The organism is Marinovum sedimenti (assembly GCF_054052205.1).
On the sequence record NZ_CM133223.1, the window covers coordinates 1,590,471 to 1,646,274 of the forward strand.

General features: G+C 62.4%; 56 protein-coding genes (2 of these 56 only partly in view). 29 read left to right on the top strand and 27 right to left on the bottom strand.

The features are described from left to right. On the bottom strand, positions 1–1,101 hold the start of the coding sequence (locus ACW9UO_RS07645) for a GcvT family protein (RefSeq protein WP_457088368.1). Its footprint begins 1,401 nt before the window's first position; only the first 1,101 of its 2,502 coding nucleotides appear in the window; the start codon lies at positions 1,099–1,101; the stop codon falls past the left edge of the window. Positions 1,102–1,551: 450 nt separating this feature from the next. Between ACW9UO_RS07645 and ACW9UO_RS07650 the strand changes: the two genes are divergently transcribed. The 6 genes from ACW9UO_RS07650 to ACW9UO_RS07675 all read left to right on the top strand — a co-directional run bounded on the left by ACW9UO_RS07650 (position 1,552) and on the right by ACW9UO_RS07675 (position 8,205). Further along, positions 1,552–2,598: a rod shape-determining protein gene (locus tag ACW9UO_RS07650; protein ID WP_457088369.1), complete on the top strand. Its 1,047-nt coding sequence runs from the start codon at positions 1,552–1,554 to the stop codon at positions 2,596–2,598. 137 nt (positions 2,599–2,735) lie between these two features. Further along, positions 2,736–3,662, top strand: coding sequence for a rod shape-determining protein MreC (gene mreC, locus ACW9UO_RS07655; protein ID WP_457088370.1), 927 nt, complete (start codon positions 2,736–2,738; stop codon positions 3,660–3,662). Continuing rightward, entirely contained in the window at positions 3,655–4,191 is a 537-nt protein-coding gene (locus ACW9UO_RS07660; RefSeq protein WP_457088371.1) for a rod shape-determining protein MreD, read from the top strand. Before mreC ends, ACW9UO_RS07660 begins: the two co-directional genes overlap by 8 nt. Then, complete coding sequence (gene mrdA / locus ACW9UO_RS07665) at positions 4,188–6,131, top strand: penicillin-binding protein 2 (protein WP_457088372.1); 1,944 nt, start codon at positions 4,188–4,190, stop codon at positions 6,129–6,131. Before ACW9UO_RS07660 ends, mrdA begins: the two co-directional genes overlap by 4 nt. Further along, complete coding sequence (rodA, locus tag ACW9UO_RS07670; protein WP_457088373.1) at positions 6,131–7,279, top strand: rod shape-determining protein RodA; 1,149 nt, start codon at positions 6,131–6,133, stop codon at positions 7,277–7,279. The genes mrdA and rodA overlap by 1 nt, the downstream gene beginning before the upstream one ends. After that, entirely contained in the window at positions 7,276–8,205 is a 930-nt protein-coding gene (locus ACW9UO_RS07675) for a 2-hydroxyacid dehydrogenase (protein WP_457088374.1), read from the top strand. The genes rodA and ACW9UO_RS07675 overlap by 4 nt, the downstream gene beginning before the upstream one ends. 52 nt (positions 8,206–8,257) lie before the next feature. Here ACW9UO_RS07675 and ACW9UO_RS07680 read toward each other — a convergent pair whose 3' ends face one another. The 3 genes from ACW9UO_RS07680 to ACW9UO_RS07690 form a co-directional block, all read right to left on the bottom strand. Further along, entirely contained in the window at positions 8,258–10,045 is a 1,788-nt protein-coding gene (locus ACW9UO_RS07680; RefSeq protein ID WP_457088375.1) for a capsule biosynthesis protein, read from the bottom strand. After that, positions 10,023–10,682 carry an ABC transporter ATP-binding protein gene (locus tag ACW9UO_RS07685; protein WP_457088376.1) on the bottom strand — a complete coding sequence of 220 codons (660 nt, stop codon included), beginning with the start codon at positions 10,680–10,682 and terminating at the stop codon, positions 10,023–10,025. Before ACW9UO_RS07685 ends, ACW9UO_RS07680 begins: the two co-directional genes overlap by 23 nt. A gap of 248 nt (positions 10,683–10,930) precedes the next feature. Next, positions 10,931–12,214: a Na+/H+ antiporter NhaA gene (locus tag ACW9UO_RS07690; RefSeq protein ID WP_457088623.1), complete on the bottom strand. Its 1,284-nt coding sequence runs from the start codon at positions 12,212–12,214 to the stop codon at positions 10,931–10,933. Between the two features lie 303 nt (positions 12,215–12,517). On the opposite strand from ACW9UO_RS07690, the gene ACW9UO_RS07695 reads away from it, so the two are divergent. The 4 genes from ACW9UO_RS07695 to ACW9UO_RS07710 all read left to right on the top strand — a co-directional run bounded on the left by ACW9UO_RS07695 (position 12,518) and on the right by ACW9UO_RS07710 (position 15,939). Next, positions 12,518–13,099 (top strand): uracil-DNA glycosylase family protein, encoded by a 582-nt coding sequence (locus tag ACW9UO_RS07695; protein ID WP_457088377.1) that lies wholly within the window; start codon positions 12,518–12,520, stop codon positions 13,097–13,099. Next, on the top strand, positions 13,096–13,881 hold the full coding sequence (locus ACW9UO_RS07700; protein ID WP_457088378.1) for an SseB family protein: 786 nt from the start codon (positions 13,096–13,098) through the stop codon (positions 13,879–13,881). Before ACW9UO_RS07695 ends, ACW9UO_RS07700 begins: the two co-directional genes overlap by 4 nt. 245 nt (positions 13,882–14,126) lie before the next feature. Then, on the top strand, positions 14,127–15,047 hold the full coding sequence (locus ACW9UO_RS07705) for a manganese-dependent inorganic pyrophosphatase (protein WP_457088379.1): 921 nt from the start codon (positions 14,127–14,129) through the stop codon (positions 15,045–15,047). A gap of 31 nt (positions 15,048–15,078) precedes the next feature. Further along, positions 15,079–15,939, top strand: coding sequence for a hypothetical protein (locus ACW9UO_RS07710; protein WP_457088380.1), 861 nt, complete (start codon positions 15,079–15,081; stop codon positions 15,937–15,939). On the opposite strand, the gene ACW9UO_RS07715 is transcribed toward ACW9UO_RS07710, so the two are convergent. Genes ACW9UO_RS07715 through hisC form a run of 3 tightly spaced genes read right to left on the bottom strand, consistent with a single transcriptional unit; the run spans position 15,936 to position 18,639 of the window. Next, entirely contained in the window at positions 15,936–16,637 is a 702-nt protein-coding gene (locus ACW9UO_RS07715) for an extensin-like domain-containing protein (protein WP_457088381.1), read from the bottom strand. The genes ACW9UO_RS07710 and ACW9UO_RS07715 overlap by 4 nt on opposite strands. After that, positions 16,637–17,557 (bottom strand): prephenate/arogenate dehydrogenase family protein, encoded by a 921-nt coding sequence (locus ACW9UO_RS07720; RefSeq protein WP_457088382.1) that lies wholly within the window; start codon positions 17,555–17,557, stop codon positions 16,637–16,639. The genes ACW9UO_RS07715 and ACW9UO_RS07720 overlap by 1 nt, the downstream gene beginning before the upstream one ends. Continuing rightward, positions 17,554–18,639, bottom strand: coding sequence for a histidinol-phosphate transaminase (hisC, locus tag ACW9UO_RS07725; protein WP_457088383.1), 1,086 nt, complete (start codon positions 18,637–18,639; stop codon positions 17,554–17,556). The genes ACW9UO_RS07720 and hisC overlap by 4 nt, the downstream gene beginning before the upstream one ends. A 181-nt stretch (positions 18,640–18,820) precedes the next feature. On the opposite strand from hisC, the gene ACW9UO_RS07730 reads away from it, so the two are divergent. Then, positions 18,821–19,288, top strand: coding sequence for a hypothetical protein (locus ACW9UO_RS07730; RefSeq protein WP_457088384.1), 468 nt, complete (start codon positions 18,821–18,823; stop codon positions 19,286–19,288). 139 nt (positions 19,289–19,427) lie between these two features. Here ACW9UO_RS07730 and ACW9UO_RS07735 read toward each other — a convergent pair whose 3' ends face one another. From ACW9UO_RS07735 to ACW9UO_RS07745, 3 genes are all read right to left on the bottom strand, one after another. After that, complete coding sequence (locus ACW9UO_RS07735; RefSeq protein WP_457088385.1) at positions 19,428–20,849, bottom strand: homospermidine synthase; 1,422 nt, start codon at positions 20,847–20,849, stop codon at positions 19,428–19,430. Between the two features lie 93 nt (positions 20,850–20,942). Further along, positions 20,943–21,563, bottom strand: coding sequence for a 30S ribosomal protein S4 (gene rpsD, locus ACW9UO_RS07740; RefSeq protein WP_457088386.1), 621 nt, complete (start codon positions 21,561–21,563; stop codon positions 20,943–20,945). A 341-nt stretch (positions 21,564–21,904) separates the two neighbouring features. Next, the gene (locus tag ACW9UO_RS07745) at positions 21,905–22,516 is read right to left on the bottom strand and encodes a DNA-3-methyladenine glycosylase I (RefSeq protein WP_457088387.1); all 612 of its coding nucleotides are present in this window, start codon (positions 22,514–22,516) and stop codon (positions 21,905–21,907) included. Positions 22,517–22,606: 90 nt separating this feature from the next. On the opposite strand from ACW9UO_RS07745, the gene ACW9UO_RS07750 reads away from it, so the two are divergent. The 3 genes from ACW9UO_RS07750 to phbB all read left to right on the top strand — a co-directional run bounded on the left by ACW9UO_RS07750 (position 22,607) and on the right by phbB (position 25,654). After that, on the top strand, positions 22,607–23,443 hold the full coding sequence (locus ACW9UO_RS07750) for an EAL domain-containing protein (RefSeq protein WP_457088388.1): 837 nt from the start codon (positions 22,607–22,609) through the stop codon (positions 23,441–23,443). 170 nt (positions 23,444–23,613) lie between these two features. Further along, the gene (locus ACW9UO_RS07755) at positions 23,614–24,789 is read left to right on the top strand and encodes an acetyl-CoA C-acetyltransferase (protein ID WP_457088389.1); all 1,176 of its coding nucleotides are present in this window, start codon (positions 23,614–23,616) and stop codon (positions 24,787–24,789) included. A 142-nt stretch (positions 24,790–24,931) separates the two neighbouring features. Further along, positions 24,932–25,654, top strand: a complete 723-nt coding sequence (gene phbB / locus ACW9UO_RS07760) for an acetoacetyl-CoA reductase (RefSeq protein ID WP_457088390.1) — start codon at positions 24,932–24,934, stop codon at positions 25,652–25,654. Between the two features lie 223 nt (positions 25,655–25,877). Here the strand turns inward: phbB and ACW9UO_RS07765 are convergent, their stop codons facing one another. The 3 genes from ACW9UO_RS07765 to ACW9UO_RS07775 all read right to left on the bottom strand — a co-directional run bounded on the left by ACW9UO_RS07765 (position 25,878) and on the right by ACW9UO_RS07775 (position 27,106). After that, positions 25,878–26,051: a YdcH family protein gene (locus ACW9UO_RS07765; protein WP_457088391.1), complete on the bottom strand. Its 174-nt coding sequence runs from the start codon at positions 26,049–26,051 to the stop codon at positions 25,878–25,880. Between the two features lie 91 nt (positions 26,052–26,142). Next, positions 26,143–26,913: a tRNA1(Val) (adenine(37)-N6)-methyltransferase gene (locus ACW9UO_RS07770; RefSeq protein ID WP_457088392.1), complete on the bottom strand. Its 771-nt coding sequence runs from the start codon at positions 26,911–26,913 to the stop codon at positions 26,143–26,145. Beyond that, positions 26,894–27,106 carry a putative signal transducing protein gene (locus tag ACW9UO_RS07775; protein WP_457088393.1) on the bottom strand — a complete coding sequence of 71 codons (213 nt, stop codon included), beginning with the start codon at positions 27,104–27,106 and terminating at the stop codon, positions 26,894–26,896. Before ACW9UO_RS07775 ends, ACW9UO_RS07770 begins: the two co-directional genes overlap by 20 nt. A gap of 55 nt (positions 27,107–27,161) precedes the next feature. Between ACW9UO_RS07775 and ACW9UO_RS07780 the strand changes: the two genes are divergently transcribed. Continuing rightward, positions 27,162–28,160, top strand: coding sequence for a polyprenyl synthetase family protein (locus ACW9UO_RS07780; RefSeq protein WP_457088394.1), 999 nt, complete (start codon positions 27,162–27,164; stop codon positions 28,158–28,160). Positions 28,161–28,216: 56 nt separating this feature from the next. Here the strand turns inward: ACW9UO_RS07780 and ACW9UO_RS07785 are convergent, their stop codons facing one another. The 3 genes from ACW9UO_RS07785 to ACW9UO_RS07795 all read right to left on the bottom strand — a co-directional run bounded on the left by ACW9UO_RS07785 (position 28,217) and on the right by ACW9UO_RS07795 (position 31,079). Beyond that, on the bottom strand, positions 28,217–29,026 hold the full coding sequence (locus ACW9UO_RS07785; RefSeq protein ID WP_457088395.1) for a 4-(cytidine 5'-diphospho)-2-C-methyl-D-erythritol kinase: 810 nt from the start codon (positions 29,024–29,026) through the stop codon (positions 28,217–28,219). Beyond that, entirely contained in the window at positions 29,013–30,731 is a 1,719-nt protein-coding gene (locus tag ACW9UO_RS07790) for a tetratricopeptide repeat protein (RefSeq protein ID WP_457088396.1), read from the bottom strand. The genes ACW9UO_RS07785 and ACW9UO_RS07790 overlap by 14 nt, the downstream gene beginning before the upstream one ends. A 129-nt stretch (positions 30,732–30,860) precedes the next feature. Beyond that, positions 30,861–31,079, bottom strand: a complete 219-nt coding sequence (locus ACW9UO_RS07795; protein ID WP_457088397.1) for a DUF6356 family protein — start codon at positions 31,077–31,079, stop codon at positions 30,861–30,863. A 102-nt stretch (positions 31,080–31,181) separates the two neighbouring features. On the opposite strand from ACW9UO_RS07795, the gene ACW9UO_RS07800 reads away from it, so the two are divergent. The 4 genes from ACW9UO_RS07800 (at position 31,182) to ACW9UO_RS07815 (ending at position 33,040) form a co-directional block, all read left to right on the top strand. Next, a complete protein-coding gene (locus ACW9UO_RS07800) occupies positions 31,182–31,640 on the top strand; it encodes an Lrp/AsnC family transcriptional regulator (protein WP_457088398.1) in 459 nt (152 codons plus the stop codon). Positions 31,641–31,652: 12 nt separating this feature from the next. Then, complete coding sequence (locus tag ACW9UO_RS07805) at positions 31,653–32,174, top strand: DUF6173 family protein (protein ID WP_457088399.1); 522 nt, start codon at positions 31,653–31,655, stop codon at positions 32,172–32,174. A gap of 79 nt (positions 32,175–32,253) precedes the next feature. Further along, positions 32,254–32,388 (top strand): aa3-type cytochrome c oxidase subunit IV, encoded by a 135-nt coding sequence (locus ACW9UO_RS07810; RefSeq protein WP_457088400.1) that lies wholly within the window; start codon positions 32,254–32,256, stop codon positions 32,386–32,388. Positions 32,389–32,410: 22 nt separating this feature from the next. After that, entirely contained in the window at positions 32,411–33,040 is a 630-nt protein-coding gene (locus ACW9UO_RS07815; RefSeq protein ID WP_457088401.1) for a hypothetical protein, read from the top strand. An 18-nt stretch (positions 33,041–33,058) separates the two neighbouring features. On the opposite strand, the gene ACW9UO_RS07820 is transcribed toward ACW9UO_RS07815, so the two are convergent. Together ACW9UO_RS07820 and ACW9UO_RS07825 are read right to left on the bottom strand one after the other, a co-directional pair. Further along, positions 33,059–33,385 carry an AzlD domain-containing protein gene (locus ACW9UO_RS07820; RefSeq protein WP_457088402.1) on the bottom strand — a complete coding sequence of 109 codons (327 nt, stop codon included), beginning with the start codon at positions 33,383–33,385 and terminating at the stop codon, positions 33,059–33,061. Next, positions 33,382–34,095 (bottom strand): AzlC family ABC transporter permease, encoded by a 714-nt coding sequence (locus ACW9UO_RS07825; protein ID WP_457088403.1) that lies wholly within the window; start codon positions 34,093–34,095, stop codon positions 33,382–33,384. Before ACW9UO_RS07825 ends, ACW9UO_RS07820 begins: the two co-directional genes overlap by 4 nt. A 53-nt stretch (positions 34,096–34,148) precedes the next feature. Between ACW9UO_RS07825 and fdhD the strand changes: the two genes are divergently transcribed. From fdhD to ACW9UO_RS07845, 4 genes are all read left to right on the top strand, one after another. Continuing rightward, positions 34,149–35,033, top strand: coding sequence for a formate dehydrogenase accessory sulfurtransferase FdhD (gene fdhD / locus ACW9UO_RS07830; protein ID WP_457088404.1), 885 nt, complete (start codon positions 34,149–34,151; stop codon positions 35,031–35,033). Positions 35,034–35,115: 82 nt separating this feature from the next. Then, positions 35,116–35,745, top strand: coding sequence for a molybdenum cofactor guanylyltransferase MobA (gene mobA / locus ACW9UO_RS07835; RefSeq protein WP_457088405.1), 630 nt, complete (start codon positions 35,116–35,118; stop codon positions 35,743–35,745). Next, positions 35,742–36,233, top strand: a complete 492-nt coding sequence (gene mobB, locus ACW9UO_RS07840; protein WP_457088406.1) for a molybdopterin-guanine dinucleotide biosynthesis protein B — start codon at positions 35,742–35,744, stop codon at positions 36,231–36,233. The genes mobA and mobB overlap by 4 nt, the downstream gene beginning before the upstream one ends. Continuing rightward, on the top strand, positions 36,230–38,320 hold the full coding sequence (locus ACW9UO_RS07845; protein ID WP_457088407.1) for a molybdopterin-binding protein: 2,091 nt from the start codon (positions 36,230–36,232) through the stop codon (positions 38,318–38,320). Before mobB ends, ACW9UO_RS07845 begins: the two co-directional genes overlap by 4 nt. Before the next feature lie 392 nt (positions 38,321–38,712). On the opposite strand, the gene ACW9UO_RS07850 is transcribed toward ACW9UO_RS07845, so the two are convergent. Both ACW9UO_RS07850 and greA read right to left on the bottom strand, forming a co-directional pair. After that, positions 38,713–39,774, bottom strand: a complete 1,062-nt coding sequence (locus ACW9UO_RS07850; protein WP_457088408.1) for a hypothetical protein — start codon at positions 39,772–39,774, stop codon at positions 38,713–38,715. 40 nt (positions 39,775–39,814) lie between these two features. Then, a complete protein-coding gene (gene greA / locus ACW9UO_RS07855) occupies positions 39,815–40,285 on the bottom strand; it encodes a transcription elongation factor GreA (protein WP_457088409.1) in 471 nt (156 codons plus the stop codon). Between the two features lie 295 nt (positions 40,286–40,580). Here greA and ACW9UO_RS07860 point away from each other — a divergent pair, with 295 nt between their 5' ends. Next, on the top strand, positions 40,581–42,227 hold the full coding sequence (locus tag ACW9UO_RS07860) for an electron transfer flavoprotein-ubiquinone oxidoreductase (protein WP_457088410.1): 1,647 nt from the start codon (positions 40,581–40,583) through the stop codon (positions 42,225–42,227). An 82-nt stretch (positions 42,228–42,309) separates the two neighbouring features. Here ACW9UO_RS07860 and ACW9UO_RS07865 read toward each other — a convergent pair whose 3' ends face one another. Then, complete coding sequence (locus ACW9UO_RS07865; RefSeq protein ID WP_457088411.1) at positions 42,310–43,260, bottom strand: L-threonylcarbamoyladenylate synthase; 951 nt, start codon at positions 43,258–43,260, stop codon at positions 42,310–42,312. 93 nt (positions 43,261–43,353) lie between these two features. On the opposite strand from ACW9UO_RS07865, the gene ACW9UO_RS07870 reads away from it, so the two are divergent. Together ACW9UO_RS07870 and ACW9UO_RS07875 are read left to right on the top strand one after the other, a co-directional pair. Then, positions 43,354–45,075 carry an acyl-CoA dehydrogenase gene (locus ACW9UO_RS07870; protein WP_457088412.1) on the top strand — a complete coding sequence of 574 codons (1,722 nt, stop codon included), beginning with the start codon at positions 43,354–43,356 and terminating at the stop codon, positions 45,073–45,075. Then, positions 45,075–46,115, top strand: a complete 1,041-nt coding sequence (locus ACW9UO_RS07875) for an MBL fold metallo-hydrolase (RefSeq protein WP_457088413.1) — start codon at positions 45,075–45,077, stop codon at positions 46,113–46,115. Before ACW9UO_RS07870 ends, ACW9UO_RS07875 begins: the two co-directional genes overlap by 1 nt. Positions 46,116–46,254: 139 nt before the next feature. On the opposite strand, the gene ACW9UO_RS07880 is transcribed toward ACW9UO_RS07875, so the two are convergent. Next, positions 46,255–46,839 carry a YqgE/AlgH family protein gene (locus ACW9UO_RS07880; RefSeq protein WP_457088414.1) on the bottom strand — a complete coding sequence of 195 codons (585 nt, stop codon included), beginning with the start codon at positions 46,837–46,839 and terminating at the stop codon, positions 46,255–46,257. A gap of 116 nt (positions 46,840–46,955) precedes the next feature. Here ACW9UO_RS07880 and ACW9UO_RS07885 point away from each other — a divergent pair, with 116 nt between their 5' ends. After that, positions 46,956–47,753, top strand: a complete 798-nt coding sequence (locus ACW9UO_RS07885) for a protein-disulfide reductase DsbD domain-containing protein (RefSeq protein WP_457088415.1) — start codon at positions 46,956–46,958, stop codon at positions 47,751–47,753. Positions 47,754–47,982: 229 nt separating this feature from the next. Here ACW9UO_RS07885 and ACW9UO_RS07890 read toward each other — a convergent pair whose 3' ends face one another. The 5 genes from ACW9UO_RS07890 to ACW9UO_RS07910 all read right to left on the bottom strand — a co-directional run bounded on the left by ACW9UO_RS07890 (position 47,983) and on the right by ACW9UO_RS07910 (position 54,595). Next, on the bottom strand, positions 47,983–51,399 hold the full coding sequence (locus tag ACW9UO_RS07890; protein WP_457088416.1) for an efflux RND transporter permease subunit: 3,417 nt from the start codon (positions 51,397–51,399) through the stop codon (positions 47,983–47,985). A 64-nt stretch (positions 51,400–51,463) separates the two neighbouring features. Continuing rightward, entirely contained in the window at positions 51,464–52,924 is a 1,461-nt protein-coding gene (locus tag ACW9UO_RS07895; RefSeq protein WP_457088417.1) for an efflux RND transporter periplasmic adaptor subunit, read from the bottom strand. A gap of 92 nt (positions 52,925–53,016) precedes the next feature. Then, positions 53,017–53,559: a molybdenum cofactor biosynthesis protein B gene (gene moaB, locus ACW9UO_RS07900; RefSeq protein ID WP_457088418.1), complete on the bottom strand. Its 543-nt coding sequence runs from the start codon at positions 53,557–53,559 to the stop codon at positions 53,017–53,019. Next, positions 53,556–53,849 carry a hypothetical protein gene (locus tag ACW9UO_RS07905; protein ID WP_457088419.1) on the bottom strand — a complete coding sequence of 98 codons (294 nt, stop codon included), beginning with the start codon at positions 53,847–53,849 and terminating at the stop codon, positions 53,556–53,558. Before ACW9UO_RS07905 ends, moaB begins: the two co-directional genes overlap by 4 nt. Beyond that, positions 53,846–54,595, bottom strand: coding sequence for a uracil-DNA glycosylase (locus ACW9UO_RS07910; protein WP_457088420.1), 750 nt, complete (start codon positions 54,593–54,595; stop codon positions 53,846–53,848). The genes ACW9UO_RS07905 and ACW9UO_RS07910 overlap by 4 nt, the downstream gene beginning before the upstream one ends. Positions 54,596–54,769: 174 nt before the next feature. Here ACW9UO_RS07910 and ACW9UO_RS07915 point away from each other — a divergent pair, with 174 nt between their 5' ends. Further along, positions 54,770–55,720, top strand: a complete 951-nt coding sequence (locus ACW9UO_RS07915) for an aspartate carbamoyltransferase catalytic subunit (protein ID WP_457088421.1) — start codon at positions 54,770–54,772, stop codon at positions 55,718–55,720. Then, on the top strand, positions 55,717–55,804 hold the 5' portion of the coding sequence (locus ACW9UO_RS07920) for a hypothetical protein (RefSeq protein WP_457088422.1). 452 nt of this gene lie beyond the right edge of the window; 88 of the gene's 540 nt are visible here — the first part of the coding sequence; the start codon lies at positions 55,717–55,719; its stop codon lies beyond the right edge, outside the window. The genes ACW9UO_RS07915 and ACW9UO_RS07920 overlap by 4 nt, the downstream gene beginning before the upstream one ends.

The window sequence follows — 55,804 nt, forward strand, 5'->3', positions numbered from 1 at the left end:
GATCCCGAACGAGAACCCCTCAGCCAGCCACATATTGCGCAGCCCCGGCGCAGGCCCGACCAGCGGGTTGCCATCCGGGGTGTAACAGATCGGCCCGTTGAAATCGTCCTTAAGGCCCACGGTCTCCGACGACGGAATCCGGTGGATCATGCTCATGTATTCCTCTTCGATCCGGTCCAGATCGAGCGGGAACAGGTCGGCGCGGAAACTGTCGGGCACCCCGTATTCAAACCGCGCCGGCGCACCGCGCTCATAGGGGCCCAGGATCCAGCCGCCGCGCTCCTCGCGCACATACCACTTGGCATCAGCATCGCGCAGCACCGGGTGCTCGCCTTGGGTCTTGCGATATTCAACCAAAGCCGGGTCAGGCTCGGTCACGATGAACTGATGCTCGACCGGGATGGCGGGGATCTTGATCCCCAACAGCCGCGCGGTGCGCTGCGCATGGTTGCCGGTCGCCGTCACCACATGTTCCGCCGTAATCACAGTGGACTCCTCAGAGGCCACCAGATTGCCGCCCTTCTCCACCATCTTGGTCAGGCTGACTCGCCACTCCGACCCGGTCCACTCATAGCCATCCACCTGCCACTTGCGCTCGATCACCACGCCGCGCTGCCGCGCGCCCTTGGCCATCGCCATCGTCACATCGGCCGGATTGATATAGCCATCGGTGGGGTGGTAAATCGCTCCCTCCAAATCCTCGGTCCGCACCAAAGGCCAGCGCTGCTTGATCTGATCGGGTGTCATCAACTCATAGGGCACGCCCACCGTCTCGGCAGTCGAGGCGTAGAGCATATACTCATCCATCCGCGCCCGGCTTTGCGCCATCCGCAGGTTGCCCACCACCGAGAACCCGGCGTTCAGCCCGGTCTCTGCCTCAAGCGACTTATAGAACTTCACCGAGTAGTCGTGAATGTGGCTGGTGGCATAAGACATGTTGAATAATGGCAAGAGCCCCGCCGCATGCCAGGTCGACCCGGAGGTCAGTTCATCCCGCTCCAACAGCATCACATCCTGCCACCCGGCACGCGCCAGATGATAGGCAATCGATGTACCAACGGCACCGCCGCCAACGACAAGCGCTTTGACATGGGTCTTCATCACGAGGCTCACTCCAATCCGATGTTGCCCTGTAAATACAACGCCGCACCTGATCGCGCAAAACCAGCCCGACCAGTGAAGGCGGGAAAGCGACATTCCCACCCCGCGGGGCCAAAAAGCCTTCTTCTGTTCAAAAATACCGCGGGGGAGGCCCGCAGGGGCGGGGGCAGAGCCCCTTTTGCGCGACCCGCAATCACACTATCTCCATCAAAGCCTTGTAAAAACGTCGCACCAAACCGCCAAATATTGCACAATCTCAACATTATCACGCCCCGCCATGATGCCCGCCAATGCCCCAAAATCCCTCCTCTGGGCAGATTAGCGCCGACACCTCTTGCAACGGCCCTTTCACATATTCGCCCACCTCCGTATAAGTGCGCTTGGTCGGACTTCGGTGCAGAGTCGCGGCCCGATGATCAATGGCACCGAAAAGGCAAGGTAACCTCCAAAATGTTTTCATTGTCAGATTTGACCGGCATGTTCTCGGCCGACATGGCCATCGACCTCGGCACAGCCAACACGTTGGTTTATGTCAAGGGCAAGGGCATCGTGTTGGCGGAACCTTCTGTTGTGGCCTATCACGTCAAGGACGGTGTCAAAAAGGTGCTGGCCGTGGGCGAGGATGCAAAGCTTATGCTGGGCCGTACACCCGGTAGCATCGAGGCGATCCGCCCGATGCGCGAAGGTGTGATTGCCGATTTCGATACCGCCGAAGAGATGATCAAGCATTTCATCCGCAAGGTGCACAAACGTTCGACCTTTTCCAAGCCCAAGATCATCGTCTGCGTGCCCCACGGCGCAACACCGGTCGAAAAACGCGCCATTCGCCAGTCGGTTCTTTCCGCTGGCGCGCGCAAGGCCGGGCTGATTGCCGAACCCATCGCGGCAGCGATTGGCGCAGGCATGCCGATCACCGATCCCACCGGCAACATGGTGGTTGATATCGGCGGCGGCACAACCGAGGTTGCGGTGCTCTCGCTGGGCGACATCGTTTATGCGCGTTCGGTGCGTGTGGGGGGCGACCGGATGGACGAAGCCATCGTCAACTATCTGCGCCGTCAACAAAATATCCTCGTCGGTGAATCCACCGCCGAGCGCATCAAAACCTCCATCGGCACCGCGCGGATGCCCGACGATGGCCGTGGCGCGACGATGGTGATCCGCGGTCGCGACCTTTTGAACGGCGTGCCGAAAGAAACCGAAGTGACCCAAGCCCAGATTGCCGAAGCACTGGCCGAGCCGGTGCAGGCGATCTGCGAAGCGGTGATGACCGCGCTGGAAACCACCCCGCCCGATCTGGCCGCCGATATTGTCGACCGCGGCGTGATGCTGACTGGCGGCGGCGCGCTTCTGGGCGATCTTGATCTGGCTTTGCGCGAACAGACCGGGCTGGCGGTATCGATTGCCGACGAAAGCCTGAACTGTGTGGCGCTGGGCACCGGCAAGGCGCTGGAATACGAGAAACAGCTGCGCCACGCGATCGATTACGACAGCTGAAACCTGGCGAAGGGGGAGCCGATTTATCAATGGATCAGGCTCCCGCGCAATGTTGAACGCCTGCCGCTGGATTGCGCCCGCCCGACCGTGGTATGACGGGGGCATGACGGGTCAACACCACGACCGGAGACGCGAAGTTGGCACGAGACCGCGCGCATCAGGAAGACTACGCAGGCCCGCTTCGGCGGCTGATGACCTTTGTCGTACTGCTCTGTCTGATCGCTCTTTTCATCCTTTGGCGCATCGACAGCCCGCGGGTTGAGCGGTTTCGCGCGCAGGTGATTGATCAGGTGATGCCCGGCTTTTCCTGGGCGATGGCCCCGGTCACGGCGACGGTCAATCTGTTCCGCGACTTCCGGTCGTACCAATCGCTGTACGCACAAAACCAAGAACTGCGCCGCGAATTGCAGCAAATGAAAAGCTGGAAAGAAGCCGCCCTGCAACTCGAACAGGAAAACGCCCGCCTGCTCGATCTCAACAACGTCCGCCTCGACCCACAGCTGACCTATGTCACCGGCGTTGTGCTCGCCGACAGCGGGTCGCCATTTCGCCAGTCCTTGTTGCTGAACGTCGGCCTGCGGGATGGCATTCAGGATGGCTGGGCCGCGATGGACGGGCTCGGCCTAGTCGGCCGCATTTCGGGCGTGGGCGAACGCACCGCTCGGGTGATCATGCTCACCGACACCTCGTCGAAGGTGCCGGTGCTGATCCAGCCCTCGGGCCAAAAGGCGCTGGTGGTCGGCGACAATTCAATGGTGCCGCCGATCGACTTTCTCGAAGACTCAGATCAGGTGCGGCCCGGCGACCGGGTGATCACCTCGGGCGACGCCGGGGTGCTGCCGCCGGGGCTGGTGATCGGCCAGGTGGCCAAAGATCCGGGCGGACGGCTGCGCGTACGGCTCTCGGCTGACATCGAGCGGCTCGAATTCCTCCGGGTTCTGCGCGACCACGGCACACCCGCCGTCAACACCGCCGGCGAGCTTGTGGTTCCGGCCCCCGGCGCTGATCCCGATACGGATCCCGACGCCGATGCGCCCGAGGCTGAGGAGGCCGCCGATGGCTGACGCCCCCGCCTCACGCGTCTGGATCATGCGCCTGACCTTTATCGGCCTCGCGCTGATCACCATGTTCTTTCACCTGTTGCCTCTGCAAACCGGACCGGGCCGCTGGCCGGCCCCTGACCTGCTATTGGCGCTTTGCCTCGCATGGGCCTTGCGCCGGCCCGACTATGTGCCCGCCCTCTTGGTTGCGACCGCCATTCTGCTGACCGATCTGTTCTATCAACGCCCCCCCGGGTTGATGGCGGCGCTGGTCGTCATGGCCTGCGAAGCGATGCGCCGGCGCGGCCCCGGATTGCGCGACGCGGGCTTTGCCACCGAGCTGATCCTGATCGCCCTCACCGTCTTGGCCGTGGCGCTGGCCTACCGCGTGACGCTTACGGTTTTCCTGCTGCCGCGCCCGCCGCTCGGGATGTCACTCTTGCAGGCGCTGTTCACCGTGGCCATCTATCCTATTGTGGCGCAGGCCTCAGAGTTGCTTCTGGGGGTGCGCGCCCGCACCAATGCTGAACTTGCCGCCGGAAGACTGACATGAGACGCCCGCCCAAAGACACGATTGAAAGCTATCGCAAGATTGGCCGTCGCGGGCTGATTGTCGCCGGGCTTCAGGCCGGTTTCGCCGGTCTTTTGGGCTGGCGTATGCGCGATATGCAGGTGGAGCAGGCCGACCAGTTCCGCTTTCTGGCCGAGGAAAACCGGATCAACATCCGGCTGATCCCGCCCGCGCGTGGCGAAATCTTTGACCGCAAAGGCGTGGCTGTGGCCGCCAACGAACCCGCCTATCGCATCACCATCGTGCGCGAGGATGCGGGCGATGTGGATGCTGTGCTCGACATGCTCGGCAAACTTGTCACCCTCGACCCCGAAGAGGTCGAGCGCGCCCGGCTTGAGATGAAACGCTCGGCCCCGTTTCTGCCTGTCACCGTGGCGGACCGGGTGAGCTGGGAAGACATCAGCCGTGTCGCCGTCAACGCCCCCACCCTGCCCGGTGTCACCCCCGAGGTTGGCCTGTCGCGGTCTTATCCTTTGGGCCACGATCTGGCGCATGTGGTCGGCTATGTCGGCCCGGTGAGCGAACGCGACCTGAAAGCCTATGAAGACCCGCCGCCGCTGCTGCGCATCCCGCGGTTTCAGATCGGCAAAGTCGGGGTCGAAACCAAGCTCGAAGAGGTGCTGCGCGGCAATGCCGGGGCCAAACGGGTCGAGGTCAACGCCGTCGGCCGCGTCATGCGCGAACTTGACCGCCGCGAAGGCACCAGCGGCGCGACCGTGCAACTGACCGTCGACAGCGCGTTGCAGAACTATACCCAAGCCCGCCTTGGCAAAGAAAGCGCCAGCGTCGTTGTGCTGGATCTTGAACATGGCGATGTGCTGGCGGCGGTGTCCTCGCCCGCGTATGACCCCAATAAATTCGTGCGCGGCATCTCGGTCTCGGATTACGGCGTGCTGCGCGACAATGATCGCCGTCCGCTGGCGTCGAAAACGGTGCAGGATGCCTATCCGCCCGGCTCGACCTTCAAGATGGTGACGGCGCTGGCCGCGATGAACGCGGGTATCATTTCGCCCGACGATACGGTGTGGTGCCCCGGCCATCTTGAGGTGTCGGGGCGGCGGTTTCACTGCTGGAAGCGCGCCGGCCACGGCCACATGAACCTTGAGCAATCGCTGCGCGAAAGCTGTGACGTCTATTACTACGATCTCGCCGTGAAGGTGGGCATCGAACGCATCGCGGAAATGGCCCGCCGGCTTGGCATGGGCGAGGCACATGATGTGCCGATGTCCGCCGTGACCAGCGGGTTGGTGCCCGACAAGGCGTGGAAACGCGCCAATCGCGGGGCCGAATGGCTGATCGGGGACAGTGTGAACTCCTCAATCGGTCAGGGCTTTGTGCTGTCTTCGCCGCTGCAACTCGCGGTGATGACGGCGCGGCTGGCCACCGGGCGGGCGCTGTCGCCCCGGATGATCAAGACCATTGATGGCATCGAACAGCCCTCGCGCGGCGGCGAGAGCCTTGGGCTGAATGAAAACCACCTGCGCCAGATCCGCAAAGCGATGTTTGAAGTGTCTAACAACCGGCGCGGCACCGCCTATCGCAGCCGGATCATCGCGGATGAGATGCGCATGGCGGGCAAAACCGGCACGTCGCAGGTGCGTAACATCACCGCCGCCGAACGTGCGCGCGGCGTGGTCAACAACCGCGATCTGCCGTGGAACCGGCGCGACCATGCGCTGTTTGTCAACTTTGCGCCGTATGACAACCCGCGCATTGCCGTGGCCACTGTGGTGGAGCATGGCGGCGGCGGCTCGACTGCGGCGGCCCCGATTGCGCGCGATGTGACGCTACAGGCGCTTTATGGCAACGACCCGCCGCTCGACGCTTATCCCTCCAGTGACAGGAGCACGATTCAAGCGCTGCAGGAGCGTCTGACGCGCGAACGTCCGCTGCATGGCGCACCGGGCCGGGAAGAGGCCTGATGTCCTATCTTGAGTACAACGTCAAACATGTGCCGGTTGGCCCGCAAAAGATCCTCTATCTCAATTGGCCCCTGGCGCTGCTGCTGATCTCGGTCGCATCGATCGGATTCCTGATGCTGTATTCGGTGGCGGGCGGCTCGTTCACGCCTTGGGCCGAACCACAGATGAAACGCTTTGCGCTGGGCTTTGTGCTGATGCTGATCGTGGCGGTGGTGCCGATCTGGTTTTGGCGCAACATGGCGGTGGTGGCCTATATGACCTCGGTGGCGCTGCTGATCGCGGTCGAATTGTTCGGCGCGGTGGGTATGGGGGCGCAGCGCTGGATTGATCTGGGGTTCATGCGGCTGCAACCCTCCGAGCTGATGAAGATCACGCTGGTAATGCTGCTGGCCGCTTATTACGACTGGCTGCCGATCAAGAAGACCTCGCGCCCGTTCTGGGTGATTGTGCCGGTGCTTCTGGTGCTGTTTCCCACCTTTCTGGTGTTGCGCCAGCCGGACCTTGGGACGGCGATCCTGTTGATGACCGGTGGCGGGCTGGTGATGTTTATGGCCGGGGTGCATTGGGCCTATTTCACCGCCGTCATTGCCGGTGCGGGCGGACTGGTGACGGCGGTGTTCAAAAGCCGGGGCACCGATTGGCAATTGCTCAAGAACTACCAGTTTCGCCGGATCGATACCTTTCTTGACCCCTCGTCTGACCCGCTCGGGGCGGGCTATCACATCACCCAGTCCAAGATTGCGCTGGGGTCTGGCGGCTGGACCGGGCGCGGCTTTATGCAAGGCACGCAGTCGCGGCTGAACTTTCTGCCGGAAAAGCACACCGATTTCATCTTTACCACGCTGGCCGAAGAGTTCGGCTTCATTGGGGCCTTCTCCCTGCTCGGGCTTTACGCGCTGATCATCGCCTTCTGCGTCGCCTCGGCACTGCAAAACCGCGACCGGTTCGCCGCGCTTCTGACGCTTGGCATCGCCACGACGTTCTTTCTGTTCTTCGCGGTCAATATGTCGATGGTGATGGGGCTGGCGCCGGTGGTGGGCGTGCCCTTGCCGCTGGTCAGCTATGGTGGATCGGCAATGCTGATCTTGATGATCGGCTTTGGCCTTGTACAATCGGCCCATGTCCACAGACCGCGCGGAGCGATATGACCAACATCCTTTTTGCCGCCCGTCCCGCCCTATGGGACAGTTGGACCCCGCCCCTGCGCGCCGCGCTTGACCGGGCTGGTTTAACCTATGAACTGTCGATGGAGATGGCCCCGGACGCGGTGGATTACATCGTCTATGCGCCGGATTCCGCGCTGCGCGATTTCACGCCCTTCACCCGTTGCAAGGCTGTGCTCAACATCTGGGCGGGCGTCGAGGCCATCGTGGACAATGAGACCCTGACACAGCCGCTGACGCGTATGGTCGGCGGCGGGCTGACCGAGGGGATGGTGGAATGGGTGTGCGGCCATGCGCTGCGCCATCACCTTGGGATGGACAGCCATATCGTCAATCCGGGTCGTGAGTGGCATTGGGACCCTGCCCCGCTGGCCGCTGACCGTCCGGTGACGGTTTTAGGCCTTGGAGCTTTGGGCAGTGCGGTGGCGCAGGCGCTGGCGGGCCTTGGCTTTCCGGTCACCGGCTGGAGCCGACGCCCCAAAGAGATCGACGGGATTCGGTGTCTGCACGGCGAGGCTGGCCTGCAGGCGGCTCTGTCGGGGGCGCAGATCGTTGTGTTGCTGTTGCCGGACACGCCCGCCACAGAGAACCTGCTGGATGCTGCGGCACTGTCGCTGCTCGCCCCCGGAGCCTTTGTGATCAATCCCGGCCGAGGGCCATTGATCGAGGACGCGGCGTTGATCGCGGCGCTCGACAGTGGTCAGCTTGCGCACGCCACGCTGGATGTGTTCCGGCAGGAGCCTCTGCCGCAGGAGCACCCGTTTTGGGCGCATCCAAAGGTGACAGTCACCCCGCACGTCGCCTCGGAAACGCGCCCCGGGCCGGGGGCCGAGGTGGTCGCCGAAAACATCCTGCGCGGTGAGGCGGGCCAGCCGTTTCTGCACCTCGTCGACCGCAGCGCCGGGTATTGAGGGGGCACCCGATCCATTGATGGATCGGTTCGCCCCGTGGCCAACGCAGCCGTCAGTTCGACACTTGCTCGCGCAGGATCGAGGCTGTCAGCGAAATCAGCAGATAGATGCCGCCGAAAATCAGGAACGCCAGAATCGTGTTCTCGAATTTGCGCGGATAGCTGGCGTCCTGTGAGGGCACCGGTTCCACCGCGGTTTGCAGATAGCGCACCTGCGAATTCGCCTCGCGCCGGGTCTGGCTCAGCGAGGTCAGCAATTCCTGCAGCATCAGATCCCGCGTCGCCAGATCGGCCTGCGCCATCTGGATTTCCGAGGTCAGTTGCGCCAGCGAATTCTCGCCCTCCGAGGCTTGCGTCATGTCGGCCTGCAACCGTTCGAGCAAGGCATTCATCCGCCGCACATCACCGCGCGCGCCGTCGACCTTGGCCTGGTTGGGCCGCGGGTTGTCCAGCAGCGCCTGCAACTCGAGCTCGCGCTCTTGCACCTGCACCTCCATATTGCCGATCTGTTGCCGCAACGAAGCGATCCGCCCTTCGGGATCGAGCACCTTGGAGACCTGTTGCAGCTCGACCAGCCGCAATTGCGCGTCACGACGCGCGGCTTCGGCCTCTTCCAAAGCGACTTCCGCCCCGGTCAGCTGATCTTCGCGTTTGCGCTGCGACAGGCTGTCCACGCGGTCCTCGGCGTAGGTGATCAACGCCTTGGAATATTGCGCGCTGACCTCGGGATTGGCCGCGACAATCTCCATACGGATCACGCCTTCGGTCGGGTCATAGCCGATCTCGATGTTCTTTTTATAAAGCTTGTACGCCTCTTCGTTCGAAGGATCATCGCTCAGCCGTTGAATCGGGTCGATCCAGTCTTGAGTGAAGTGGCTGCGAAAGCCGACGTCTTGATCGAGCCGCAGCATCGCGTCCTTGGATTGCAGGTAGGATTGTACCGCGATGGCATCTTGATTGGTGGCAAACTGGGTGCCGGACAACAGCCCGCCCATGCCACCGCCGCCGCCGTCATTGGCGATGATCAGAAACTCGGATTTGGTGGCGTACATTGGCGTCGCGACCATGTAGAAATACCAGCCACAGACCAGCGTGGGCAGGCCGACAAAGAACAACAACCGGGTCAGCAGCAGAAAGGATTTGCGCCGCCGACGCTTGGCAATGTCCCGCTGAATCTCACCGATTTCGCGCATCCGGCGCTCCATCGGGTTGGCCTGTTCGGTCGCGGGCAGGCTTTTGTCCTGCGACGGCACCGTTTGCGGCAGTTGGACCTGTTTGGCTTTCTCGACATCCGACTGATCCGGCACCACAAGTTCAAGCATGTTGGAGCGCTGAAACGGATCAATGCCGCGCTGGCGCAACTGGCGCACCGCGTCAAAATCCGACGTCACCGCCAGTCCGTGTTTCTGCGACATGCGCCGCGCCATACGCAGCTGGCGCCCGGTCAGACCTTCCTGACGGATCGCCTCCATATCGGTTTCCCCGGCCACCTCGGCGGCAGAAGCCACCGCGCCGTCACGTGCAGGTTCCGGTGTTTTGGACGGGGCACTTTTGGCAGCATCCTTGGCGCTTGGCGCTTGCTTGGCGCTGTCGCTTGGCTTTGGCGCGCGCTGTGCGCCGGTGATCCGGGCGATGGTGGCGCCAGTTTGCTGTTTGCGTTCGACACGCGGATCGGCAGTAGCCGCCGGCGCAGCCACAGGGCGCTCTGGCGGAGCCGCAGACGGCGTCTCTGCAGGGGCGGCCGGGTCGTACCCCGTGCCTCCTGGGCCAACGACATTGCGCAGGCTGCTCGGGCCTTCGCGGCCCACTCGAAATTTCTTAGCCTTGGGTTTGGTAGTCATAAAGCTGTTTCGCCTCTTCCAAGGTTTCAAACATAATCAACTGGCCGTTCAGAAGAACTCCGGCCTTACGGGCAAATTTCTCAAGCACGCTGGCCTGATGGGACACGATGATAATCGTGGTGGTCCGAAGCCGCTCGGCCAGAATGGCCGCCGCCTTCTTGTTGAATTCCACGTCGGTCGAATTTGGCATGCCTTCATCGATCAGATACATATCAAAATCCAGCGCCAACATCAGCGAAAAGGTAAACCGCGCCCTCATCCCCGAGGAATAGGTGCCGAGGGGCTGATCGAAATATTCGCCCAAACCGCAGAGCCAGCGACAATAGGCTTCCACATAGTCAGGGTCGAGCCCATAGAGCCGCGCGATGTAACGGGCATTTTCATGCGCCGAATGCTTGCTGACCACCCCGCCCATGAAGCCAAGCGGAAAGGAAATGCGGCAACCGCGCCTGATTTCGCCCTCATCGGGCTTTTCCAGCCCCGCCATCATCTTGATCAGCGTCGTCTTCCCGGTGCCATTCGGGGCCAGAATGCCAAGCGATTCGCCCAGCTCAACGCGAAACGACGCTCGATCAAGGATCACCTTGCGCTGCGTTCCAGTCCAGAAGGACTTGCTCACGTTATCAAATTCCAGCATTTTGTCTGGCCTCGGGTTCTGCTCACCTCTTTTTAGCAGAGGTTGGTTAACCCAGTCTTAGAGGGCAAATTTGGTTAGATTATGACTCAAATGCGCGCCCGACTTCAACGAAGCTTATAGGTGCCCTAACCCGGTGAGGCCGGTGTGGCGTATGCGCTGCGGGCCCCCAGACCCCGCTTTGCACAGGCCATGAAAAAACCGGCGCGGATCGCTCCACGCCGGTTCTTGTTTCAAACGGTGTACGCCGGTCAGAGGTTCTGTTTCTCAACCCGCAAGAGTTTGCCCGCAACGATAGACACGATGGCGGCGGCAAAGCTGAACAGCGCGCCCATCTTGGCCGCGTCCTGCACCGGACCGGCATCAAAGGCGACCGAGGCCACGAACAGCGACACGGTAAAGCCGATGGCCGCGACAAAGCCGATCACGATCAAATCGATCAATCGCATCCCCTCTGGCAGGCCAAGTTTCAGCGGCTTTGCCGCGATCCAGCCGAAGAGGAAAATCCCAATCGGTTTGCCGATTAACAGCCCCGCAAGCACCAGCCAGGTGGCAGGCCCCATCGACGAAAACTCGACCCCGGCGTTGAGCAGGCCAAAGAAGAACAGCACGATCTCGACCGGGTGCTTCAGCGCATGTTCGATCATGTTCAGAAGGTCGGTCAGATATTGCTCGGCCTCGCTAAAGATACCAAAGGCGCGGTCGGCGTGGGGAATGGTTGGCACGATGGGCAACAGGCCCAGTGCGGGGTGCAGACCCGACATCATAAAGCCGTACCAGCTAAAGCAACCTGCCAAGAGGTAGGGCCAGAACGACAGGGTTTTGCGCACCCAGGACGAGGTTGGACGGTCTTGATTGCCACGGTCCAGCTTGCGCGGAAGCCAGTTGGCCAACACATAGACGCCGACAGCAGCCACAAGCGACAAAAGCAGCCATTCCGGGGCCAATTCGCCCGAGGGGTAGAAGATCGCCAGAATGATAAGCCCGGCCGCATCATCGGCAATCGCCAGCAAAAGCAGGAACCGCACCGCCGGGTGCCCCGCGCCGAACACAAGGCGCCCGACAAGATAGGAGAACGCGATGTCAGTGGCAGTGGGAATCGCCCAGCCATTGGCCACGGCGCTATAGGTTTCCGATCCCAGAACAGCCGCCAGCCCGAGGTAAACTGCGATCGGCCCGAACATGCCGCCCGCGGTGGCAAACAGCGGTGTCGCTGCCTTTTTGCCGCGCAGAGAGCCGTTTTCGAGGATCACCGCTTCCCAGACTTCCTTGGCCGCGATGGCAAAGAAGAAGGCCATCAGCAGATCGTTGACAAGGTAGTGCAGGGTCAGGGTGCGATGCCCGTCATGCAAATGCCCGATGGGGGCGTGATCCCAAATCACGAACTCGACAAAGTTGTGGTAGGTGTCCGCCCAATAATGCGCATTCCCCGCCACCGGCGCGATCGTGTCCAGATTGGCCCAGACCAGCGCGATCAACGCGCCAAAGATCAAAAGCAGTGAATAGTTGGTCAGAAAATTCCAGACGCGATACATATTTTTCCCGGCCCTCATCCCTATTATTTGAGCGTTGGGTTAGCGCAAATTCCGCGTGCCCGCAACGTAAGGTGGACCAAAAGCGGTGCAATTTGCGAGGGGAAACGGCTTCAAAGCGTATTTGATAATCAGGCCGCGCTCGCCTGTGCCGTGCGGCGCGCGCCTGCGCAGAGGTTTGGCAGGGGTGCGGGCGGCAGGCCAGAGTGCATCAGGCCAGAGCGCATCAGACCGGAGCACATCAGGCCAGAGCACATCAGGCCGGGGGACTTGCACAGACCGCCCCCCCGCCCCCACATTGCCCGGATGACACTTCTTGCCGAGATTTCCGCCTGCACCCTCTGCACCGACCGCTTTGCGGCGACGGCCACGCGCCATGCACCGCGCCCGGTGATTCAATATGCGCCGGGGGCGCGCATCCTTATTGCCGGTCAGGCCCCCGGTGCGCGGGTACACAAAAGCGGCAAGCCTTTCACCGACCCCTCCGGCGACCGGTTGCGCGATTGGATGGGGATCGGCAATGGCGCGTTTTATGACCCGTCACAGGTGGCGATCTTTCCGATGGCGTTCTGCTTTCCCGGCTACACCGCCAAAGGTGCGGATCTGCCGCCACCGCCAATTTGTGCCCGGACCTGGCGCACGGCGCTGATGGAGAGCCTGCCGCCGTTTGACCTGACGCTGCTGGTGGGGGGTTATGCGCAGAAATGGCATCTTAAGACCCGCGCGACGGTGACGGACACGGTGGCGGCATGGCGCGACACGGCCCCGCAAGTCTTTCCCTTGCCTCATCCGTCGTGGCGCAATACCGGGTGGTTGAAGAAAAACCCGTGGTTCGAAACGGACCTGTTGCCGGTGTTGCGCGACAGGGTTCAGGAGGTGCTGAAATGACCGAGATCACCGTGCTTGACAGTGCACATGCCGCGATGGAGGCCGAGGCCGCCGATGACACCGCCCGCCTGCGGTTCTACGAACGGCTGGCCGACAGCGAGATGTTCCTGCTGCTGACCCGCGAACCCGAGGGCGACAGCATCGAACCCGAACTGTTCGAGGTAGCGGACGCGCGGTTTGTGCTGGTGTTTGACCGCGAAGAGCGGCTGGCACAGTTCACCGGCAAGATCTCGCCTTATGCCGCGCTGTCGGGGCGGGCGATTGCCGCGATGCTGACCGGTCAGGGCATTGGGTTGGCGGTCAATCCCGAGGTGGCTCCATCGTCGATCCTGATCCCGCCCGAAGCGGTTGACTGGCTGGCCACCACGCTGGCGCACGGCCCGACCGAAGCCGAAGCGCGTCTGGAAGAGGTCACGCCGCCTGCCGGTCTGCCGGACGCCTTGCTGCAGGCGCTCGATGCCAAACTCGCCAGTGCGACGGGATTGGCGCGCTTCGCCTATCTGGCGGGGGTGACCTATGACAGCGGGGCCAAGGGGCACATTCTGGGCTTTGTCGGCACCGCACCGGGGGCCGAGCCGGCGCTGGCCGGCGCGGTGAACGAAGCGCTGACCTTCTCGGGCATCGAAGCGGGCGCGCTCGACGTGGCGTTCTTTGCCGCGAGCGATCCGACGGCGGCGGCCTTGGCCCGACATGGGTTGCGCTTTGACTTGCCACAACCCGCGCAACCTTTGGCCCGCCCTGCGCCCGGCAGCGATCCGGACAAGCCGCCCATGCTGCGCTAAGAGAACAGCGTGCCCGCAACCAGGTTGCGAAGAAAAATCCATTGATGGATTTTCACCGATCCATCAATGGATCGGGCCCACCGCGCAATCCAACGCGACGCAAAATCCATCAATGGATTTTTACCGATCCATCAATGGATCGGGCCCCTCCGGCCCCATCGTCGCACCCGGTCCGAACAGGGTGACATCCTCTCAACCCGGCCTTATAACGCGCGAGAAATTCATTAGTCCCGAGGACGACGCACATGACCATTCAGGTTTTCGGCCACAAATCCCCCGACACCGATTCCACCGGCTCCCCCCTTGCCTGGGCCTGGTATCTTTCCGAAGTGAAAGGCACCCCCGCCGAAGCCAAGCTGCTCGGCGAACCCAACACCGAAGCCGCCTTCGTGCTCGACCATTGGAACCTCGCCAAACCCGAGATCATCTCGACCGTGGACGCCGGTGCGCCTGTCGTGATCGTCGACACCAATAACCCAGCCGAGCTCCCCGACGCGATCAACAGCGCTGACATCCTGGCCATCATTGACCACCACAAACTGGTCGGCGGCCTCGAAACCAAAGGCCCGATCGACATCCGCATCGAGCCGCTCGCCTGCACAGCCACTCTGATGTACAAAATGATGGGCGATGACATCGCGCGCGCCCCCAAAGGCATCAAAGGGGCGATGCTGTCGTGCATCATCTCCGACACGCTGGAATTCCGCTCGCCGACCACCACTGACGAAGACAAGACCGTCGCCCATGCGCTGGCCGATGATCTGGGTGTCGACATTGCCGATCTGGCCGATAAGATGTTTGCCGCAAAATCCGACGTCTCGGCCTTTTCCGATGCCGAGCTGCTCCGCATGGACAGCAAGGAATTCGCCATCGACGGCACCAAATTTCGCGTCTCCGTGCTGGAAACCACCTCGCCCAAGACCGTGCTCGACCGCAAAGACAGCCTGATGGCGTCCATGGTCGATGTCGCCAAGGAAGACGGCGTTGATCAGGTGCTGCTCTTCGTCGTCGACATCCTGCAAGAGCAATCGACACTGCTGGTGCCCAACGATCTGGTGAAAACCGTGGCTGCCAAAAGCTTTGACGTCGAAGCCAAGGGTGACACCGTTGTTCTGCCCGGCGTTGTCAGCCGCAAGAAACAGATCATCCCGAATCTCAAGGTCTGAGACCGGCGGAATGTAACAAAGAGGGCGGCAGATGGGTTTTTTGACCTCCAAGGATGCGCCACGCTGGTTGCCAGAGTTCAGCAACCAGAGCGCCGAAACATCCGCCGCCCAACTGTCGCAACTGCCCGAGCGTCGCCGCAACAAGGCGGCGGCCACGGTGCTTTACACCACCAAGGCCCGCCCCGCCGAATTGACGGAGCAAGTGAAGCTCTTTGATATAATCGCAGCGATGCCCGGCGTCGCTGCGCACCACCGCGCCAATGCGCTGATCGCCCGCACCCACAAGGCCTCGGAACTCACCGACGTCGCTCTGCTCAAGGATGGCATGGATCGTTTGCGCGATCTGAAACCTGTGATCGACGATCTGCCCTACTCCGATGACATCCGGCAAGACCGCTGTCACGTCGGCTTTTCCCGGCTCTATGTCGGCCTCAACGCCGCGCTGATGCTGCAAGACAAAGCGCTGCTGGCGCAGTTGTCCGAGGAGACCGCCGCGTTTTGCGAGGTGCAACTGCAGCGCAGCCTGCGCCCCGCCTTTTACCGCACCTCCGCCAATGCGATGCGCTGCCTTGCCTTTTGCGTGATCGCGCCGCGTGGCACTGCGCGCGCCAACTTGGTGCCCCTCGCGCAAAACGTCTTCTCGCGCGCGCTGAACGTCCGGCAGCAGACCACCGCCAAAGCCCGCACCGTCAGCACCGGCATTCCCATGGCCGACTCCGAATTCATGCGCACAGCGACACTTTCGCAGCTTTTGACCGATTTCGACGCTGGAAGTGGTGCCGACGCGCACGCGCTATCGCAGCAGATCGGCCGATTGGCCGTGGCGCAGCGCACCCCCGCGCAGTTTCAGGCGCTTCTGTCAGCTTGGGAAACTCTGTCCCAGCAGCCTTAGCGACAGATCGGCCCAGTGCCCCAACGGGCGCTGTCAAAATGGAAATGGTCGCGGTGAAACCCGTCCGATCCGGGGCCAAGCACCGTGCCAAACGGCCCACAGGCCGAATCGCGCGTCATGCGCAGGATGCGCCCCTTCTTGCCCCGCCCCCAATCGTTGAGCACGTTCAGCGTGTCGCCGTTTTGCAGCCGGATCTCGGAGATGTCGATCGCGTTGCCCTTGCCATGCTCGCTCACTGGCGCGCCGGGTTGGTGATTGCGCGTGCGACAGGAATAATGCGCCGCAACCTTAAGCCCGGCCACACCGCCCCCTGTCCGCCCCACCGATTTGCGCAGCCCGCCCCGGACCCAGCCGCTGACCACGCGCGCTGTGGAACAATTCATCAGCGCCTCTTGGCTCAGCACAACGCCGCCAAAAGCGCGCACCCGCACCGCATCGGTGATGCCGCAGCCGGCAATCCGGCCCGGCACATCGGCAACCGCTTCGCCCTCGATATCCGGATCGCCACACACACCGCCGCCCCGACGATCACGCTGCGCCATGATGTTCTGAAGCAGCCCCGCCGGGCGTGCGATTGGTCGGGTGGTGCGATGTGGCGACATGGTCGAGAGCGACAGCACCTCGGCCTGCTCCGTCGGCACGACGTCCGCCAAAACCGGACGCGCCAACATCACCAGAAAACTCACCACCAACCGCATCAGCTGTGCCCTTTGTCCCGTCCGAAATCAGGCGCATCCGTGTCCTGCCCGGCCTGAATGATACTGCGCCGGATCGCCCGTGTCCGGGTGAAATAATCAAACAATTCCTCACCATCGCCGGTGCGAATGGCCCGTTGCAGCGCAAACAGCTCTTCGGTGAAGCGGCCCAGCATTTCCAGCGTTGCGGTCTTGTTGGTCAGGAACACGTCGCGCCACATCGTCGGGTCCGAGGCGGCAATCCGGGTGAAATCACGGAAACCGGCGGCGGAAAACTTGATGACTTCCTGATCCGAAACCCGGCTTAAATCATCGGCCACACCCACCATCGTATAGGCAATCAGGTGCGGAATATGGCTGACCACGGCGCAGACAAGATCGTGGTGCTCGACCTCCATCCGTTCGCAATTTGCTCCCAGCGCCTGCCAGTAGTGCTCAACGCGCGCCACCGCCGCCTCGTCCGCGCCCTCGGGCGGCACGATCAAAACCCAGCGGTTGTCGTAGAGCGAAGCAAAGCCCGATTCCGGCCCGGAATGCTCGGTCCCGGCCATCGGGTGGCTGGGCACGAAATGCACGCCTTCGGGGATATGCGGGCCAACCGCCTCGATCACCGCGCCCTTGACCGAGCCCACGTCAATCACCGTCGCGCCGGGCTTGAGATGCGGCGCAATCGCCTCGATCACCGTGGCCATCGCGCCCACCGGCACCGCCAAAACGATAAGATCGGCATCCTCGACAGCCGCCTCGGCGCTGTCACAGACCTCGTCGCACAGCCCAATCCGCCGCGCCGTTTCGCGCGTGGCATCCGAGCGCGCATAGCCCGACACCCGGCCCGCCACATCGCCGCGCTTCATCGCGTGAAACATTGACGAGGCAATCAGGCCCAGCCCGATCAGCGCGACCTTGTCGTAAATCCGGCTCATGTCTGGGCCTCATGCCATTCAGTCAGCGCGGCAATTACCCGACCGGTCTGATCGGCGTCGCCCACGGTGATCCGCAAGCCTTCGGCAAAACCATAGCCGGTGGCGCGCCGCACAAGGATACCCGCGTTTTGCAACGCCAAATCCGCCGCCGCTGCCGCATCGCCATCGGCAAAGCGCGCCAGCAGGAAATTGGTCTGGCTGTCATCACAGGCCAGCCCAAGCTGGCGCAAAGCGCCCAGCAGCCGCGCGCGCTGATCCCGGTTAAGCGCCGCACAATCGCGCACCCAATCCTGATCGCGCACCGCCGCCTCTGCCGCCGCCATCTGCAGATCCGAAAGGTTGAACGGCTGGCGCAACCGGCGCAGCACATCGATGATCTCAGGCGCGCCATAGCCCCAGCCAATGCGCAAACCGCCCAGCCCATAAATCTTGGAAAACGTCCGTGTCATCAACACGTTGGGCCGTTCCGTCGCCAGCGCGGCCCCGCCATCATACCCTTCGGCATATTCCGCATAGGCCGCATCAATCACCAGAATGATCCGCTCGGGCAGCCCATCGGCCAGCCGCAACAGCTCGGCATCGGAAATCATCGTTCCGGTCGGATTGCCCGGATTGGTCAACAGCACGATCCGCGTGCGATCATTCACCGCCGCAAGGATCGCATCCACATCCACCACGCGCTCACGCTCGGGCACCGAGATCGGCGCCGCCCCGGCCATATGGGCGAGGATCGGATACATCGAAAAGCCGTGCTCGGTGTGGATGATCTCATCCCCCGGCCCGGAAAATCCGTGGGTGACAAATTGCAGAACCTCGTCCGAGCCGACACCACACAGGATACGCTCTGGGTCCAACCCATGCACCTCGCCAATCGCGGCGCGCAAAGGCGCGTGATCGGTGTTGGGATAAAGATGCACGCGGGCGGCCGCCGCAACAATCGCCTCTTGCGCAGAGGGCGGCACCCCCAACGGATTTTCGTTCGACGACAGTTTCAGAACGTCCTCACGCCCGGCAATCTTCGACTTGCCGCCTTCGTAGAGGGCGATTTTCATGATACCGGGCTGGGGCGTGATGCTGGTCATCTGGGGGTTCCTTCCGCGGCTGTCTTACTGGTCCGCGCCCGGCAAGGAAAGTGTCAATAAAGCGGCCCCATCCAGCGGCCCCGCGCCACGATCCGGTTTGCCGGGTGCCGGGACTGCCACGCAAAACTGTATTGAAAACCGCCCATGTCGGTTACTGTTTCTCATTTTTCAGGAGGGCATCATGACCGTCAATGTTGCATTGCTGGCGTTTGCTGGAATTTTGACCGCGGGTGCCGCGATTTCCGAAGTCCGTATTGAGCTGAATAATGTCTACCCGATAACCGAAGAAACCTTTCAACTGTCCGACGGCGTCTATTACACGCAGGATAATCGTGGGTATTTCGAAGTTATTGAGGGCCCGATAGAGGCGGGTCCGGCACGGTGCCTCGGCAGTGGGTTCTCGTTCAGCAATGGGCAAAGAACAACCGAGGGGATCTGCATATTCGGCGCGGCAGAGGACACGTTCACCATGCGCTGGAAAGCGGGCCAACAGGGCGAAGCCAACGCGTGGACCATCGTCGCAGGAACGGGCAAGTACCGTGGCATGACGGGCGAGGGGATCGCCACCACCCGCGTGGAAATCATGTACCGCGCAATGCCACAACGGCAGTCGCACATCGTTGGAATGGTCCGGTTTCCGCCGAACTAAAGCGTTCGGGAAGTCGCCAACCAAAGAGCATCGCCAAACGCACAGACGTGCCTGAGGCCTGCCCAAGATTTGGCAATTCATCGCTCTCGCAAAACGGTAACACAGGCCGGCTGTCGCCGGATCTCGCAACTGCGCTGGATCAGGTCGCCAGCACGTTGCGAAACTGCCAGGGGTCGCTTTCGTCGATATCCTCGGGGAAATGCTCCCAGCGGTCTTGCAACGGCGTCCAGTCGGTATAATGCGCCTCGACCGGGCCCAGATAGGGCCGTTGCACCTCAAGACAGCGCGCATGATCCATCTCGTCGGTTTCGACAATCCCGGCCTGCGGGTTTTCCAACGCCCAGACCATGCCGGCCAGCACCGCCGAGGTCACCTGAAGCCCGGTGGCATTCTGATAGGGGGCCAGATCGCGGGTTTCCTCGTTCGACAGCCGCGAGCCGAACCACAGCGCGTTCTTCGCATGGCCGTAAAGCAGAACGCCCAGCTCATCGATCCCTTCGACAATCTCGTCTTCGGTCAGGATATGGTGCTTTGGTTGCTGCTTGCCCGAGCCAAACATCTCGTGCAGCGACAGCACCGCATCGTCGCTGGGGTGATAGGCGTAATGGCAGGTCGGGCGGAACTCTGGGTCATGGCCCGCGCCGACGGTGTAGTAATCCGAGATCGACACCGCCTCGTTGTGCGTGACCAGAAAGCCAAACTGCGGGCCGGGTGTCGGGCACCAGGTGTGTACGCGGGTGATCGCGCCGGGCCGCTCCAGCCAGATCGCGGATTTGCAGCCGGTGGCCTGTCGGTGGCCATTTTCGGGGAACCAGGTTTCATGCGTGCCCCAGCCCAGCTCGGCAGGCTGGAACCCTTCGGAGATGAAGCCCTCGACCGACCAAGTGTTCACGAACACATTGCGCGGCCGAGGGGTGCGCCGCGCCTGGGTGTCACGCTCGGCGATATGCACGCCCTTGACGCCCAGCCCCTGCATCAGCTTTGCCCAACCGTCGCGGTTCCGAGGTGTTTCGGCGGCGCTGCCAGTATCGCGGGCGAGCGTCAACAGCGCCTCTTTCACGAACCAGCTCACCATGCCGGGGTTGGCCCCGCAGCACGACACAGCCGTTGGCCCGCCCGGATTGGCCGCCTTTTCGTCACGCACCTTCTGGCGCAGCGCATAGTTGGTACGGGCCGCATTGTCTTCGGTCTCGAAATAGAAGCCGGCCCAGGGCTCGACCACGGTATCAATGTACAACACCCCGATTTCACGGCAGAATTTCATGATATCGAGCGAGGAGGTATCGACGCTGAGGTTGACGCAAAAGCCTTTGCCGTCGGGAAACAGCCCGCCCAAAACCTCGCGGTAATTCTCGGGGGTGAGCGCGGTATCGACAAAGTTCAGCTTGTGCTGGCGCAGGAAATTGTGGTGCCCCTTGTCCGGCTCCACCACCACAAATTGATCGGCATCATATTCGAAATGTCGTTCGATCAGCGGCCAGGTGCCTTTGCCGATCGAGCCGAAACCGATCATCACAATGGGGCCATCAATGCGGCCGTAGATGGGGTAATCCTGCGACATGTGCCTCACTCCTTGCTGTACCAACCCTTGATGTTCCAAAACAAAAGGCCGCGCAAGCTGCGCGGCCTTTCAGATCGTAACGGACAGAACAGATTAGTTCTGAGCGTAATATTCGATGACCAGGTTCGGTTCCATCACAACCGCAAACGGCACATCGCCAAGACCGGGCGACCGCACGAAAGTGGCTTTCAGTTTGGAGTGATCCACATCGATGTAATCGGGCACATCACGCTCGGCCAGTTGAGTCGCTTCGAGAACAGCAGCGATCTGCTTGGATTTCTCACGAACCTCGATCACGTCGCCCTCTTTCACACGGTAGGAGGGGATGTTGACCTTTTGGCCGTTCACAGTGACGTGGCCGTGGTTCACAAACTGGCGTGCGGCAAAGATGGTTGCCACGAATTTGGCACGGTACACAACCGCGTCGAGGCGGCGCTCGAGCAGACCAATCAGGTTCTCACCGGTGTCGCCCTTGACCCGCTCCGCTTCTTTAAAGATGCGGCGGAATTGCTTTTCGGTCAGGTCGCCGTAGTGACCTTTCAGCTTTTGCTTGGCGCGCAGCTGCAGACCAAAGTCAGACAGTTTGCCCTTGCGGCGCTGGCCGTGCTGGCCGGGGCCGTATTCACGACGGTTCACCGGGGATTTCGGACGGCCCCAGATGTTTTCGCCCATACGACGGTCGATTTTGTACTTGGCAGACGTGCGTTTTGTCACGGCTGATCTCCTTTATAAGTGGCACTTCGGCTTGTTCCGAAAGCCGGTTCGCACAGGTCGGGCCAAAACCGCGTTGCCGCGTCAACCCGCAGTGCGTGCCGGACCCGAAAGGCCTCGTGCCGTCTGCAAAGGGCGTTGTCCTCTAAGCGGAAGCTTCGACAGGCGATCTCTTGCGAGAGCCACCAACACCAATGAAGCCGCGCGTATACACCAGCGGCGTGCAGTGTCAACACGCGCCCGCCCAATTTCGCGCCACAGCCTGATCCATTGATGGATCAGTTCCGATTTATCGATAAATCGGTTCCCTTCGTTGCGGCCGTGCACACTGATCCATTGATGGATCAGTCCCGATTTATCAATAAATCGGCTCCCCTCACCGCCAAACCCGCACAGTCAGTGTGGCGCGGGCACCCCACGAGGTGATCGTTCACCAACCCGCAGGCCTGCATGAAGGCATAGACAATCGTTGGCCCGCAAAACCGAAAACCCGCCTTCTTCAGATCTTTCGACACCTGCTCGGACAGCTCGGTATATCCCGGCACCTCAGCAGAGCTCTCCCACCGGTTTTGCAAAGGCACCCCATCGACGTAGCGCCACAGATAATCGTCAAACCCCTGCCCCAGCGCGCAATAGGCTCGCGCATTGCCAATCGTCGCCTCGATCTTGCCGCGATGCCGCACGATGCCGGCATTGCCAAGCAAGCGTGCGACGTCGGCCTCCCCCCACCCCGCGATAACCTCCGGGTCAAAACCCTCAAACGCCGCGCGAAACGCATCGCGTTTCTTGAGAATGGTGATCCAGCTCAACCCGGCCTGAAATCCGTCCAGTATCAGCTTTTCCCACAGCGCCCGCGCGTCCCACTCGGGCACCCCCCACTCGGTATCATGATACGCGAGGTAAATCGGCTCCGGCCCGGCCCAGCCACATCGCCCCTTGGTCTGATCCGTCATCATGCGCCTCTCGTAAAACTTTCGACCAAATATAAACCCAAGATTAAGCCTTATTGTCCAGTGTGCACACAGACCGCGAAGAAAGGCTGCCCCATGTTTCAAGTGCACCCCCAGATTGATCAGGACGCTCAGGCCCGCAATGCGCTGGCCGAGGCGGTGATGTTGCGTGACCGCAATACGCTCGAGATGGTCGAAGAGGCCGTGCGCCACAAACAGGTCATGCTGGCCTACCAACCGGTGGTGCAGGCCCGCCGCCCCGACCGCTGCGCCTTTCACGAGGGGCTGATACGCGTGCTTGATGAAACCGGGCGCGTCATCCCGGCGCGTGACTTCATTGATGCCATCGAAGAAAGCGAAACCGGCAGGCGGATCGACTGTCTGGCCCTCGAACTTGGATTGCGAGAACTGGCGCGCACGCCCGGCTTGCGCCTTGCCATCAACATGTCGGCGCGCTCGATCGGCTATCGCGCCTGGATGCGCACGCTCGACCTTGGCCTCAAGAGTGATCCCACGGTGGCCGAGCGACTGATTCTCGAGATTTCGGAAAGTTCGGCGATGATGGTGCCGGAAATCGTCATCGACTTTATGAGCGAGCTGCAAAAGCGCGGCATTTCCTTTGCGCTCGATGATTTCGGGGCCGGGTTCACCGCCCTGCGCCATTTCAAGAAGTTCCAGTTCGACATATTGAAGATCGACGGCCAGTTTATCCGCAATATCCATGCCGATCCCGACAACCAGGTGTTGACCCAAGCTATACTGTCGATTGCACAGCAATTTGACATGTTTACCGTCGCCGAAAACGTCGAAAACACCGAAGATGTCGCGGCCTTGGCGGCGATGGGCGTCGATTGCCTACAGGGATATTTCTTCGGCGCGCCCACTGTATCCCCCCCTTGGGCAGAGGATGGCCAGAAGCGCAAAACCGCCTGAAGGGTGACCCTGCGACAATTGCATGCACTGGTATACGCCCAATGAGGTGCGGGAACTGTTGTGGCATGCGCCGGCATACGCTATGAAATTTTTCCGAGCGGCGGGGGGATATCAGGCCGCAATAACGTCCTGATATCGTTCTGCGCCATAAACCGGTGAAGGAAGAATTCATGACCAATGTTGTTATTGCCTCGGCCGCAAGGACCCCAGTCGGGTCTTTTTTGGGCTCTTTTGCGAATACACCCGCCCATGACCTTGGTGCGACCATGCTGCAAGCACTGGTTGAGCGCGCAGGCATCGACAAATCGGACGTTTCCGAAACGATTCTCGGTCAGGTGCTGACCGCCGGTCAGGGACAAAACCCCGCCCGTCAGGCGCATATTAACGCCGGCCTGCCCGAAGGCTCCGCCGCTTGGGGCATCAACCAAGTTTGTGGGTCGGGCCTGCGCGCCGTGGCGCTTGCCGCCCAGCACATTCAGCTCGGCGATGCCTCCATCGTGGCCGCCGGTGGCCAGGAAAACATGTCGATGTCCGCGCATTGCGCCAATCTGCGCCAAGGCCAGAAAATGGGCGACATGCAGTACATTGACACGATGATCCGCGATGGTCTCTGGGATGCTTTCAACGGCTATCACATGGGTCAAACCGCTGAAAACGTTGCTGAAAAATACCAGATCAGCCGTGATCAGCAGGACGAATTCGCCGTTGCCTCGCAAAACAAAGCGGAAGCCGCCCAAAAGGCTGGCAAGTTCGACGACGAAATCGTTGGCTACACCGTGAAAACCCGCAAGGGCGACATCGTTGTCGACAAGGATGAGTACATCCGTCACGGCGCGACCATGGAAGCGATGCAGAAACTGCGCCCCGCCTTCACCCGCGATGGCTCGGTCACGGCGGCAAACGCCTCGGGCCTCAACGACGGTGCCGCTGGTGCCCTGCTGATGTCCGCGGACGAGGCTGAAAAGCGCGGCATCGAGCCGCTCGCGCGCATCGCCTCTTATGCCACCGCCGGTCTTGACCCCAAGATCATGGGCGTCGGCCCGATCTATGCCTCGCGCAAAGCGCTGGACAAAGCGGGCTGGTCGGTTAGCGATCTTGACCTCGTTGAAGCCAACGAAGCCTTCGCCGCGCAGGCCTGCGCCGTGAACAAGGAAATGGGCTGGGATCCCGAGATCGTCAACGTCAACGGCGGCGCCATCGCCATCGGGCACCCGATCGGTGCCTCGGGCGCGCGCGTTCTCAACACCCTGCTGTTCGAAATGAAACGTCGCGGTGCCAAAAAAGGCCTCGCCACGCTTTGCATCGGCGGCGGCATGGGCGTGGCGCTCTGCGTCGAACGCCCGTAAATTGCGTAAATCAGGGGCGCTCCGGCGCCCCCTTTTTTTGATCCCTGCCGTCACAACCGTAAAGTTGCGCAATAATGTTGCGCGCTCGGCCCCGGCAAGGTAACAGCATTACAAGACCACATCGAATAATTGGAGGAAAATCATGGCAAGAGTTGCACTCGTCACTGGGGGCTCGCGCGGGATTGGCGCGGCTATTTCAAAAGCGCTGAAAGAACAGGGCCACACGGTCGTCGCCACATATGCGGGCAATGACGAAGCCGCCGCCAAGTTCACCGAAGAGACCGGCATCAAAACCTACAAATGGAACGTCGGCAATTACGACGACTCCAAAGCCGGGATCGAAAAGGTCGAAGCCGAAGTCGGCCCGATCGACATCGTGGTGGCCAACGCCGGCATCACCCGCGACGCGCCCTTCCACAAGATGACCCCGCAGCAGTGGAACGAGGTGATCGAAACCAACCTGACCGGTGTGTTCAACACCGTTCACCCGATCTGGCCCGGCATGCGCGAGCGCAAATTCGGCCGCGTTGTCGTGATTTCGTCGATCAACGGCCAAAAAGGCCAGTTCGCTCAGGTGAACTATGCCGCGACCAAAGCCGGTGACCTCGGCATCGTCAAGTCGCTGGCACAAGAAGGCGCGCGCGCCGGCATCACCGCCAACGCCGTCTGCCCCGGCTATATCGCGACCGAAATGGTCATGGCCGTTCCGGAAAAAGTTCGCGAATCGATCATCTCGGGCATCCCCGCGGGCCGTCTTGGCGAGCCAGAGGAAATCGCGCGTTGTGTGGCGTTCCTGACGTCCGACGACGCCGGTTTCATCAACGGGTCGACAATCTCGGCCAACGGCGCTCAGTTCTTCGTCTGATCGCGTAAGATACCTAAAATTCTACAGATGGCCGGTCCCGCGATCGGCCATTCTTGTATCAAATTTGATTGATACCGCCTGTCGCAATGAAAACTGCCGGAACGAAAACTGTCGCAATGAAAAAGGGGCGGAAACCCGCCCCAAAATACGCCCGACATAATCGAGACTTTCGCCAGCCCCAACTGATCAGGAGAGCAGCACGCCCAAGCGTGCCGCCAATTGTCTAGGCCATGTCGGCAGAAACGCGTTCGATCTCTTCCTTCAATCGAAGCTTTTTCTTTTTGAGTTCAGCGATTTGAAGATCATTCGTGCCCGGTGCGCGCTGCACCTCCTCTACTTTTTCCGAAAGGTTTTGGTGCTTTTTCTTCAGTTCATGCAGGTGCGAACTCAAGCTCATGAGAATCCTCCTATGGTTCATGTGCAAATCCAGTCCAGCATACTTTTACAATTCTGTCACGCCGCAACCGCGAAAGTTGGTTAATCCCCGCTCACGGTGCCGCGCCAAATGGCAAAATCGCGCCCTTCCGCAGCACAGCCGAAATCATCGGCGCATAATCCTCACCGTCCGAGAGATGTTGTGCGCCTTGGTGCAGCACCACGGGCGGGTGCAGGCAAAAGGGCGTGCGCCCGCCTTTGCGCCCCCGCAACAGAATCAGCCGCGCAGGCCGCCTATCGCGCGGCACAAGCGGCAGCACTTCGAGCGCACCCAAGCGGCCCTCGCAGGCGGCCAGCATCTCTGGCAGACGTTCAGCGCGTTGGATGAAGGTCGCATGCCCCAGCGGTCGAAGCCGCCGCGCCGCCACCTCGATCCAACGCGCCAGAGGCAGTGCCTCGCCCCGCCCGGTCTCTCGGGCCGTGTTGGGGCTGGCATGGCTGGCGTCGCGGATAAAATATGGTGGGTTTGCAATAACATGGTCAAAATTCTGCGCCCTCAGCGCAACCGGCAGCGCATCCAGATCGGCGCTGTGAACCTCGGCCTCAAGCCCATTGCGGCGGGCATTTTCGCGGGCGAGTTCGACGTAATCCGCCTGAACATCCACCCCGCAAAGCGCCAGTCCGGGCACCCGCGCGGCCAGGCAATACAGCGCCGTGCCGACGCCGCAGCCAAGCTCCAGCACCGCCTGCCCGGCGCGCGCCGGGACCGAAGCCGCCAGCAGAACAGGGTCGACGCCAGCGCGGTAGCCGTGACGCGGTTGCAGGATTTGGAGACGCCCGCCGAGAAACGCGTTGTCGGTGGCGTCAATCAAGCCGGATGTCATGGTCGTGCATCAGAACGCGGGCCCGGGCCAGTTCGCTGCGCAAGACCATGAGCCTGCGCGGCAAGATTCCGATCGATCCTTCGAGCACGCTCATATTTACGTCCAATTGAAAGCATTCTATACCCTCATCCTGCAGCAGGGCGGTGGCATAAGCGATAACAGTGATATCGTTGGTGCGAAGCAGCTCTTCCATGTCGGGGACATAAGGGCAAGGTGACGGTCATGTCGAGCCTTGTGACGGGAGTGTGATGAGTTTGGACAACACGGTTGCGAAACCTCATGAGCGGTTGGCCGATGTGCTGGCCGATGATCTGGCGGCGGTCGGCGATGTGATCCGCGCGCGCATGGCGTCGAAACACGCGCCGCGCATCCCGGAGGTTACGGCGCATCTGGTGGATGCCGGCGGCAAACGCCTGCGGCCGATGCTGACGCTGGCCTGCGCGCGGATGTGCGGCTATGCGGGCGACGATCATATCAAACTGGCGGCGACAGTGGAATTCATTCACACCGCGACTTTGCTGCATGACGACGTGGTTGATGAAAGCGCGCAGCGGCGGGGGCGGCCGACGGCCAACCTATTGTGGGACAATAAATCTTCGGTGCTGGTCGGGGATTACCTCTTTGCCCGCGCCTTTCAGTTGATGGTCGAGCCGGGCGATCTTCGGGTGCTCGACATCCTGTCAAACGCCGCCGCGACGATTGCCGAGGGTGAGGTGCTGCAGCTCTCTGCCGCGCAGAATCTGGCCACCAATGAGGACGTGTATCTGCAAGTGGTGCGCGGCAAGACGGCGGCGCTGTTTTCCGCTGCGACCGAGGTGGGCGGCGTGATCGCGGGCCGACCCAAGGATGAGGTGCAGGCGCTGTTTGACTATGGCGACGCGCTGGGGATTGCCTTCCAGATGGTCGACGATCTGCTGGATTACTGGGGCTCGGACGCGACGGGCAAGAACATCGGCGACGATTTCCGCGAGCGCAAACTGACGCTTCCGGTGATCAAGGCGGTGGCGCTGGCGGATGACGAAGAGCGCGCCTTCTGGACCCGGACGATTGCCAAGGGCAAGCAGGAGGACGGCGATCTTGACCATGCGCTGGCGCTTCTCAACCGGCACGGCACGCTTGAGGCCGCGCGGCAGGATGCGCTGGGCTGGGCTGAGAAAGCGCGCACTGCGCTCACCCGCCTGCCCGATCATCCGATCCGAGGCATGCTCGACGATCTCGCCGAATACGTGGTCGCCCGCGTCTCTTGACGGGAGGAAATTCCATTGATGGAATTTCTCAAAAGTCATCGATGACTTTTGGTGCGTTACGCCAGGGCCGTTGCGACGATCCACCAGCCGGGGTGCTGCGCGGACAGCGCGCGTGCCGCGCGTTTTGCCTCGGACGCGGTGCGGAACAGGCCGAAACAGGTTGCCCCTGAGCCGGACATGCGGACCAACCCTGCGCCCGCGGCCTCCAAGGCCGACAGCACCTCTTGGATCACCGGTTGCAGAGCGATGGCGGGCTGCTGAAGATCGTTACGCCTCTCGGTCAACCACGCCAGATCTGCCCCGCCTGCGGGCAGATCGCCCATCGCGGTATTGTCTTTGCAACTCAAGGCCTTGAACACCGCAGGGGTCGGCACATCGACGCGGGGGTTGATCAGCACAGCGTGGAGCTTTGGCTGCGTCACCACAGCCACATCATCGCCAATGCCCTGCATGCGCGCCGCTCGTGCCACACGGCACACCGGGACATCGGCCCCCAAAAGCGCAGGGTCGCCGTCAAAGCGACGGTCGAAGGCGGCCTCCATCGCACGCAAGGTTGCCGCCGCATCAGACGACCCGCCGCCGATCCCAGCCGCCGCCGGCAGATGCTTTTCCAAAGCAATTGCAACGGGTTCGCCAAAGGCCTTGGCAGCGCGCCAGCACAGGTTGCGCGCATCCTCGGGCACGCCCGCGGCCATCGGGCCGGTCACGCGTAGCGACATCCGCGGCGCGGGCGAAACCCGCACCACATCGCCCACATCTGCAAACACCACCAGCGAATCAAGCAGGTGATAGCCATCGGCCCGCTGCCCCGTCACATGCAGGGTCAGGTTGATCTTGGCCGGCGCAAACGCCTCAGTCTGCGCCATTCTCCACCACACGCAGGGGCGGCGCGCCCTCTTCTGAAAGCACGTCATCCAGCCCGACTTCGAGCTTGCGGCGAATGCGCTCAGGGTCGGCCTCGTTGTTGGGATCTTCGAGATCGACAAAGCTGAGCGCGCGGTGCCATTGGAACCGGGCCTCCAATGAGCGGCCCACCGCCCAATAGACATCGCCCAAGTGATCGTTGACTACCGGATCGACAGGCATCAGCTCGGCAGCGCGCTCCATATGGCCAACCGCTTCGTCGTAGCGGCCAAGGCGGTACAGAACCCAGCCGAGACTGTCGACAATATAGCCAGAGTTGGGCCGCGCATCGACAGCGCGTTCGATCATATCCAACGCCTCATCGAGCTTCTGGTGCTTTTCTACCAGCGAATAACCCAGGAAATTCAACACCTGCGGCTGCTCGGGGCTCAACTCGAGCGCGTGGCGGAAATCGGCCTCGGCCTGTTGCCACTCTTCGCGCCGTTCATGTGCGATGCCACGGGCAAAGAACACAAACCACTGCGACTGGCCCGGCTCTTTATACAGCTCGATCGCCCGATCATAGGCCGCCACAGCGGAATCATAGTCTGATTCGCCGCGATACAGATCGCCAAGCGAGACGTGAATGATCGGCAGATAGCCATGCGTCTCGGCCAAGGTTTCCAGCGCGGCAATCGCCTCGCCCACCCGGCCCGCAGCGCGCAGCGCGTCGGATTTCCCCAGCACCGAGGCGTGATACGCCGGGTCGCTCGCGGGCACGCGGCCATAGATCTCGACCGCCAGTTCGTGGCGCTCCATGTCTTCCATCAACTGCGCCGAGAGCAGGATCGCATCAACATGATCGGGGCGCAGGTAAGCCGCGATCTGGGTGTAAAGCAGGGTGTAGTCGTCGCCCGCCTCGCCTTCGAGCGCGCCTGCGATGGTGTAAAACACCTCGGCCATGCCCTCTTTGGGCGAATCGACCACATCGAACGGCACCGCCTCAGGCCCCTCCAACGCCTTGCGCAACGCATCGAGACCGGGATCAAGCTGCGAGGTGAAGCTGGCGTTCATCAGCTCAATCGCTTCGGCATTGCGGCCAAGCTGGCTGAGCACCTGCGCGCGGGCCACGATGCCCCGGCGGGTGAGCATTGCCGCACCGCCGCCATCGGCCGACATCAGATCGTTGGCCCCTTCAAAGTCACCCACCGAAGCCAGCGCAAGTGCCTTGTGATACAGCGCAAATCCGCGCAGACCCTTTTCCTCGGCCACCTTGTCGAAGGCCACCAAAGCGGCACTCATGTCACCGTCACCCAGCAGCGCCCAAGACACCAGCAAGCCATCAACCAACGGCCCAATGCCGCGATCATCGCGTGTCATGGCAACGATATCGCCGTAGCGGCCTTCTTTGACGTGCCCGGCAATCAGCGCCATCTGCGCCAATTGCGACCGCACGCCCATTTCTTCCAATCGGAGCGCATGGTCGCGGGCGCGGTCCACCTCGCCCAGCGACAACAACGCCGCCCCGGCCGCCTCGATCAGGCCGGGATTGTCGCGATCATAGAAAAGCGCCTGCTCATAATAGTCCGCTGCGGCGCGAAAATCAGTTTGATAGCCAGCCTGCCGCGCGGCCAGATAGGCCCCCGACAGGTTTGCCGCCGAAACCGGCACTGCCGCGGCTAGGGTCAGACCCAGGGCTGCGATCCATCCAAATCTTTTCGCGGTCACACGCCACTCCTTTTCTGCTCGGTCACAGCCTAGTTCCGCGCTGGTTAACAGGCAATGCAGGACAGGCATTAACCCGCCCATAAGCGGTTTCACGTCACCGTGAGCAAAAGCGGCGTCGGCGGTGTGCGGTCAGTGCCGACGCGTCACCATGTCGTGCAACCGGATCACCGCGCGGCTGGCAGTCTTTTCACACAGTGCCGGCAGAACCGCATGCACAAGTGCCGCGCCCGCCGCGAAAAACAGCAACCCTGAAAACCGCAGGGCAAAGCGCATATGCTGAAAATAGCTCTCGTTGACCGAGGCAGGATGGGCAGTGAAAAAACCGGCGGGTCCGTGAATGGCAGGCATGGGATCTCCTTTTCAAGTTGCCCCAAGCCTATCCCGCTTGGCCTGCATAAAGGTCCCAAATTAACTTGCCATGATCGCCCTATGTGGGACATGATCCCAAAGATGAGCAATCTTGACCCATACGATCTCAAAATCCTCAAAGCGTTGCAACGCGACGCCACCCAAAGCATGGATGCACTGGCCGAAACCGCTGGCCTGTCGCGCAACGCCTGTTGGCGGCGGATGCGCAATCTGGAAACCTCTGGCGTGATCCGGCGGCGCGTGGCCCTGCTTGATCCTGTCAAGGCCGGGTGCCCGCTTCAAGTGCTGGTTATGGTCAAAACCAACGCCCATGATGCCGGATGGATGGCGCGATTTGACCGCGCGGTGCGGCTCTTGCCGCAAATCACCGGTGCCCAGCGGATGACCGGCGATCTTGATTATGTGCTGCGGGTCCGGGTTGCGGATGTGCCCGCGTATGACGCATTTTACAAAAAGTTGATCGAAATGGTGCCGCTCTCGGATATCTCTGCCAGCTTTGTTATGGAAGATATCAAGGACACCACTGAAATCCCACTCTAAGCCGAGGCCCCGATGGACGAACTCGATATCTCAACCACCGCCGAGGCCTATGAGGCCGCCGCCCTGCCCCGCCGGGTCGAGGTGTATACCGATGACGCGCCCCACAAAGACGGCTGCCTGTCGTCAAGCGGTGTGTCGGGCAAGCCGGTGGCGCAGAAAAGCCCGGCAGAATGGGCCTATGAACGGATCATCCTCTATATTCGCGATTTTGAGGCTGATCTTGATGAAGAGCACGAAGTGGCGATGGGGTTCACCGGGTCCAACGCGGGTGTGCTTCGGATCGAGGGCATGGGGTTCTTTGATCCCGACATGATCACCTTTCACGGCACCGACGCCAATGGCACCCGCACGCAATTGGTGCAACATGTCAGCCAACTCAACGTATTGCTGCGCGCCCTGCCCAAGCCGGTCAAGGCCGAGGCCCCGCGCCGCATCGGCTTTCGGCTGGCACAGCGGCTTGAGGATGCGACCCGCCCCCCCAAGGCCGAGCCAGACCCAGGCGCAAACTCAGACCCGGGCCCAGAAGCGACATAATCGCGCGCCAGACGAGGCGTGACAGCCCGCGGGGAATCCGCTACATCCCCCGCAACACCAGTTCCAAAGGACGACGAAAATGGCTGACCACAAACAAGGCGACATGGACATCTCGGTTCAGGAAGACACCTTTAACGGTTTCATCACCGCTGTCATCCGCGTGGCCGTATTCTCAATCGGCGTGCTGATCTTCCTCGCGATTTTCAACACCTGATCGATTTTCCGGGACGACTGAGATGAAAAAACTGGCAGCGGCCTTTCTGGGCCTGGCTCTTCTTGGGGCCTGCGGCGCGACGTCGGATCGTTCGCGCTATGACGACCCCGAGCTGGTCGCCCGTGCCGCCTATCGCCATGATGGGCCGCCGGCGCTGACGCTTTATACGATGGTGAACAACCGCACCGGATCGGGCGCGCACACCAGTCTGATGATCAACGGCTCGCAGCGGGTCATCTTTGATCCCGCCGGGTCGGTCCAGCATTCCTCGATCGTGGAAAGCGGCGATGTGCTGTATGGCATCACCCCGCGGATCGAAGATTTCTATGCCCGCGCCCATGCCCGTGAAACCTTTCACGTCGTGATCCAGCGCATCGAAGTGCCAGCCGCCACCGCCGAAAAGGCGCTGCAACTGGCCATCGCCAATGGCGCGGTTGGGCAAGCGTTTTGTTCGCAATCGACCTCGCAATTGCTCAAGCAACTGCCGGGCTTCGAGGGCATCAATGCGACGTTCTTCCCAGTCAGCCTTAGCGAGCAGTTCGGCAATCTGCCCGGCGCGACGACCCGCGTTTTGCGCGAGACCGACGCGGATGACAAATCGCAGGCCATTGCCGCCTTCGATGCAGAGGTAAAGGCCGGTCAGGGGCAGTAATCTGCCCCGCCCACCCCCTCACCCCAGCAGGTACATGCTCAGGTAAAGCCCCGTCGCCCCGGCAAAAATCGCAGCAAGCACGTTGCGGGTGACAAGCCCAACGGCAATCGTGACCGCCGCCGCAATCAGGCGCGGCGCATCCGGGGCACCGCCCGTCGCGGCAGGCCAAACCACCAGCGGCGCCACCAGCCCCGGCAGGATCGCCACTGCGGTATACCGCAGGTGCCGCAGCACCCAATCCGGCATCGTCTTTTCGCCCACCAGCCCGGTAAAGCTGAACCGTAGCAGGAAACTGCCGATGCCCAGCCCGATGATCACCGCCCATGTTTCAAACGTCGTGATCATGGCGCGGCCCTCGCGGCCAACCGGCGCTCCACTTCCGCCCCCGCCAACATCCCCGCGATCCCGGCCACCAACAGGCCAAGGTTGTAGGGCAGAAAGGCAAAGGCCAGCGCCATCACAATCGACACCAGCGCCGCGGTTAGATGCGCAACCGTGCGCAACATCGGCGCGATCATCGCGAGAAAGGTGATCGGCACCGCGAAATCAAGCGCCAGCCAGCCGGGAATGCCCTGCCCCAGCATCGCGCCCGCCACCGTCGCCACCCACCACAGCGGCGACACCGCCAGCGCTGTGCCAAAGAAATACGCCACCTTGTTGGCCAGCGGCATCTCCGGCTCTTTTTCAAACCGCAGGCTTGAGGCGGTAAAGCTCTGATCCAGCGTGAAATACGCCATCAACGCGCGTTGCCACACCGGCGCGGCCCCCAGATGCGGCGTCAAAGCGGCGGAATACATCGCCATCCGCAGATTGACCGCCAGCGCCGAAATCAACACGATGATCGTCGGCACATCCTCGACCATCAACTGAATCGCGGTGAACTGCGCCGCCCCGGCGATCACCACAATCGAAAAGCTCAGCGTCTCGAACACGTTCAATCCGGCCTCTGTCGCCACCACCCCGAACAGCGCGCCAAACGGCACGATCACGATGGTAAAGGGAAACGAGTGGCGCATCCCGCGCCAGAAGTCGCGTTTTGGGGTGGAGGGTGGCATGGGTTCATCCTAGGTTCTCCCCCAGCCCTACTAAGACTAAAGGCGAGACGCAATTGCTCCTGACCGATGACGCCACACCGTATCTTATCGCCCCCGATCCCGCCGCGCCGCGCCTGACGCGCGTGGTGTCGGGCATTGATCACACCGGCCAGCGCCAAGAGATTTCGGTGGTCGAGGAACGCCCGCTGACGATCTTCCTCAATGCGCAGGAAATCGTGACGGCGATGACGATTGGCGACTACCCGGAATACCTCGCGCTGGGATTTCTGCGCAATCAGGGCATGTTGCAGGCCGATGATGTGGTGACGGGCGTCGAGTATGACGAAGACCTCGAAGTGGTGGTGGTGCGCACCGAGACCGAAACCAACCACGAGGAAAAGCTGAAGAAGAAGACCCGCACCAGCGGATGCGCCGTTGGCACGGTCTTTGGCGATATGATGGAGGGGCTCGAGGATGTGCAGCTCCCCGCCACCGAGCTGCGCTCAAGCTGGCTTTATGCGCTCGCGGGGCGGATCAATCGCACGCCGTCGCTGTACCTCGAGGCCGGGGCGATCCACGGCACCGTGCTCTGCCAACAGGACAAGCCATTGGTTTATATGGAAGATGTCGGCCGCCACAACGCGGTGGACAAGATCGCAGGCTGGATGCTGCAAGAGAACGTCGGCGCGGCGGACAAGATCCTCTACACCACCGGGCGGCTGACTTCGGAGATGGTGATCAAGACGGCGTTGATGGGCATTCCGGTGCTGGCTTCGCGCTCGGGGTTCACGGCTTGGGGCGTCGAAATCGCGCGGCAAGTCGGGCTGACGCTGATCGGGCGGATGCGTGGCAAGCGCTTTGTCTGCCTGTCGGGCGAAGACCGCATCATCTGGGACGCCGACCCCGACGCCGTGCCCGAAGACCCCGGCAAACAGCGCCGCAAAGGCGGTACGCTATGATCTGGACGGGCAAAAATCGTCCACGATTTTTCGAATTTTCTTGCAAGAAAATTGGTCGCACTGCGCGGCAAAGGACACAGCCATGACCCGCCCCTTCGGCGTGATCCTCGCCGGTGGGCTGGCCACACGCATGGGCGGCGGCGACAAGGGGCTGTTGCCGCTCGGCGATGCGCGCATTCTTGACCATGTGATCGCCCGCCTCGCCCCCCAGGTCGCGGGCCTCGCGCTCAACGCCAATGGCGCGCCACAGCGGTTCGCCGCCTTCGACCTGCCGGTGGTGGCCGACACCATCCCCGACTTCGCCGGTCCCTTGGCGGGCGTGCTGGCGGGCATGGATTATGCCGCCACCCAAGGTGCCACAAGCATCGTCACCGCTGCTGCCGACACGCCGTTTCTGCCCCGCACCCTTGTCGAGCATCTGCTGCACACCAGCGAAGGCCAAGAGCATCCCCTCGTGCTTGCCGCCACCCCGCGCGGCGAGGAGGCGACCAAATCGATGTCGCGCAGCGGCCATGTGCGCCACCCGACCTTTGGCCTCTGGCCGGTCGCCCTGCGCGATGATCTGCGCGCGGCGCTCACTGGCGGGCTAAAGAAAGTCGTGCACTGGACCGACGCCCACGGTGGCCGCGAAGCGCTGTTCCCCGACGAAGATGCGTTTTTCAACGTCAACACGCCAGACGATCTGGCCCGCGCGAAAGAGATGCTGGCATGAGGCTCTACGGTGTCACCGGCTGGAAAAACTCCGGCAAAACCGGCCTGATGGAGCGTCTGGTGGCCGAGATCACTGGCCGTGGTTTCACCGTTTCCACGGTCAAACACGCCCATCACAGCTTTGACGTCGACCAGCCCGGCAAGGATTTACACCGCCACCGCATCGCCGGTGCGTCGCAGGTTCTGCTGGCCTCGCGCAACCGCGTGGCGCTGATGACAGAATTGCGTGATGCCGAGGAGCCGACGCTAGAGGCGTTGCTGACACAGCTCGCGCCCTGTGACCTCGTGCTGATCGAGGGCTACAAACGCGACCGCCACCCCAAGATCGAGGCCCACCGCGCCGCCACCGGCCAACCGCTGATCGCGCCCGAAGATTCCACCATCCGCGCCGTCGCCTCGGATGCTGCCCCCGACATCAACCGCCCTGTGTTCGATCTTGATGACACCCGCGCCATCGCCGATTTCATCCTGCACGAGGTTGCCCTGTGACCTTCGACAGCTTTGCCGTTGTCGATTGGTCTGGCGGCAATGATCGCGGACCAAAGCCCTGCGCCGACGCAATCTGGATCGGGCTGGTGCGCGACGGCATCGACCAAGAGCCGCAGTATTGTCGCAACCGGCAGGTGGCTGAAACCGCGCTGACCAAGCTGATCGAAGAGGAACAATCCGCCGGGCGGCGGCTGTTCATCGGCTTCGATTTCCCCTTCGGTTATCCGCGCGGTTTTGCCCAAGCGCTCTGCGGCACCGCCGATCCCTTCGCGCTTTGGGGTTGGCTGGCCGACCGGGTCGAGGACGCCCCCGACACCAACAATCGCTTCGATCTCGCGGGGGAGATCAACCTTCGGTTTGGCGGTGCCGGGCCGTTCTGGGCCAACGGCCTCAAACGCGACATCCCCGGCCTGCCCCGCCGCAAGACCGCCTACACCAACCCCTTTCCCGACCGCCGCCTGTGCGAGGATCAGGCCAAGGGCGCCTTCACCTGCTGGCAACTCGCCGGCGCCGGCGCTGTCGGCTCGCAGGTGATCATGGGCCTGCCGGTTCTGGCCCGGCTGCGGCGCAAATTTGGCGCTTCGGTCTGGCCGTTCGAGCCGCTCAGCAGCGACCTCGCGTTTGTCGAAGTCTGGCCCTCGCTGATTGCAAAAGAGGTTGCCACCGGGCGCACCGAGGATGAGATCAAGGACCGCGCGCAGGTCCGCCTTCTGGCCCGCGCCATCGCGAATCTGCCGCAGGACACCCTCGCGCAGATGCTCGCGGTCAAGGCCCCCGAGGAAGGCTGGATCTTCGGGCTTGGCCACGAAACCGCCCTGCGCAAAGCCGCCACTCCGCTGCCCCCACCGCCGCTGCGCAACGATTGCTTTGCCCTGCCGGCGGGCGTGGACTGGACGCCGGTCCACGAAGCCCTCGCCCATCTGCGCAACAATCTGAATGTGGTTGCCGGACATGAGCACATCCCCCTCGCCAAGGCAGACGGGCGCATTCTGGCCGAAGACCTGACCGCTCTGCGCTCCAACCCGCCCACTGCCAATTCCGCCGTCGATGGCTACGGTTTCGCCGGCCCGCTCGCCCCCGGCCCTGTGCAAATGCCGCTCATGCCGGGCCGCGCCGCCGCCGGAGTGCCGTTTGACGGCACTGTCCCCAAGGGCCAGGCGCTGCGCATCCTGACCGGCGCCGCCCTGCCCAACGGGGTCGACACCGTCGTGCTGGAGGAAGACACCACCACCGACGGCCGCCGGATTAGCCTCAATGGACCGCTCAAACAGGGTGCAAATGCCCGAAAAGCCGGCGAAGACATCGAGAGCGGCCAAAGCGCCCTGCCCAAAGGCCGCAGGCTGACGCCCGCCGATCTGGCGCTGCTCGCGGCGGTTGGCCATTCCACACTTGCGGTGCGACGGCGGCTTCGGGTCGGCGTGCTGTCCACCGGGGATGAGATCGTCGCCCCCGGCACAGAGGCCGCCCCCGGCCAGATCCATGACGCCAACCGCCCGATGCTCCTCGCGCTCGCCCGGCGCTGGGGGTTCGATGCGGTCGACCTCGGCATCGCCCCCGATCAACGCGACGTGCTGCGCCAAACCCTCGACCGGGCGGCAGGCGTGGCGGATGTGGTGCTGACCTCCGGCGGCGCATCGGCGGGCGACGAAGACCACATGTCCGCCCTCCTGCGCGACCAGGGCGCGATGCAGCTTTGGCGGATCGCTGTCAAACCCGGACGGCCTCTGGCGCTTGGAATGTGGCAAGGCGTGCCGGTCTTTGGCCTGCCGGGAAATCCGGTCGCGGCGCTGGTCTGCGCGCTGATCTTCGCCCGGCCCGCGTTCGAAGTGCTCGCCGGGGGAGACTGGCCAGAGCCGCAGGGCTTTGACGTGCCCGCCGCCTTTACCAAACGCAAGAAACCGGGACGGCGCGAATACCTGCGCGCCCGCATCCGCGACGGCCGGGCCGAGGTGTTTGCCTCCGAAGGCTCGGGCCGGATCAGCGGGCTCAGTTGGGCCGAAGGGCTGGTGGAACTGCCCGACGGCGCGGCAGAGATTGCGCCGGGCGATCCCGTGCGCTTCCTGCCCTTCGCCAGCTTCGGGTTATGACGGGACTGCTCTGTGACTGGCTTGATCCGCGCGGTGGCCTGATCTGTCAACAGATCAGCACTGATCCATCAATGGATCAGGCCCCTCCACCGTCCATTTAGTCGAAAGTGCCCGCCACCCGGCCAAGCAATATGAAGGCGCGCGAGGTGCGGGTGTTAGGAAACGCCGCGACTTCCTCATCCAACGAGCGTTCCGAAAAGCTCTGGAACGACCGGTCGTACACCCGCAGGACGCGGCAGAGATCGCGCCCAGTGACCCAGTACAGTACCTGCCCTTCGCCAGCTTTGGACTGTGACAGGTCTGCTCTGCGACCCGTTTAATCCCCGCGGTGGCCTGATCTGTCAACAGATCAGCACTGATCCATCAATGGATCAGGCCCCTCAACCGTCCATTTAGTCGAAAGTGCCCGCCACCCGGCCAAGTAACATGAACGCGCGCGAGGTGCGGGTGTTGGAAAATGCCGACACTTCTGCATCCGACGAGCGTTCGGAAAAGCTCTGGAACGTGCGGTCATAGACCCGCAGGAAATGGTGTGCTGCGTCGCGAAAAATCGGATCCTGCTTCATCCGCCCCGCCGACAGCGCCAGCGAGGACCGGTCGCGCACGCCGCCAAGACCGGCAATCGCCCGCCCCCGCGCGCCTTCGGCAAACCGCCGCCAAACGTCCGGTTTCGCCATATCGGGGCGCAGATCGTCCATATAGATGCCGTCCTGGCTCAGCAGCGTCAGCACATCCTGCGCCGCCTGCACCAGTTGCGCCGTGGGCCGGTGCTTTAACGCCCGGCGCAGGGCGGAAAATCCGTCGCGATCATCCGGTGTTTCGGGGAAGTTCAAGGCGCGGATAAAATCTTCATTCGACAAGTCCGGACCCAGGGCCTCGGCCGGCGTGCCAAGCGCCAGCGTCGGCTGATCATCCACCACCGGGGCCGTGGCAGGCGCAGAGGATGCCGCAGGGGCAGAGGTCGCGCTGCGATGTGCACCAATTTCGCGGGTCGACGAGAACATCGCCATCGTCGCTTCGGCCTTGCGCTGGGCCGCCGCGATCTCATCAAGCTTGCGGGTGACGGAACTGCCCCCCGAGCCGACCTGGCTCTGGCTGACATAAGCGTGGCGCAGGGCATCGATGGCGGTCTGTAACCGCGCACTTTCGTCGCGCATCACCTTGCTCGCCCGCGCCGCCGTGGCCGCAACCCAGATCATCCCCACCGGCATGAACACCGCCAGCAACGTCATCAAAAACCGCAGACTGGTGTCGGTGGCATTGCCCGGCTCGATCAGCAGGAAAAACACCGCCGCGCCAAACAGCCAGACCAGCGACAGCGCAATGGCAGTCACCTCGATCCCCGTCACCGAAGGCGAGCGATTGCGATCATAAATGCCCAAGGGCGTCGGGGCCGACGGCGCAACCTTGCCGCCGTTGCCGGATGTCTGAGACTGTGCTGTGGCGTCGGTCATGGCCGAATTCTTTATCCAGGGACGCGTGCGAAACGCTCTGTCAAATATAGGCGATTTTCAGGATTTCGTAATCCTTTGTTCCGCCCGGCGTGCGCACTTCAACGCTATCGCCCTCTTCTTTGCCGATCAGCGCCCGCGCAATCGGCGATTTCATGTTCAACAGGCCCTTTTCAACGCTGGCCTCGTGTTCGCCAACGATCTGCCAGGTCTTTTCCTCATCGGTGTCTTCGTCGACAACCGTGACGGTTGCGCCGAATTTCACCGATCCCGACAGTTTGGTCGGGTCGATCACCTCGGTCAGGCTCAAAACACCTTCGAGTTCCTTGATCCGGCCCTCGATAAAGCCCTGCTTTTCGCGCGCCGAATGATACTCGGCGTTTTCCTTCAGGTCGCCCAATTCGCGCGCCTCGGCAATCGCCTTGATCACGGAGGGCCGCTCAATCGACTTGAGCTTTTTCAATTCGGTTTCAAGCGCGGAATGGCCCGCGCGGGTCATAGGTATTTTTTCCATAGGCCTTACCAGAAAGGGCCGCTCACCCCGGCCGGGCGGCGGCGACTTCAAATCAGCTTGTTTCGTCGACATTGCCCCGAGCGCCGCGCCGGATGCAAGGGCGAACTGGCCCCAGCGGCGGGAAGGCGCGCGATTGCCGCAGCACGCGACCTTGGGCGCTAACATATGCAACAGGAGTGATTTCCCCAGCATTTGTCCGGATATGACGCAGCGCACAACGTTGACCACGCGTTAATTTCCGGGCAGGACTCTGCCAGCTATGATGCAAGTGCAGCAAAGGCCGGAGGAGCAAGACATGACCGACGTGACGCGCGAAGCGATGGAATATGATGTGGTGATCGTCGGGGCGGGGCCTGCGGGTCTGTCTGCCGCGATCCGGCTGAAACAGCTGGACGCCGACATCAACGTCGTGGTGCTGGAAAAAGGCTCCGAAGTGGGCGCGCATATCCTGTCTGGCGCGGTGCTCGACCCTTGCGGCCTTGATGCGCTGATCCCCGACTGGAAGGAAAAGGGCGCGCCGCTTAACGTGCCGGTCAAGGACGATAATTTCTATGTTCTGGGCGAAGCGGGCAAGGTGAAGGTGCCGAATTTCCCGATGCCGCCGCTGATGAGCAACCACGGCAATTACATCGTGTCGATGGGCAACGTCTGCCGCTGGATGGCCGAACAGGCCGAGGGCATGGGCGTCGAGATTTTCCCCGGCATGGCCTGCTCCGAGCTGGTCTACGGCGACAACGGCGAAGTCAAAGGCGTGGTCGCCGGTGAGTTCGGCAAGAACTCCGATGGCACCCCCGGCCCCTCGTACGAGCCGGGCATGGAGCTGCACGGCAAATACGTTTTCCTCTCCGAAGGTGTGCGCGGCTCGCTGTCGAAAGACGTGATCGCCAAATACGACCTCTCCGCCGGGAAAGAGCCGCAGAAATTCGGCCTCGGCATGAAGGAAATCTGGGAAATCGATCCCGAAAAGCACCGCGAAGGCAGCGTCACCCACACGATGGGCTGGCCGCTGGGCAGCAACGCTGGCGGCGGATCGTTCATCTATCACCTTGAGAACAATCAGGTTTACGTCGGCTTTGTGGTCCACCTGAACTACAAAAACCCGCATCTCTTCCCCTACATGGAATTTCAGCGGTTCAAGCATCACCCGATGGTGGCCGACCTTCTCGAAGGCGGCAAACGGGTGGCGTATGGCGCGCGTGCGATCACCGAAGGCGGCTATCAGTCGATGCCCAAGATGGTCGCGCCCGGTGTGGCACTGCTTGGCTGCTCGGTCGGCATGGTCAACGTGCCGCGCATCAAGGGCAACCACAACGCCATGCTCTCGGGCAAGGCCGCAGCCGAGGCGGCGTTTGACGCCATCAAAGCCAACCGTTCCGGCGACGAGCTGACCGCCTATGAGGCCGACGTGCGCGATGGCGCGATTGGCCAAGACCTGAAAAAAGTCCGTAACGTCAAGCCGATGTGGTCGAAATGGGGTCTGACGGCGGGCCTCGCGCTTGGCGGTCTCGACATGTGGACCAACACACTTGGCTTCTCGCTGTTCGGCACGCTCGGCCACGACAAATCCGATGCCGAGGCGACCGAACCCGAGGACAAGCACACGCCGATCACCTACCCCAAGCCCGACGGCAAGCTGAGCTTTGACCGGCTGACCAACGTGTCGTTCTCCTTCACCAACCACGAAGAAGACCAGCCCTGCCACCTGCGCCTGCTTGATCCGTCGGTGCCGATTGACGTGAACCTGCCGAAATACGCCGAACCGGCGCAGCGATACTGCCCGGCCGGGGTGTATGAGGTGGTGGAAAAGGATGGCAAGCCGGAGTTCGTGATCAACTTTCAGAACTGCGTGCACTGCAAGACCTGCGACATCAAAGACCCGAGCCAGAACATCAAATGGGTCACACCGCAGGGCGGCGACGGGCCGAACTATCCGAATATGTAGCGGCATACGCGCGCGGGGGACTGCGCGCGTCCCATCCGGCACTTGATCCGGGATGATGTTCTAGAGCGACTGCAACACAGGCCTAATCGCGCGGGGCCGCCGCGCGTCGCAGCCGGTCATTGATCGCCCGGCCCAGCCCAGTATCCGGGATCGGCGCCACGGCGATCACCCCGGCCCCGCGTGCATCCAAAGCGTGCAGCGCGCCGAACAACCCCGCCGCCGCCTCGTGCAAATCGCCGCTTGCCGACAGCGTCATGTCGCCCGCAACCGCACCAAACCCCAGCAAAACCTCGCCCTCGCCCGCCTCCAAGGCGTTCATCCGCAATCCGGCCTCGGGCGCGTAATGCGACAGCAGTTGCCCCGGTGCCGTCGGGGCCTCTGCCGAGCCGCCAACCTCCAAAACTTCGCCCAGCAGCGCTTCCAACGCCTCGGAGGGCAGCCCGCCGGGGCGCAGCAGCACCGGACCCGGCGCAAGGCCAAGGATCGTCGATTCGACCCCCACCGCACAGCCGCCGCCCATCAGCACCGCCTCGATCGCGCCGTCCAATCCGGCCAAAACATGCTCGGGCAACGTTGGGCTGATCCGCCCCGACGGATTGGCCGAGGGTGCCGCCACCGGCCCGTCAAACGCCTGCAACAGCGCGTGTGCCAAAGGATGCGCCGGTACCCGCACCGCCAAAGTAGACAACCCTGCCGTGACCAAAGGCGAAATCCCGGCATCCGCGCGCAAAGGCAACACCAGCGTCAATGGCCCCGGCCAGAACGCCCGCGCCACACGGTCAGCCGCATCGCTCCAGTCAACATACCGCTGCGCCGTCGCGATATCCGCCACATGCGCAATCAGCGGATTGAACGAAGGCCGCCCCTTGGCGCTGTAAATCCCGGCCACAGCCGCGCCATTGCGCGCATCGGCACCCAGGCCGTAAACTGTCTCGGTGGGAAAGGCGACACGCCCGCCCTGCGCCAAAATCTCGGCCGCGCGGGCCAGCCCGCCCTCTGCCGGATCAAGCCGCTGTGTACTTTGGTCTGTCATATCTGTGACGCCGCGTTCCGGTTGCCGCTTTGGTGTCCGGGCGTATAGCTGTAACCTATCACATTGCAAAGCCTTTGCCAGAGAGTCCCCCCTATGGCCTATTCCGCCCCCCTCCGCGACTATGATCTGATTCTGCGCCACGTTGTGCCGCTCGCGCCTGTCTCCGGCACCGAGAAATTCGCCGAGGCGACTGCCGATATGGCGCAGGCCGTGCTGACCGAAGCGGCCCGCCTGTGCGAAGACAAACTGGCCCCACTGCAACGCAATGGCGATCTGCACCCCGCGCGGCTGGAAAACGGCGTTGTCCGCACCTCGCCCGGGTTTGCCGAGGGGCATCAGGCGATTGGCGAAGGCGGCTGGATCGGCATGTCCGCCGATCCCGAACATGGCGGCATGGGCCTGCCAATGATGCTGACCACGGCGGTCAACGATATGTTGGCTGGCGCTTGTCTGTCGCTGCAACTCGCGCCACTGATGAGCCAGGGGCAGATCGAAGCGCTGGAAAACCACGCCTCGGATGAGCTGAAGGCGCTTTATATTCCCAAGCTGATTTCCGGCGAATGGACTGGCACGATGAACCTGACCGAGCCGCAGGCTGGCTCCGACGTCGGTGCGCTGCGCTCCAAGGCCGAGCCGAACGGCGATGGCACCTATGCGGTGACGGGCCAAAAAATCTATATCTCATGGGGCGATAACGACTTTGCCGGCAACGTCTGTCACCTTGTTCTTGCCCGCCTGCCAGATGCCAAACCCGGCACCAAGGGCATCTCGCTCTTCCTCGTGCCCAAGTACCTGCCTGACGATGAGGGCAACCCCGGCAAGGCCAATTCGCTGCGCGTTGTCTCGCTTGAGCACAAGATGGGCCTGCATGGCTCGCCCACCGCGGTGATGGAATATGAGGGCGCAACCGGCTGGCTCGTGGGCGAAGCGCACGACGGTATGCGCGCGATGTTCACCATGATGAACAACGCCCGCCTCGGCGTTGGCGTTCAGGGCCTGAGCCAGGCCGAAGCCGCCACGCAGGCCGCGCTTGCCTATGCGCTCGACCGTAAACAGGGCCGCACGCCGGTCGAAGACGGCACCGGCACAATCATCGACCACGCCGATGTGCGCCGGATGCTGGCAGAAATGCGCGCCGATACCTTTGTTGCCCGCACCATCGCCGTGGCCTGCGCCCAGGCCATCGACATGGCGCAAGCCACTGGCGATGCGGCTTGGAAAGCCCGCGCCGCCCTGCTCACCCCGATTGCCAAAGCCTTTGGCACCGAAACCGGTATGCGCGTCGCGGAAACCGGCGTTCAGGTGCACGGCGGCATGGGCTTCATCGAAGAAACCGGCGCCGCGCAATTTTACCGCGATGTCCGCGTGACCGCGATTTACGAGGGCACCAACGGCATTCAGGCGATGGACCTTGTTGGCCGCAAGATGATGGACGGCGGCGAGGCGATGCACGCCCTGCTTGACGAGGTCGAAGCCCACGCCGAAGGCCTGCGCAGCACGCTGCCCGATCTGGCCGACCCGGTCTGGCAAGCGTCGGAAACTCTGCGCGAGGGCCTCGAAGCGATGCTCGACACGCAGGACATCAACAACCGGTTCGCCGGTGCGGTACCCTTTCTGATGGCGTTTGCGCGGGTGCTGGGCGGTCATTTCCACCTCAAGGCCGCTGAGGCCGAAGGGGCCGACAGCGGTCGCAATCGGCTTGCCCGGTTTTATATCGAGCGCCTGCTGCCCGAACACGCCAGCCTGCTTGAGCAGGCCAGCGCCGGGGCGGCTGCGCTTTATGCGCTGACACCGGACGATCTGGCGGCGTCGTAATGGACGGCGCCACCTACGGCATCCGCTATCCGTGGTCCGAACCGCCCGCCGAGGGCGACGCCATCGAGGTGGCACCGGGCGTGTTGTGGATGCGCTTGCCGCTGCCAATGAAGCTTGACCACGTCAATGTCTACGCCTTGGACGACGGCGACAGCTGGACCCTGATCGACGCTGGCTTTTCGTCAAAGAAAACCCGCGCGATCTGGGGAAAACTGCTGGCCGGCCCGTTGGCGGGCAAGCCGGTGGGCCGCATCGTCGTCACCCATCACCACCCCGATCACGTCGGGCTGGCGGGTTGGTTTCAGTCTGAACACGGGGCCGACCTTTGGTCGACCCGCACCGCCTGGCTGATGGCACGTATGCTAACGCTGGACGACCAGCCAAGCGCCCCGCCCGAAACGCTGGCCTTCTGGCGCAGCTGCGGCATGGACGCCGACATTCTCGCCAAACGCAGCGCCGAGCGTCCATTTAACTTCGCTGATGTGGTCTGGCCGCTGCCGCTGGGCTTTCACCGGCTGGACGAAGGCGCAGAGGTGACGATGGGCGGCCGCCGCTGGACGGTGCGCCTTGGCAACGGTCATGCGCCCGACCACGCCACATTTTGGAGCCTTGATGACAATCTGGTGCTCGCTGGCGATCAAATCCTGCCGTCGATTTCGTCTAATATCGGTGTCTATGCCACCGAGCCCGAGGCCGATCCTGTGGCCGACTGGCTGGCAAGCTGTGAGCGTTTTCAGCCCCTCGCACGCGAAGATCATCTGGTGCTTGGCGGCCACAAACTGCCCTTTACCGGCCTGCCGATGCGCCTGCGTCAATTGATCGACAATCACCACGGGGCGCTCAACCGGCTCGCGGCGCATTTGACCGAATCGCACAGTGCCACCGAGTGTTTTCCGCCGTTGTTCAAGCGCTCGATTGGTGAGGCCGAGTATGGCTTGGCGATGGTCGAGGCGATGGCCCACTGTCTTCACCTTTGGCACGAGGGCCGCGCCACGCGGACACGGCGGGACGACGGTGCCTGGCTCTGGCGCACCATATAGGCCCCAGACGCGCGCCCGATCTGTCAACAGATCGGCACCGATCCATCAATGGATCGGCCCCCGCAGGCGCGAGTCGAAATCGCCCGGACCAGCTCAAATCCTTTAAAGCCACGCCCGATCGGCCAACCGACCCGCCGTCCTACGCATGCCCCGCAGTCGCGGACAGCGCCAGCGCATCAACGCCCAACACACCCAGGGCCGCCTGCCATTTCTCGCTATTGGGCGCACCGAAAATAAGGTCGGTGCCCGCTTCGCAGGTGAGCCACCCGTTCTGGCCAAGCTCCATCTCAAGCTGCCCCGGCCCCCATCCTGCATAGCCCAGCGACACGAGGCGCCGTTTCGGACCGCGCCCCGCCCCGATCTCTTCCAGAATATCCACCGTCGCCGTCATCGATATTGCATCATCAACATGCAACGTCGCCACAGGCGATTCATAATCCGGTGTGTGCAGCACAAAGCCCCGCCCCCGCTCCACTGGTCCGCCGAAATACAGCGGGGCCGGGCCGAAATCATCCGTCACCGGCACATCCAACTGCTCCAACAGCTCGCCCAGTCCCAGATCCTCCACCGGTTTGTTGATGATCAATCCCATCGCGCCGTCTTCGGAATGCGCGCAAAGATACACCACCGAATGCGCAAACCTGGGGTCAAGCATCCCCGGCATCGCAATCAGAAGTTGCCCGGTAAGCGTGTTGATTTGAGTGCCTGTCAGCGGCTCGTTCATCACCTGATGTCCACTCTTGTTGCCGTCGCATCCAAGATGGGCTGTCACAGTTCCCGACGCAAGCCTCGCCACAAAGTGAGTTGGATTTCATCGCAATTTCGCGCATCTCCTATCTTATGAAGCCACATTCCCTGACCGCCCTTTGCCTTTCCTTCGCTGTTGCGCACGCCGCTTCGGCACAAACCGAAGTCGCCCGCGCCGAATTTATCCCGGGATGGCAGCAGGCTGACGGAAGCCATGTGGCGGGCCTGCTCATCGATCTCAGCCCCGGCTGGAAGACCTATTGGCGCAGCCCCGGTGACGCAGGCATTCCCCCACGCTTCGACTGGGCCGGAAGCCGCAACATCGCCAGCCTTCAACCGGTCTGGCCGACGCCCAAAGCGATGGATCAAAACGGAATGACGTCGATCGGCTATCCCGGCGACGTGGTGATCCCATTGGTGATCCGCCCTGATGCCGCGGGCGGCGATATCGCGCTGTCGGGCCGGATAGAGCTTGGCGTGTGCAAGGATATTTGCGTACCGGCCTCGCTTCGCTTTTCCGGCGAATTGACTGCGACCGGCACGCGTGACCCTCGGATCGTTGCGGCCCTCGCAGATCAACCGCTTTCAAAGCGTGACGCGGATGTCAGCGAAGTCACCTGTACCATGTCTCCGGTGCGCGGCGGGATCGAACTTACGGCGGACATCACCATGCCCCCCGCCGGCGGCAATGAGTTCGTAGTGATCGAGCCGTCAAACCCCTCGATTTGGGTGGCCGAAGCCAGAACCCGCCGGACGGGTCAAACGCTGACCGCCACGACCGAGATGAGCCATGTCGAAGGCGCGCCCTTCGCTCTGGATCGATCCGGTTTGCGTTTCACAGTTCTTGGGCGTGATTACGCAGTGGACATTATGGGCTGCACCGGCGGTTGATCCCATCCGTTTCATACTGAGCTTTGGTCGCAAAGGCCCGAGTCCACTGATGCCCCCGACTCTCGTTACACTCAATCCCAACGCTCCACTGTCTTTTGCAGAGATTTCTGACGGTTGCGCAGTCGAAAGCTGGATGCGTATCGTTCTGATATCCTCCCTTGTTTCGCGGTTCGTTCCGATGCCTCTCGGGGCAAAAACACTTTGAGCTGATCCTACCCTTGTCCGAGCGCTAGGCTTTCGCGCGCCGTCGCGCCCATGCCACCGAAACGACCGCGATGATATAGGCGATCACCACCAGCATCGCGGCCCCCGCGAGATACAGCCCCAATGCCGGCAATAGCTCCATCTCCGTCGGCAAGGTCGCAGTCACCGACGCCGGCAGCACCGCAACGAGCGCGCTTGGCAGCCTGCCGGTGAACGCAACAGCCCCCAGCGTCACAACAAGCCACCCCAAAACGGCCACCGTGGTCATCACCAAAGCGGCCCGCACCCGCCCTGATCGAAACCGCCAGCCCCGCCGCAGGGTGGCCGTCATCCGGCCGAAGTCCTGTTGAATCGCAATCAGCGCCGGAACCACCAGCAAGACCAACACCATCCCGAAGCCGAGACCGTAGACCAAAGTTATCACCGTAGGCTTAAGAAATTGCGCCTGACTTGACCGTTCAAACAACAAGGGTGACAGCCCAAGCACTGTTGTTGCCGTGGTTAGGAAAACCGGCCGCAACCGATCCGCCGCGCCTTCGATGATCGACGGAATAAGGCCACGATCCCTTGCATATTCATCGATCGTACTAACCAACACAATGGAATCGTTGATGATAATCCCGGTCATCCCCAACATGCCCACCACGGTAAACATGCTTAACGGAACCTCCCAATAGTGATGGCCAAAAATGGTTCCGACCAGCCCAAAGGGAATAATCGACATCACCACCAAGGGCCGGGTCCAACTGGAAAAAACCCATGACAATACAAGATAAATGCCCAGTAGAACGAGGATCAGCCCGGTGCGCGCATCATCAAGAAAGGCGTTTTCCTGCTCGCTCAGCCCGGAAATTCGGTAATCGACTTGCCGTTCTTCGGCGATCCGCGGCAGCACCTCGGCCTGCAAAATCTCTTGGATTTCCTGCGCTCTAGCCGGATCATCCTCGGCAATATCGCCGGTTACCGAAATCAGCCGCAGACCATTCTCGCGCCGCACTGTTGAAAATCCGCTGCGCCGTTTGACGGACACGATATCGGCCAACGGCACATAGGCCCCGGAGGCCGCGCGCAACTGGGTGCGTTCCAGAAAATCGGCCGTCAACTCGCCCACGGGAAGCTCGACCCGGATCGCCGCGCTGCGCGGTCCGTCGGGGTACGTTGCCGCCTCAATCCCGCCCAGGCGATGGCGCAAAACCGTGCCCAAACCATCGATGGTAAAGCCCAACGCCTGCCCCTGCGCTGTGAGCTCGAGAATTAACTCTTCCTTATCATATGCGAGATTATCTTCGACCGCAGAGACTTCGGGGAATCGCCCCAACGCCGCCTTGAGGTCCTCCGACGCACCTTTCAGAACCTCAGAGGAGGCCCCATAAAACTGTAAATCCAACGCATCTCCGCCCGGCCCCGAGCGCCAGCCGCGAAAGCTTACCGTCTCTAAAAGAGGGTGCCGTTCCACCGCGTCTTGCAGCGCCGCGACGAACTGGAAACTTGAATATGGTCGCAAATCGGGATCAATCAGCTCGATGGAAATCGCGCCGAGCTGAAAGCTTTCCTTGGTGTCGGTTCCGGCCAGCCCGCGTCCGGCATAACCACCGATTTCGGCAATAACGTAGTCGATTGGATTGCGGCCATGCTCCGCTTCGTATTGTGCACCCAAGGCCTCGGTCGCGCGCTGCATTTCGCGCATCATTTCAAGTGTATCCGCGCGGGTGGCCCCCGGAGCCATGGCAAAATTGCCTGTCACTGAAGCCTGTTCCGGCGCGTTGAAGAACCGCCACTGCACATCGCCCCGGATGAACAGCGCGACCTGCGACGCCAAAAGGACAAGCGCCCCGGCCACCACCGCATACCGCGCCGCGACAACACCCCGCATCACCCGCCGGAAAATCACATCGCGGACCCAGCGGAAGCCACGATTGACCACGCGCGACGGCCAGTCGTACCAGTGCTCTTTGGCCTGATGGGTCAGCGCATGTGCCATATGGTTGGGCAGGATCAGAAAGCATTCCACCAGCGACGCCAAAAGCACCACAATGACCGTGAACGGGATGTCGGAAATCAGGTCGCCAAACCGCCCGCCGATGGCCACCAGCCCGAAAAACGCAATCACTGTCGTCAAGGTCGAGGCAAAGACCGGCATCGCCATCCGACGGGCCGCGTTTTCGGCGGCATTCACCGGGGCCTCGCCCAGCCGGCGATAGCGGAAATCGGCGTGCTCTCCGACGACAATCGCATCATCCACCACGATCCCCAGCGTGATAATCAGCGCAAAGATCGAGATCATGTTGAGCGTCAGGCCCGCCGCGAACATCAGCGCAATCGTCGCCGCCATCGCCACTGGAATCCCTGCGGCCACCCAGAAAGCGATGCGCGCATTCAGGAACAAAAACAACAGCGCCAGCACAAGGATCAGCCCCATCGACCCGTTGTCGAGCAGGATGTCCAGCCGCCCGGTGATCGCCTCGGCGCGGGTGCGGATCAGATCAACTTTGGTGCCCTCGGGCAAGATCTGTTCCAGCGTCGCCGCCACCTCTTCGACCGTGCGCTGAATGCCAATCGCGTCGCCCTGATCCGAGCGGTCGACCCGCACCGAAATCGCCGGATTTTCGCCGACAAAATAGCTCCGGTCCCGGTCGATCCCCTCCACCCGAACAGTCGCCACATCCCCCACCGTCAGTTTCGACCCGTCGTCATTTGACCGCAGCGCAATCGCCTCAATCTGGTCGGCGCTGCGCTTTTCCACCCCGGTGCGCACCCGCGTGTTGGCCCCGGTCACATCGCCCGCCGGATCGGCATCGACCTCGGCAGCGATGGCATTGGCGATCTGCAACATCGTCACGTCATGCCGGATCAGCGCCACCGAGGGCACCTCGACAATCGTTTGCGGCGCGGCCAATCCCCGGATCGTCGTCCGGGTCACGCCCTCGGCAAACAGCCGCACGACGAATTCATCGGCAAAGCGCGCCAATTGATCCACCGCCACCGGCCCCGAGATCACCACATCCGTCACCCTGTCGCGCCAGCCGCCGCGCCGCACATTGGGGTCATCCGCCTCTTCGGGCAGGGTGTTCATCGCATCGACAGCCGCTTGCACATCGTCGCCCGCGCGGGCCATATCCCAGCCCGGCTCGAACTCCAGATCGATGCTGGCGCGGCCTTCGCGGCTGGTAGAGCTGGCGCTTTCCACGCCCTCAACCGCCAACAGCGCCGGTTCCAGGATCTGCACGATCGCCGCGTCTACATCCTCCGCCCCCGCCCCGTCCCAATTGACCGAAACCGAGACCTCGTCGACGATCACATCCGGAAAGAACTGCGCGCGCATCTTGGGCGCGGCCAGCAATCCGGCCGCGACAAGGATCACTAGCAACAGGTTTGCCAACGTGCGGTGGCGAGTGAAATAGCTCAGAACGCCGCCCGGTCCGGGGCCCAGATCACGGATCATGGTTCAAGCTCCCTCGTCCAAGGATGTCGCGCGGCGTTTGATTTTCGCGTTGGACAGGTCTGGGTCATCCGCCCATCCGCGCTTCGATGCGCGCGACCACCGTGGCCGGCACCTTTTCTTCTTCCAGTTGCGCCAAGATGCGCGCCTTGGCGGCCTCTGGCATCCGGGTGTTGCCCTCCACAAACGCGCGGATCTTTGCCTTGCGCTCGGCGCTGAGCTCTAGCATTTCCGGCTCTTCCGGGGCCGCTTCTGCGCCGCCGGGGCGCAGGGCGCGCACCTTGATTCCGGCCCCAAGCAAAGGCGTGCGTTCGGCCACAACATCGCGCCCGGCCAGACCCTGCGCGCGCACCAGCACATCGTCGCCTTGGCGGCGCAACAGCGCGACCTCCATATCCTCAAGCCGCTCTTCCTCGCCCAGAACCAGCACCTTGTCATCCGCGCTCAACGCCGAGGACGGCAGTCGCACCACCCGCTCCAACGCCGGTTCCTCGATCTCGACGGTGACAAAATCGCCGGGCTTCAGCCCGCGCGCCACGTCTAGCCGAGCAAACAGCAGGCGTCCGGTTTGCCCCTCGCCCACGGCTGCGCTGTCGCGCACCAAAACGCCATCGCTTTCCAACCCGGTGCCAAAGACATCCAGCGTGACCTTGACCGCAGCCTTGCGCAGCCCGCCATCCGCGTCCAACAGGCGCGCATATTGCGCCGTCGACACCCGGAACGACACCTCCAGCGCGTCGGGATCGACCAGCCGCGCCAATTGTTCATTGCCTGACACCAAGCGACCCAAGGTGGCGTTGACCTCGGCCAATGTGCCAGTAAATCGCGCCGTAATCCGCGTGTCGTCAAAGCGCCGTTGCGCCTCGGCCAACGCGATTTCGGCCCGGACCAGCGCCGTCGCCGCCTGGCTCACCCGGCTTTCGGCCTGCGCCACGGCTTGCCTGCGGGTCAGCACCGATTGCCGCGCGGTCGAGGCCGCAAGTTCCGCGGTTTCCACGCTCGCCGCCGTGCCCGCACCGCGCCGCAACAAATCGGTCTGCCGCTCAAACGCCTTTTCGCGCAGCGCCGCCTGCTCTTGCGCCGCCGCCAATTCATCGCCCGCCAGCACAAGTGCGGCGGCGGCCTCACCCCCTTCGGCCTTGGCATCAAGGATATCCGATTGCACTCGGTTCAGCGCCAGTTGCGCATCGCCCGGATCAATCTGCACCAACAACGCGCCCTCGGTCACATGGCCGCCTTCTTCAAAGCTCTCAGAGATTTCGGTGATCTTGCCGGCACTTGCGGCGCGCACTTCCAGCTCGCGGCGGCTTTGCACCTCGCCAAAGGCGGTCAGGACCGGCGTCACCGTGCCCGGCTCGGCCCGCACCACATTGACGGCAAACACCCGTTCGCGCGCCTGTGGCACCCTGCGCTCCTGGCTCATTCGCGAGTCAACAGCCTCGCGGACAAGCGCCCCGGCATAGACCAAAAGGCCCAAGGTGAGGGAAAGCAGGAAAAGACCAGTCAGGCTTTGGCGAAGGAACCGCATATGCGACATCCTCAAAATCGTTTGATACAAGTCACTTGGCCGCCCCACCGACAAGGCGAAAGGGGGCTGCCAGAGTTATACGCGAGTATCCGCTATTTCCGTCGCTGATGCTCCGTCAATCTGGGAAAAATCTCGACAAAGTTACAAGGCAGGTGCCGGTAGTCGAGTTGCAGGCGTAAAATTTCATCCCAAGCGTCTTTGCAGGCGCCCGGACTGCCGGGCAGCGCGAACAGATAGGTGCCATTGGCAACGCCGCCGGTGGCGCGGCTCTGCACCGCCGAGGTGCCGATTTTCTGCATCGAGACGATGGTGAAGACCGTGCCAAAGGCATCAATCTCTTTCTCATAGACATCGCGGTGCGCCTCAACCGTCACGTCTCGGCCAGTCAGCCCGGTGCCGCCAGTCGAAATCACCACGTCAATCTCGGGGTCCGCGCACCACGCGCGCAATTGAGCGGCAATCTCGTTGCGCTCATCCGGCAAAATCTCGCGATCCGCCAGCTGGTGCCCCGCCGCCGCAATCCGTGCCACCAGCACATCGCCCGACCGATCCTCGGCCAAGGACCGGCTGTCACTGACCGTCAGCACGGCAATGCGCACCGGGATGAAATCTCTGCTCTCGTCGATCCGGCTCATGCGCCACTCCTCACCCCATGCCGCGCCCCCGATCCATCAATGGATCGGTACTGATCTGTCAACAGATCAGCCTCCCGCATTACAATTTCATGAAACGCTCCCGATCCAACAATGGATCGGCACGGATCTGTCAACAGATCAGCCGCCCGCATCGCAATTTCACGAAACACGCCCGATCCATCAATGGATCGGTACTGATCTGTCAACAGATCAGCCTCCCGCACCGCAAATTCACGAAACACGCCCGATCCATCAATGGATCGGCACGGATCTGTCAACAGATCCGTCATCCCAACCGCGCCCGAAGCGCCAAAAGATCCGCCCAAGCCTCTCGCTTGAAGTGCGGCTGCCGAATGAGATATTCCGGGTGAAACATTGGCAACGCCGGCTTGCCAAACGCCTCGCCCCACTGCCCCCGCAGCCGCGAAATCCCGCGCCGCCCCAGCCCCGCATCGCAAGCAATATTGCCCATCAGCACCACCACTTCCGGCGCCGCCAAGGCCACATGCCGCTCAACAAACGGCCGCATCATCGCAATCTCACCCGGCAGCGGATCGCGGTTTTGTGGCGGCCGCCACGGCAGCACATTGGTGATGTAAACGCTCTCATCCCGGCGCAATCCGATCGCCTCGAGCATCCGGTCAAGCAACCGCCCCGCCGCGCCGACAAACGGCTTGCCCTCGCGGTCTTCCTCGCGCCCCGGTGCCTCGCCAATGATCATGACACGCGCCCCCGGTACGCCCTCGGCAAACACCAGATTGCGCGCCCCGCGCCGCAAATCGCACTGCTCAAACCCGGCCAGCGCCGCCTGCAACGCCGCCAGATCGCCAGCCTCAGCCGCCAACCGCCGCGCATCCGCCACCGGATCGGCCTTGGCCACAGGCACCGCCACGCCCGGCGCAACACTAGGCGCAACCGCGCCCACCGGCGCAGCCTCAACCTTGGGCACAACCGCGTAACGGTCCACCGACGCCTCGCCAATAGCATCGATCACCCCGGCCTCGATCTGCCAGTCAAGCGCCGCGCGCAGACTCATGTATTCGCCATATTCCATCGCGCCGACCCTACCCCCCTGCGCCAGCAAAGGGAAACGCCCGCGCGCCTTCAAACCCCGAAAATCTGCCCAAATCGCGCAATCGCCAAAGCCGCCCCCATTGAACGCGCCAGCGCCCCCCCATATAACCGGCCCCAACCCGATCAGGAGCAGGCCATGACCTTCACCCAGCGCCATCTTCTCGGCATTGAACAGCTCCACCCGACCGAGATCACGGCACTGCTGGATCTGGCCGAGGATTACGTGCGGCTCAACCGCCAGAAATCCAAGCACGGCACCGCCCTCGCCGGGCGCACCCAGATCAATATGTTCTTCGAGAATTCCACCCGAACCCAGGCCAGTTTTGAGCTTGCCGGCCAAAGGCTTGGCGCGGATGTGATGAACATGTCGATGCAGGCCAGCTCGATCAAAAAGGGCGAAACCCTGATCGACACCGCGCTGACGCTGAACGCCATGCACCCCGATCTGCTGGTGGTGCGCCACCCGCATTCCGGCGCGGTCGATCTGCTGGCGCAAAAGGTCAATTGCGCCGTTTTGAACGCTGGCGATGGCCGCCACGAACACCCAACCCAAGCACTGCTTGATGCGCTGACCATTCGCCGCGCCAAGGGCCGCCTGCACCGGCTCAATATCGCAATCTGCGGTGACATCGCCCATTCCCGCGTCGCGCGCTCCAATATCCTGCTGCTCGGCAAGATGGAAAACCGCGTTCGCCTTGTCGGCCCGCCCACACTTTTGCCCGCCGGAATCGGCGAATTCGGCGTCGAGGTGTACGACGACATGCGCGCGGGCCTCAAAGACGTCGACGTGGTGATGATGCTGCGCCTGCAACGCGAACGTATGGACGGCGGCTTTATCCCCTCCGAGCGCGAATATTATCACCGCTACGGGCTCGACGCGGAAAAGCTTTCGCATGCCAAACCTGACGCCATCGTCATGCACCCCGGCCCGATGAATCGCGGCGTTGAAATCGACGGCGAGATTGCCGACGACATCAACCGCTCGGTCATTCAAGAGCAGGTCGAGATGGGCGTCGCGGTGCGCATGGCCGCGATGGACCTTCTGGTGCGCAACATGGCGGCCGAAAAGCCGGGGGTGATGGCATGAGCGATATTCTGGAAATCCCGGCGGGCGAACACGGGTTGGTCCGGGTCTTCACGCTTGACCTGCCGCTCGACGACGCCGAGCCGC

Coding starts and splice junctions, on each gene's coding strand:
- ACW9UO_RS07650 (WP_457088369.1), top strand. CDS start 1,552: ATGTTTTCATTGTCAGATTTGACCGGCATGTTCTCGGCCGACATGGCC.
- ACW9UO_RS07660 (WP_457088371.1), top strand. CDS start 3,655: ATGGCTGACGCCCCCGCCTCACGCGTCTGGATCATGCGCCTGACCTTT.
- mrdA (WP_457088372.1), top strand. CDS start 4,188: ATGAGACGCCCGCCCAAAGACACGATTGAAAGCTATCGCAAGATTGGC.
- rodA (WP_457088373.1), top strand. CDS start 6,131: ATGTCCTATCTTGAGTACAACGTCAAACATGTGCCGGTTGGCCCGCAA.
- ACW9UO_RS07675 (WP_457088374.1), top strand. CDS start 7,276: ATGACCAACATCCTTTTTGCCGCCCGTCCCGCCCTATGGGACAGTTGG.
- ACW9UO_RS07680 (WP_457088375.1), bottom strand. CDS start 10,045: ATGACTACCAAACCCAAGGCTAAGAAATTTCGAGTGGGCCGCGAAGGC.
- ACW9UO_RS07685 (WP_457088376.1), bottom strand. CDS start 10,682: ATGCTGGAATTTGATAACGTGAGCAAGTCCTTCTGGACTGGAACGCAG.
- ACW9UO_RS07690 (WP_457088623.1), bottom strand. CDS start 12,214: ATGTATCGCGTCTGGAATTTTCTGACCAACTATTCACTGCTTTTGATC.
- ACW9UO_RS07695 (WP_457088377.1), top strand. CDS start 12,518: ATGACACTTCTTGCCGAGATTTCCGCCTGCACCCTCTGCACCGACCGC.
- ACW9UO_RS07700 (WP_457088378.1), top strand. CDS start 13,096: ATGACCGAGATCACCGTGCTTGACAGTGCACATGCCGCGATGGAGGCC.
- ACW9UO_RS07705 (WP_457088379.1), top strand. CDS start 14,127: ATGACCATTCAGGTTTTCGGCCACAAATCCCCCGACACCGATTCCACC.
- ACW9UO_RS07710 (WP_457088380.1), top strand. CDS start 15,079: ATGGGTTTTTTGACCTCCAAGGATGCGCCACGCTGGTTGCCAGAGTTC.
- ACW9UO_RS07715 (WP_457088381.1), bottom strand. CDS start 16,637: ATGCGGTTGGTGGTGAGTTTTCTGGTGATGTTGGCGCGTCCGGTTTTG.
- ACW9UO_RS07720 (WP_457088382.1), bottom strand. CDS start 17,557: ATGAGCCGGATTTACGACAAGGTCGCGCTGATCGGGCTGGGCCTGATT.
- hisC (WP_457088383.1), bottom strand. CDS start 18,639: ATGACCAGCATCACGCCCCAGCCCGGTATCATGAAAATCGCCCTCTAC.
- ACW9UO_RS07730 (WP_457088384.1), top strand. CDS start 18,821: ATGACCGTCAATGTTGCATTGCTGGCGTTTGCTGGAATTTTGACCGCG.
- ACW9UO_RS07735 (WP_457088385.1), bottom strand. CDS start 20,849: ATGTCGCAGGATTACCCCATCTACGGCCGCATTGATGGCCCCATTGTG.
- ACW9UO_RS07745 (WP_457088387.1), bottom strand. CDS start 22,516: ATGATGACGGATCAGACCAAGGGGCGATGTGGCTGGGCCGGGCCGGAG.
- ACW9UO_RS07750 (WP_457088388.1), top strand. CDS start 22,607: ATGTTTCAAGTGCACCCCCAGATTGATCAGGACGCTCAGGCCCGCAAT.
- ACW9UO_RS07755 (WP_457088389.1), top strand. CDS start 23,614: ATGACCAATGTTGTTATTGCCTCGGCCGCAAGGACCCCAGTCGGGTCT.
- phbB (WP_457088390.1), top strand. CDS start 24,932: ATGGCAAGAGTTGCACTCGTCACTGGGGGCTCGCGCGGGATTGGCGCG.
- ACW9UO_RS07765 (WP_457088391.1), bottom strand. CDS start 26,051: ATGAGCTTGAGTTCGCACCTGCATGAACTGAAGAAAAAGCACCAAAAC.
- ACW9UO_RS07770 (WP_457088392.1), bottom strand. CDS start 26,913: ATGACATCCGGCTTGATTGACGCCACCGACAACGCGTTTCTCGGCGGG.
- ACW9UO_RS07775 (WP_457088393.1), bottom strand. CDS start 27,106: ATGGAAGAGCTGCTTCGCACCAACGATATCACTGTTATCGCTTATGCC.
- ACW9UO_RS07780 (WP_457088394.1), top strand. CDS start 27,162: ATGAGTTTGGACAACACGGTTGCGAAACCTCATGAGCGGTTGGCCGAT.
- ACW9UO_RS07785 (WP_457088395.1), bottom strand. CDS start 29,026: ATGGCGCAGACTGAGGCGTTTGCGCCGGCCAAGATCAACCTGACCCTG.
- ACW9UO_RS07795 (WP_457088397.1), bottom strand. CDS start 31,079: ATGCCTGCCATTCACGGACCCGCCGGTTTTTTCACTGCCCATCCTGCC.
- ACW9UO_RS07800 (WP_457088398.1), top strand. CDS start 31,182: ATGAGCAATCTTGACCCATACGATCTCAAAATCCTCAAAGCGTTGCAA.
- ACW9UO_RS07805 (WP_457088399.1), top strand. CDS start 31,653: ATGGACGAACTCGATATCTCAACCACCGCCGAGGCCTATGAGGCCGCC.
- ACW9UO_RS07810 (WP_457088400.1), top strand. CDS start 32,254: ATGGCTGACCACAAACAAGGCGACATGGACATCTCGGTTCAGGAAGAC.
- ACW9UO_RS07815 (WP_457088401.1), top strand. CDS start 32,411: ATGAAAAAACTGGCAGCGGCCTTTCTGGGCCTGGCTCTTCTTGGGGCC.
- ACW9UO_RS07820 (WP_457088402.1), bottom strand. CDS start 33,385: ATGATCACGACGTTTGAAACATGGGCGGTGATCATCGGGCTGGGCATC.
- ACW9UO_RS07825 (WP_457088403.1), bottom strand. CDS start 34,095: ATGCCACCCTCCACCCCAAAACGCGACTTCTGGCGCGGGATGCGCCAC.
- mobA (WP_457088405.1), top strand. CDS start 35,116: ATGACCCGCCCCTTCGGCGTGATCCTCGCCGGTGGGCTGGCCACACGC.
- mobB (WP_457088406.1), top strand. CDS start 35,742: ATGAGGCTCTACGGTGTCACCGGCTGGAAAAACTCCGGCAAAACCGGC.
- ACW9UO_RS07850 (WP_457088408.1), bottom strand. CDS start 39,774: ATGACCGACGCCACAGCACAGTCTCAGACATCCGGCAACGGCGGCAAG.
- greA (WP_457088409.1), bottom strand. CDS start 40,285: ATGGAAAAAATACCTATGACCCGCGCGGGCCATTCCGCGCTTGAAACC.
- ACW9UO_RS07860 (WP_457088410.1), top strand. CDS start 40,581: ATGACCGACGTGACGCGCGAAGCGATGGAATATGATGTGGTGATCGTC.
- ACW9UO_RS07865 (WP_457088411.1), bottom strand. CDS start 43,260: ATGACAGACCAAAGTACACAGCGGCTTGATCCGGCAGAGGGCGGGCTG.
- ACW9UO_RS07870 (WP_457088412.1), top strand. CDS start 43,354: ATGGCCTATTCCGCCCCCCTCCGCGACTATGATCTGATTCTGCGCCAC.
- ACW9UO_RS07875 (WP_457088413.1), top strand. CDS start 45,075: ATGGACGGCGCCACCTACGGCATCCGCTATCCGTGGTCCGAACCGCCC.
- ACW9UO_RS07880 (WP_457088414.1), bottom strand. CDS start 46,839: ATGAACGAGCCGCTGACAGGCACTCAAATCAACACGCTTACCGGGCAA.
- ACW9UO_RS07885 (WP_457088415.1), top strand. CDS start 46,956: ATGAAGCCACATTCCCTGACCGCCCTTTGCCTTTCCTTCGCTGTTGCG.
- ACW9UO_RS07890 (WP_457088416.1), bottom strand. CDS start 51,399: ATGATCCGTGATCTGGGCCCCGGACCGGGCGGCGTTCTGAGCTATTTC.
- ACW9UO_RS07895 (WP_457088417.1), bottom strand. CDS start 52,924: ATGCGGTTCCTTCGCCAAAGCCTGACTGGTCTTTTCCTGCTTTCCCTC.
- moaB (WP_457088418.1), bottom strand. CDS start 53,559: ATGAGCCGGATCGACGAGAGCAGAGATTTCATCCCGGTGCGCATTGCC.
- ACW9UO_RS07905 (WP_457088419.1), bottom strand. CDS start 53,849: ATGACGGATCTGTTGACAGATCCGTGCCGATCCATTGATGGATCGGGC.
- ACW9UO_RS07910 (WP_457088420.1), bottom strand. CDS start 54,595: ATGAGTCTGCGCGCGGCGCTTGACTGGCAGATCGAGGCCGGGGTGATC.
- ACW9UO_RS07915 (WP_457088421.1), top strand. CDS start 54,770: ATGACCTTCACCCAGCGCCATCTTCTCGGCATTGAACAGCTCCACCCG.